The sequence below is a fragment of the Lactobacillus sp. UCMA15818 genome, assembly GCF_030400225.1.
In the GTDB taxonomy this organism is placed as follows: domain Bacteria; phylum Bacillota; class Bacilli; order Lactobacillales; family Lactobacillaceae; genus Liquorilactobacillus.
In genome coordinates, this window is record NZ_VJYB01000001.1 from 346,028 (window position 1) to 403,698 (window position 57,671).

53 protein-coding genes (1 of these 53 cut by a window edge) are annotated in these 57,671 nt (G+C 36.1%); 7 read left to right on the forward strand and 46 right to left on the reverse strand.

The features are described from left to right. Positions 1–42: 42 nt before the first annotated feature. Entirely contained in the window at positions 43–345 is a 303-nt protein-coding gene (locus FFX44_RS12625) for a helix-turn-helix domain-containing protein (RefSeq protein ID WP_354669245.1), read from the reverse strand. Between the two features lie 234 nt (positions 346–579). On the opposite strand from FFX44_RS12625, the gene recU reads away from it, so the two are divergent. Continuing rightward, the gene (recU, locus tag FFX44_RS01705) at positions 580–1,197 is read left to right on the forward strand and encodes a Holliday junction resolvase RecU (protein ID WP_289977271.1); all 618 of its coding nucleotides are present in this window, start codon (positions 580–582) and stop codon (positions 1,195–1,197) included. Positions 1,198–1,208: 11 nt separating this feature from the next. After that, positions 1,209–3,482 carry a PBP1A family penicillin-binding protein gene (locus FFX44_RS01710; RefSeq protein ID WP_289977273.1) on the forward strand — a complete coding sequence of 758 codons (2,274 nt, stop codon included), beginning with the start codon at positions 1,209–1,211 and terminating at the stop codon, positions 3,480–3,482. A 391-nt stretch (positions 3,483–3,873) separates the two neighbouring features. Here FFX44_RS01710 and FFX44_RS01715 read toward each other — a convergent pair whose 3' ends face one another. From FFX44_RS01715 to rpsO, 14 genes are all read right to left on the reverse strand, one after another. Beyond that, positions 3,874–4,557, reverse strand: a complete 684-nt coding sequence (locus FFX44_RS01715; RefSeq protein WP_289977275.1) for a type II CAAX endopeptidase family protein — start codon at positions 4,555–4,557, stop codon at positions 3,874–3,876. Between the two features lie 17 nt (positions 4,558–4,574). After that, complete coding sequence (locus FFX44_RS01720) at positions 4,575–5,489, reverse strand: DNA/RNA non-specific endonuclease (protein ID WP_289977277.1); 915 nt, start codon at positions 5,487–5,489, stop codon at positions 4,575–4,577. A 289-nt stretch (positions 5,490–5,778) separates the two neighbouring features. Further along, positions 5,779–6,450, reverse strand: coding sequence for a class A sortase (locus FFX44_RS01725; RefSeq protein WP_289977279.1), 672 nt, complete (start codon positions 6,448–6,450; stop codon positions 5,779–5,781). 209 nt (positions 6,451–6,659) lie between these two features. Then, positions 6,660–8,210: a HAMP domain-containing histidine kinase gene (locus FFX44_RS01730; protein WP_289977281.1), complete on the reverse strand. Its 1,551-nt coding sequence runs from the start codon at positions 8,208–8,210 to the stop codon at positions 6,660–6,662. Beyond that, on the reverse strand, positions 8,207–8,893 hold the full coding sequence (locus tag FFX44_RS01735) for a response regulator transcription factor (protein WP_289977282.1): 687 nt from the start codon (positions 8,891–8,893) through the stop codon (positions 8,207–8,209). The genes FFX44_RS01730 and FFX44_RS01735 overlap by 4 nt, the downstream gene beginning before the upstream one ends. 195 nt (positions 8,894–9,088) lie before the next feature. Continuing rightward, positions 9,089–10,510: an NADP-dependent phosphogluconate dehydrogenase gene (gene gndA, locus FFX44_RS01740; protein WP_289977284.1), complete on the reverse strand. Its 1,422-nt coding sequence runs from the start codon at positions 10,508–10,510 to the stop codon at positions 9,089–9,091. Between the two features lie 274 nt (positions 10,511–10,784). After that, on the reverse strand, positions 10,785–12,032 hold the full coding sequence (clpX, locus tag FFX44_RS01745; protein WP_289977285.1) for an ATP-dependent Clp protease ATP-binding subunit ClpX: 1,248 nt from the start codon (positions 12,030–12,032) through the stop codon (positions 10,785–10,787). 370 nt (positions 12,033–12,402) lie between these two features. After that, positions 12,403–13,713: a trigger factor gene (gene tig, locus FFX44_RS01750; RefSeq protein ID WP_289977287.1), complete on the reverse strand. Its 1,311-nt coding sequence runs from the start codon at positions 13,711–13,713 to the stop codon at positions 12,403–12,405. A 183-nt stretch (positions 13,714–13,896) separates the two neighbouring features. Further along, positions 13,897–15,084 carry an elongation factor Tu gene (gene tuf / locus FFX44_RS01755; protein ID WP_289977289.1) on the reverse strand — a complete coding sequence of 396 codons (1,188 nt, stop codon included), beginning with the start codon at positions 15,082–15,084 and terminating at the stop codon, positions 13,897–13,899. 210 nt (positions 15,085–15,294) lie between these two features. Beyond that, on the reverse strand, positions 15,295–16,185 hold the full coding sequence (locus FFX44_RS01760; RefSeq protein ID WP_289977290.1) for a hypothetical protein: 891 nt from the start codon (positions 16,183–16,185) through the stop codon (positions 15,295–15,297). A gap of 315 nt (positions 16,186–16,500) precedes the next feature. Then, positions 16,501–18,189: a ribonuclease J gene (locus FFX44_RS01765; protein ID WP_289977291.1), complete on the reverse strand. Its 1,689-nt coding sequence runs from the start codon at positions 18,187–18,189 to the stop codon at positions 16,501–16,503. Between the two features lie 15 nt (positions 18,190–18,204). Beyond that, complete coding sequence (gene dapA / locus FFX44_RS01770) at positions 18,205–19,077, reverse strand: 4-hydroxy-tetrahydrodipicolinate synthase (protein WP_289977292.1); 873 nt, start codon at positions 19,075–19,077, stop codon at positions 18,205–18,207. Positions 19,078–19,092: 15 nt separating this feature from the next. Beyond that, positions 19,093–20,142: an aspartate-semialdehyde dehydrogenase gene (locus FFX44_RS01775; protein WP_289977294.1), complete on the reverse strand. Its 1,050-nt coding sequence runs from the start codon at positions 20,140–20,142 to the stop codon at positions 19,093–19,095. 199 nt (positions 20,143–20,341) lie between these two features. Then, positions 20,342–20,611, reverse strand: coding sequence for a 30S ribosomal protein S15 (gene rpsO / locus FFX44_RS01780; protein WP_289977296.1), 270 nt, complete (start codon positions 20,609–20,611; stop codon positions 20,342–20,344). 277 nt (positions 20,612–20,888) lie between these two features. On the opposite strand from rpsO, the gene rpsT reads away from it, so the two are divergent. Beyond that, a complete protein-coding gene (gene rpsT, locus FFX44_RS01785) occupies positions 20,889–21,143 on the forward strand; it encodes a 30S ribosomal protein S20 (protein ID WP_289977297.1) in 255 nt (84 codons plus the stop codon). A gap of 37 nt (positions 21,144–21,180) precedes the next feature. Here the strand turns inward: rpsT and holA are convergent, their stop codons facing one another. The 16 genes from holA to FFX44_RS01865 all read right to left on the reverse strand — a co-directional run bounded on the left by holA (position 21,181) and on the right by FFX44_RS01865 (position 38,354). Next, entirely contained in the window at positions 21,181–22,206 is a 1,026-nt protein-coding gene (gene holA / locus FFX44_RS01790) for a DNA polymerase III subunit delta (protein ID WP_289977299.1), read from the reverse strand. Then, positions 22,203–24,347, reverse strand: a complete 2,145-nt coding sequence (locus tag FFX44_RS01795) for a DNA internalization-related competence protein ComEC/Rec2 (protein WP_289977301.1) — start codon at positions 24,345–24,347, stop codon at positions 22,203–22,205. The genes holA and FFX44_RS01795 overlap by 4 nt, the downstream gene beginning before the upstream one ends. Before the next feature lie 122 nt (positions 24,348–24,469). After that, positions 24,470–24,967: a ComE operon protein 2 gene (locus FFX44_RS01800; protein WP_289977302.1), complete on the reverse strand. Its 498-nt coding sequence runs from the start codon at positions 24,965–24,967 to the stop codon at positions 24,470–24,472. A 70-nt stretch (positions 24,968–25,037) separates the two neighbouring features. After that, positions 25,038–25,736: a ComEA family DNA-binding protein gene (locus FFX44_RS01805; protein WP_289977303.1), complete on the reverse strand. Its 699-nt coding sequence runs from the start codon at positions 25,734–25,736 to the stop codon at positions 25,038–25,040. A 228-nt stretch (positions 25,737–25,964) separates the two neighbouring features. Next, positions 25,965–26,333 (reverse strand): DUF1304 domain-containing protein, encoded by a 369-nt coding sequence (locus tag FFX44_RS01810; protein WP_289977304.1) that lies wholly within the window; start codon positions 26,331–26,333, stop codon positions 25,965–25,967. Positions 26,334–26,352: 19 nt separating this feature from the next. Next, positions 26,353–27,390, reverse strand: a complete 1,038-nt coding sequence (locus tag FFX44_RS01815; protein WP_289977305.1) for a SepM family pheromone-processing serine protease — start codon at positions 27,388–27,390, stop codon at positions 26,353–26,355. Next, positions 27,387–27,863: a pantetheine-phosphate adenylyltransferase gene (gene coaD, locus FFX44_RS01820; protein ID WP_289977306.1), complete on the reverse strand. Its 477-nt coding sequence runs from the start codon at positions 27,861–27,863 to the stop codon at positions 27,387–27,389. The genes FFX44_RS01815 and coaD overlap by 4 nt, the downstream gene beginning before the upstream one ends. A gap of 2 nt (positions 27,864–27,865) precedes the next feature. Then, entirely contained in the window at positions 27,866–28,423 is a 558-nt protein-coding gene (gene rsmD / locus FFX44_RS01825; protein WP_289977307.1) for a 16S rRNA (guanine(966)-N(2))-methyltransferase RsmD, read from the reverse strand. A 4-nt stretch (positions 28,424–28,427) separates the two neighbouring features. Beyond that, positions 28,428–28,730 carry a YlbG family protein gene (locus FFX44_RS01830; protein WP_289977308.1) on the reverse strand — a complete coding sequence of 101 codons (303 nt, stop codon included), beginning with the start codon at positions 28,728–28,730 and terminating at the stop codon, positions 28,428–28,430. Further along, positions 28,730–29,875 (reverse strand): CAP-associated domain-containing protein, encoded by a 1,146-nt coding sequence (locus tag FFX44_RS01835; protein ID WP_289977309.1) that lies wholly within the window; start codon positions 29,873–29,875, stop codon positions 28,730–28,732. The genes FFX44_RS01830 and FFX44_RS01835 overlap by 1 nt, the downstream gene beginning before the upstream one ends. A gap of 3 nt (positions 29,876–29,878) precedes the next feature. Continuing rightward, a complete protein-coding gene (locus tag FFX44_RS01840) occupies positions 29,879–33,307 on the reverse strand; it encodes a pyruvate carboxylase (protein ID WP_289977310.1) in 3,429 nt (1,142 codons plus the stop codon). 63 nt (positions 33,308–33,370) lie between these two features. Next, complete coding sequence (locus FFX44_RS01845) at positions 33,371–34,546, reverse strand: FtsW/RodA/SpoVE family cell cycle protein (protein WP_289977312.1); 1,176 nt, start codon at positions 34,544–34,546, stop codon at positions 33,371–33,373. 12 nt (positions 34,547–34,558) lie between these two features. Continuing rightward, entirely contained in the window at positions 34,559–34,834 is a 276-nt protein-coding gene (locus tag FFX44_RS01850; protein ID WP_289977315.1) for a DUF1507 family protein, read from the reverse strand. Between the two features lie 442 nt (positions 34,835–35,276). After that, positions 35,277–37,124: a translational GTPase TypA gene (gene typA / locus FFX44_RS01855; protein ID WP_289977316.1), complete on the reverse strand. Its 1,848-nt coding sequence runs from the start codon at positions 37,122–37,124 to the stop codon at positions 35,277–35,279. A gap of 145 nt (positions 37,125–37,269) precedes the next feature. Then, entirely contained in the window at positions 37,270–38,049 is a 780-nt protein-coding gene (locus FFX44_RS01860; protein WP_289977319.1) for an inositol monophosphatase family protein, read from the reverse strand. A gap of 11 nt (positions 38,050–38,060) precedes the next feature. After that, positions 38,061–38,354: a UPF0223 family protein gene (locus FFX44_RS01865; protein WP_289977320.1), complete on the reverse strand. Its 294-nt coding sequence runs from the start codon at positions 38,352–38,354 to the stop codon at positions 38,061–38,063. 155 nt (positions 38,355–38,509) lie between these two features. Between FFX44_RS01865 and def the strand changes: the two genes are divergently transcribed. Next, on the forward strand, positions 38,510–39,064 hold the full coding sequence (def, locus tag FFX44_RS01870) for a peptide deformylase (RefSeq protein ID WP_289977322.1): 555 nt from the start codon (positions 38,510–38,512) through the stop codon (positions 39,062–39,064). Positions 39,065–39,195: 131 nt separating this feature from the next. Here the strand turns inward: def and FFX44_RS01875 are convergent, their stop codons facing one another. Beyond that, positions 39,196–39,654 carry a hypothetical protein gene (locus tag FFX44_RS01875; RefSeq protein WP_289977323.1) on the reverse strand — a complete coding sequence of 153 codons (459 nt, stop codon included), beginning with the start codon at positions 39,652–39,654 and terminating at the stop codon, positions 39,196–39,198. Positions 39,655–39,905: 251 nt separating this feature from the next. On the opposite strand from FFX44_RS01875, the gene FFX44_RS01880 reads away from it, so the two are divergent. From FFX44_RS01880 to FFX44_RS01890, 3 genes are all read left to right on the forward strand, one after another. Then, on the forward strand, positions 39,906–40,133 hold the full coding sequence (locus FFX44_RS01880; RefSeq protein WP_289977324.1) for a DNA-directed RNA polymerase subunit epsilon: 228 nt from the start codon (positions 39,906–39,908) through the stop codon (positions 40,131–40,133). Next, complete coding sequence (locus FFX44_RS01885; protein ID WP_289977325.1) at positions 40,120–41,796, forward strand: ribonuclease J; 1,677 nt, start codon at positions 40,120–40,122, stop codon at positions 41,794–41,796. The genes FFX44_RS01880 and FFX44_RS01885 overlap by 14 nt, the downstream gene beginning before the upstream one ends. 256 nt (positions 41,797–42,052) lie before the next feature. Then, positions 42,053–43,015 carry a transcriptional regulator gene (locus FFX44_RS01890; RefSeq protein ID WP_289977327.1) on the forward strand — a complete coding sequence of 321 codons (963 nt, stop codon included), beginning with the start codon at positions 42,053–42,055 and terminating at the stop codon, positions 43,013–43,015. Positions 43,016–43,142: 127 nt separating this feature from the next. Here FFX44_RS01890 and FFX44_RS01895 read toward each other — a convergent pair whose 3' ends face one another. The 14 genes from FFX44_RS01895 to FFX44_RS01960 form a co-directional block, all read right to left on the reverse strand. Then, positions 43,143–45,557 (reverse strand): ATP-dependent RecD-like DNA helicase, encoded by a 2,415-nt coding sequence (locus FFX44_RS01895; protein ID WP_289977330.1) that lies wholly within the window; start codon positions 45,555–45,557, stop codon positions 43,143–43,145. 18 nt (positions 45,558–45,575) lie between these two features. After that, on the reverse strand, positions 45,576–46,241 hold the full coding sequence (locus FFX44_RS01900; protein ID WP_289977331.1) for a tetratricopeptide repeat protein: 666 nt from the start codon (positions 46,239–46,241) through the stop codon (positions 45,576–45,578). A gap of 189 nt (positions 46,242–46,430) precedes the next feature. Beyond that, positions 46,431–47,084: a histidine phosphatase family protein gene (locus FFX44_RS01905; RefSeq protein ID WP_289977332.1), complete on the reverse strand. Its 654-nt coding sequence runs from the start codon at positions 47,082–47,084 to the stop codon at positions 46,431–46,433. Between the two features lie 318 nt (positions 47,085–47,402). Continuing rightward, positions 47,403–48,530, reverse strand: a complete 1,128-nt coding sequence (gene mnmA, locus FFX44_RS01910) for a tRNA 2-thiouridine(34) synthase MnmA (protein WP_289977336.1) — start codon at positions 48,528–48,530, stop codon at positions 47,403–47,405. 113 nt (positions 48,531–48,643) lie between these two features. Beyond that, entirely contained in the window at positions 48,644–48,985 is a 342-nt protein-coding gene (locus FFX44_RS01915; protein ID WP_289977338.1) for a DUF1831 domain-containing protein, read from the reverse strand. Next, positions 48,985–50,142: a cysteine desulfurase family protein gene (locus FFX44_RS01920; RefSeq protein WP_289977339.1), complete on the reverse strand. Its 1,158-nt coding sequence runs from the start codon at positions 50,140–50,142 to the stop codon at positions 48,985–48,987. The genes FFX44_RS01915 and FFX44_RS01920 overlap by 1 nt, the downstream gene beginning before the upstream one ends. Positions 50,143–50,153: 11 nt before the next feature. Next, on the reverse strand, positions 50,154–50,840 hold the full coding sequence (locus tag FFX44_RS01925; protein WP_289977342.1) for a 5'-methylthioadenosine/adenosylhomocysteine nucleosidase: 687 nt from the start codon (positions 50,838–50,840) through the stop codon (positions 50,154–50,156). A gap of 23 nt (positions 50,841–50,863) precedes the next feature. Beyond that, positions 50,864–51,124 carry a hypothetical protein gene (locus FFX44_RS01930; protein WP_289977343.1) on the reverse strand — a complete coding sequence of 87 codons (261 nt, stop codon included), beginning with the start codon at positions 51,122–51,124 and terminating at the stop codon, positions 50,864–50,866. A gap of 1 nt (position 51,125) precedes the next feature. After that, positions 51,126–51,677 carry an NUDIX hydrolase gene (locus FFX44_RS01935; protein WP_289977344.1) on the reverse strand — a complete coding sequence of 184 codons (552 nt, stop codon included), beginning with the start codon at positions 51,675–51,677 and terminating at the stop codon, positions 51,126–51,128. Position 51,678: 1 nt separating this feature from the next. After that, positions 51,679–52,656: a diaminopimelate epimerase gene (gene dapF / locus FFX44_RS01940; RefSeq protein WP_289977345.1), complete on the reverse strand. Its 978-nt coding sequence runs from the start codon at positions 52,654–52,656 to the stop codon at positions 51,679–51,681. Between the two features lie 260 nt (positions 52,657–52,916). Then, positions 52,917–55,715: an isoleucine--tRNA ligase gene (gene ileS / locus FFX44_RS01945; RefSeq protein WP_289977347.1), complete on the reverse strand. Its 2,799-nt coding sequence runs from the start codon at positions 55,713–55,715 to the stop codon at positions 52,917–52,919. Between the two features lie 265 nt (positions 55,716–55,980). Then, the gene (locus FFX44_RS01950) at positions 55,981–56,691 is read right to left on the reverse strand and encodes a DivIVA domain-containing protein (protein WP_289977349.1); all 711 of its coding nucleotides are present in this window, start codon (positions 56,689–56,691) and stop codon (positions 55,981–55,983) included. A 24-nt stretch (positions 56,692–56,715) separates the two neighbouring features. Beyond that, complete coding sequence (locus tag FFX44_RS01955; protein WP_289977350.1) at positions 56,716–57,501, reverse strand: YlmH/Sll1252 family protein; 786 nt, start codon at positions 57,499–57,501, stop codon at positions 56,716–56,718. A gap of 9 nt (positions 57,502–57,510) precedes the next feature. Further along, on the reverse strand, positions 57,511–57,671 hold the 3' portion of the coding sequence (locus FFX44_RS01960; RefSeq protein WP_289977351.1) for a YggT family protein. The gene runs 118 nt beyond the window's last position; only the last 161 of its 279 coding nucleotides appear in the window; the start codon falls outside the window, past its right edge; the stop codon is at positions 57,511–57,513.

The following is a 57,671-nucleotide window of genomic DNA, read 5'->3' on the forward strand; positions in this document are numbered from 1 at the left end:
AAAACTTTGCTTTGGAAACTTTCGCGACTTAAATTTAGGATATCAATTTAGGATATCCCCAAGTTTTTTAAAAAATCTTTGGAAAGCTACAGCTAGTGTTTCACAAATGTCTTGTAGTGAGGTACTCTCAGCTTGTTTTAACCATGAATATTCCGTTTTTAATTGTTTTACTAAGAAGTTCATTGCAAAACCATTTAAGAACTTAGAATCTTTATTGTTTTTATAGTACTTACTTTGCATCTCCAACATCTGATTCCAAACAAATCTAGTCGCTCCAAAGTTCTCAAATATTTGTTTTTGTTGTTCTAAATTAGGATATATCCGTAGTTTAAGCCCTTGATAAATTCAGGTTCCTCTCTTTTGATGTCAAGCTTTTCTCTAAAATTTCAGCATATGGAGAAACAATTAACAGAATACAATTCTGGTCGGTCAAAGCCTTAACTCATCTTACGCTTAAAAGCATAAGTTTTCTTAGTTACCGACCCTATAAATAGCAAATATCATCTAATCTGAAGTAATGCTTTTTTGCCAACTGTTTACGTTGTTGGTATAATAGGTCGAATGGGAGCGTGAGGCGACATGGTTCTTAGATATCCAAACGGCAAAACATATCAACCGAGGGTAATAAAAGAAATACACAATAATAAGAATTCAAATATTATATTTGGCAACCGCGGAATGTCGTTGGAAGAAGAGCTTAACCAAAGTAACCAGTACTATTTGCAACAGGGGATTGCTGTAATCCACAAAAAGCCAATACCTATTCAAATTGTCCAGGTTGACTATCCGCAAAGAAGTGCTGCTGTGATCAAGGAAGCTTATTTCAAGCAAGCATCTACTACTGACTATAATGGCGTATATCGTGGCTATTATCTTGATTTTGAAGCAAAAGAAACACATAACAGAGTATCCTTTCCGCTCAGCAATTTTCACGAGCATCAAATCGCTCATATGAAGGCTTGTGTTACCCAAAAAGGGATTTGCTTTACTATTATTAAATTCACCACAACCCAGGAAATTTTTTTACTGCCTGCTTCGATTCTCTTTAATTACTGGGATAATCAAGCAAAGGGTCGTAAGTCGATTCCCAAGAAAATCATTGTTAAGGATGGATTTCAAATTAAGTATCATGTAACACCGCTTATTCCATACCTAAAAAGTATAGATAAGATTATTGAAAATCTATGTAATGCATAAAGGAGTACATCATGAGTAGCAATCAGGATCCTAATAATTCAAGAGTAATGCGAAGAAAACGGCAAATTATAAAGAAAAAGAAACCTGTTGGCAAGTTCAAAAAATTCTTTAAAAGATTTCTATTGACAATGCTAGTGCTTGCCGAAGTGACTATTGCAATTGGTGCCACAATATTCTTTATGTACGCAAAGAATGCACCATCTCTGAGCGAGTCTCAACTTACAAGTGCAGGTTCAACTACCATCTATGATGCTGATGGTAAGATCATAACTCGCATAGGAACACAGAACCGAATCTATGTTAATAGTAATAAAATACCGCAAACTTTAAAAGATGCTGTTGTCTCAATTGAAGATCGACGCTTTTATAAACACCATGGAATCGATCCACTACGTATAGCTGGCGCAGCTCTTTCCAATCTATCAGCATCTTCTGGTTTGCAAGGAGGAAGTACGTTAGATCAGCAGCTCATCAAGCTAGCTTATTTTTCAACCAGTTCTACAGACCAGACTTTCAAGCGAAAAGCCCAAGAAGCTTGGTTAGCTCTCAAGTTAGACAACACTTATAGCAAGCAACAAATCTTGACCTTTTATATCAACAAGGTTTACATGGGAAATGGTGTCAAAGGAATGCAGACTGCTGCAAAGTATTACTTTAACAAATCTTTGGACCAGCTAGATTTAGCTCAAACTGCCCTAATTGCTGGTATTCCAAATGCACCAACAGATTACAATCCATATTCCAATCAAGCATTGGCGAAAAAACGTCGTGATGAAGTTCTCAGTGCAATGCTAGCAAATAAAAAGATTACTGCCGCACAAGCCAAGCAGGCTAAAAGTGAGAGTATTACTCAGGGACTTGTACAAACACATAAAAGCACAACAAGTAGCACAACGGAAAAGGCAAAAGTTTCTGACGCTTACCTCAAACAGGTAATTCAAGAAGCTGAATCCAAGGGATACAACCCATACAAGGGTAACTTAAAGATTTACACAAACTTAGATATGGATGCACAGAAATACTTATATAATCTTGCGAATACAAGTGATCAGATCACATATCCAGACAATAATCTGCAAGTTGCTTCAACCGTAGTGAATCCTAATAATGGTAAGATTGTCGCAATGATTGGTGGCCGGAAAAGCAATAATGTAACATACGGTTTAAATCGTGCCGTCCAAACAGATCGAACAAATGGATCAACTGCAAAACCTCTGATGGATTATGGACCTGCCATTGAGTATTTGAGTTGGGCAACCTACCATGAATTACAAGATACAGAATATGTTTATCCTGGCACAAGTATCAATCTTTACGATTTTGATGACGAGTACCAAGGAGCCATAACAATGAGAAGCGCGTTAACACAGTCGCGGAACATTCCTGCTATCCGTTCTTTACAGGCGGTCGGAATTACCAAAGCGCAAAACTTCATTAGTAAGCTCGGCTTCAACTATAAGAAGACTCTTGAATTCCAAAATGGGATCGGTTTGGCTTCTTCAACACTACAAAATGCAGCCGCGTACGCTGCATTTGCAAATGGAGGAACATACTACAAGCCACGCTACATTAATAAAATTTCTTCTTCAGATGGTAGTTCTAAGAATTACTCAAGTTCGGGAAAACAAGTCATGCAATCATCAACTGCTTACATGATTACAGACATGCTTAAAGATGTTATTACTAGTTCCAAGGGTACTGGGCGTTATGCCAACATCAGCGGTTTATATCAGGCTGGTAAAACTGGGACAAACTCGTATCCGTCAGATGTTTCTTCTAAATTTCCTAGTTCAGCAGACATGGATTCATGGTTCAATGGTTATACAAAAAATTATTCAATCTCTGTCTGGGTTGGCTATGATCATCAGTACGAGACTGGTAATTATTTGACCCAGTCGTCTGCGAGAATTGCTTCTTACTTCTATAAATACGCAATGACTTATCTTGCGCAAGGAAAACCGAATAAAAATTGGAAGAAGCCAAGCAATGTATACACAAAAACAGTTAACGGTGTGCGTGAGCTTTATCTAGCCGGTTCAACAGACACTGTATCGTCCGATATTGAGAGCTCTAGTATTGCAAGTAGCGTATTCAGCAGTGTAGATTCATCTAGTTCAACGTCCAGTTCTATAGAAAGTTCTTCTAGTTCGATATCTAGTTCTAGTACAAGTTCTTCTTCAAGTGATTCCGTTTCTTCTACTAGCGCGTCTTCTGAGAATAATTCGACATCCGATTCTACAGAAAGCTCTTCTAGTTCAGCTAATTCAGCTACTCCTAGTAACTGATACTCTACACAAAAAGCGGTAAGCTATTTAACTGCCACAGTCTCCCCATTGTTTTCAGATGAAATATCCTAATTTCTCTGATAATCAAGGGGAGCTTTTTTGATACTCAAATTTGACTTGCTGGCTATTGCGTAAATTATTCATAAAAATCTTTGCTCACAGTATTTCATTAGCAAAAAGAAGACTCGAAATTATTATCATGACCTCAACTTTGTAATAGCTACTTTGGAATCAACCAGAGAATTTTGACTTATGAAACATGTTTATACGTAATAAATAGAAGAACTGGATCAAAATTTAACTTTTGATCCAGCTCCAAGGTTATCTTAAATTATTTCTAACTTGCTTACTTTTTATTTATCAACTTTACAGAAAACTCTTGCTCTGCTTTTTACCAGATCACCAGTAATATTGGGATAAGTGCTATCAAGTTATTAGTCGCATGGATTGCTATATTCAACTTAATATTGTCATATTTCACGTAGATTACTCCTAAAATTATTCCCATTGTAACATACATGAGCGCACTGAGAATTGTATCGCTTGCATGTAATAATCCAAATAAAATCCCACTTATCAAGATTGCCAACCAATTAAAATTGAAAAATTTTAATTTAATGGTATTAATTAACAGTGCCCTGAAGAACAATTCTTCACAGATTGGTGCAAAGATTACTACCATCAATATCATTGTTAATTTGACTGAATTTTGTTGAAAAAATAATTTTGTAATTGCCGTATTATTGACAGTTTGATTCTCACCATTAATCAAGAAGTTTAATATCCCTAAAATGTACTCGCTAAACAATAATATACTAAGCCCCGCTAAATACTTCCTAACAAAAGCACCAGATTGCCGCTTGGAGATTGGTGCCCCTGTAATTTTCTTCAATAATTTCCAAATTAACCAGATAGCCAAGATATATAAAATTACTGTCAACAAAAAGCTCAGGTATTGAATCAATTCATTCTTAACTTTTAGCTGAAGAATTAGTCCAAATTGAGGTACTATGCATAACCCAAAACCAATTAACAGAATTATGAGATATCCCGCTTTTTGTATACTTTTTTTCATCATATCCTTCTCCCATATTATTGAATCGTCGCTTCGCCCGTTGCATAATTAATCCTTATCCCACTTTGCACATTGGGTATAAATACATTAAATTCAATTGTTCCATCCGTTGATTTTGCTTCAATATGCGCACCAGAAGGTACAATATTTTCTCCACTATATATATCTGTAACACGATAACGAATCTTCTTATTTTGATCTAGTCCTTTTCTAACAATCGTTTCGTAATAGTTTTGACCAGTAGAGTAATCTGCGGCGGCCTCGTTTGCCCACGCAGTCTGTGTAGCGATATTGCGTTGATTTGACTCAGAGGCGTCAAAGCTAGTAATTCCGCCTATTAGAGCATACCCTAACAAATGTCCACGATCATAAGCATGTTTATATGTACCTTGTAAATTCAAGAGCTGTTTAAAACCAGCTGGTTTCCAAGAAGTCGCACCCTCATTTGTTGTATCCCGATTATGATATTGACGTGTTGTCTTATTCAGCCACGCGTCACCAACTGTTGGTCTCCCCAAACCGTCAACAGTATTTGTTGCATACGGTGCACTGTTAATATTAGTTTTCAGTGTCGTTTGATTGTTATTAATGATAAAAGCACCTGCATTATTCCAAACTATACTGCTTCCTAATTCATTTCTTACGTCTTGCAACAATACTGATTCTGCAAGTACTTGACTAGGAACTGAATTATTATTTGTTGAACTCGAATAATATGAAGAATTAGCTGTTGAACTACTACTTGACTCATTCGTATTTGTACTACTTGAATACTTTCTAGAAGTAAAACTCGTTGTTAGACTCTCTGCACTCTCATGATGTTCATGATTATTATTATCTTGAGCTGCATACCCGATTAGTAATGCAATCACAACTGTTAAAATACTTACTAGAGAAACTGGTGTACGCTTTGTTTTTCTTCTTCTACTCACTATCTTTATCCCCAACTCATTAGCTATTAGGCTATGCTATTATTAAAAAGTACTGACCTGTAATGACTTACATCGGCACTAAAGTACCGAATAAATAAATCTAGCCCAAATTAAAAAAATAAGAGGAATGCGACAAAAAATTGTCCTACGATATCCCCTTTTACTGATTATCCATAATTATATTTTAAAAATAAGTTTCTGCCCATCTAGATTACTTATCTGATTCCAAAATCATTAAAATGCGCAACAATTCAGTCAATCTTATTGGAAACCAATTAATCCACACTACCTATTCAAAAACCTTCACATTATTCTTTGTTACATTCTCAACTTTTTGTAAGTTGCCCTGTAATAAAATTCTAAGTGGTGTATGCGCAACACCCTTAATTGGATCACAAGTAATCAACGTTATCATCTGCTTGCCTACCACATCATCTATTACCTGAACCTGATACTTGCTAATCGTTTTGCGTACGCTAATTTTGTATACATAAACTTTTTTGCCATTCGTCAAATAGACCTTATTCCCCACCTTCGCCTTAGCTAAAGGAGAAAATAAAATGTTGGGATTATTCATATGATGACCCGCAAGCGCATAATTGCCAGTACCCATTTTTTGGTCCGCTTTCATTGTTCCAGCTCCACGTAATAAATTATTATTACTAATTCCGTAAAATATGGGCAGTTTTAAATTAACAGCCGGAACAGCAATTTTCCCTATCATTCCAGTATTCGTTGATATAAGACTAGCTTTTACAATGCGTGAAGCACTAGCTGATTTGACCTTGTTAAAATCAAAGGAACCTTTCTTCTCGTGTTTCTGACTAACACTATGTTTCAAGTCAGTTGTCGTCATCTTATTTACTAATAAATCAGAAATTTGCTGATTAAAAACTAAAGCTAATCCAACCACTAATAGCAAAAACTCAATAAACCACATCATCTTTTTTTTCATTTTCATAATCCCAACCTGTTAAGTTCTCTAACATCTAAAATATATCATATTACTTCATTCAATACATTCTTAATGCATCTAATCCTAAAACGCTACCTTGGAAAATCATTAAGCAGGTTTTTTACAAAAAAATTATCAGTCATAAATTTCAAAAAAACACTATAACAGTAATATTTTCAAGAGAAATACTGATTTATGAATTAAAAATAAATTGATTATTTCTCAATACTATCATTTTTTTTACCAGAATCTTCTTCTTTGACAATTGGTAGCGATATTCTAAAAACCGAGCCTCTTTCAATTACACTCTCAACCGTGATTTGACCATGATATCCTTCAATTAACCTTTGAGCTATTGAGAGGCCTAGCCCATTCCCGCCTTTTCCACGGCTACGAGCCTTATCAACACGATAAAAACGATCAAAAACTTTCTCCATATTTTCCTTAGAAATACCCTCCCCAAAATCTTGAATAGCAATTTTCACATATCTTTGATCTCGTGATACTGAAAGATGTACTTCTTTGCGTTTCTTAGAATACTTTACTGCATTGTCCATTAAAATAATCAATACTTGTTCCAAATGGTTACGATATATTTTGACTGGTGTTCTACTCTTTAAATCATCGTCCAGCAAAAAAACAAAATCAGGCTTAATCATCTTAAAATTATTATAAACTTGCGAAACAATTTCACGAACATCCGCAACTTCTTTACCATATTGAATTTCAACTTGTTCTGCCCGCGACAAATCAAGCATCTCTTGAACTAGGCTTTTCATTCGATTGATTTCTTGGAGCGAAGCCGAAATCGATTCAGCTAAAACTGCTGGATCATCTTTTCCCCAACGATTCAATAATTCCATATGGCCTTGAACAATTGCAACGGGTGTCCTCAATTCATGAGAAACATCTTCAACAAACTGCTGTTGCTGCTCAATATATCTTTGCATTCGATCAAGCATATCGTTAAAAAGCTGACTTAAATCAGATAATTCGTCATTTCGTTTAATTGCTTCAATTGGGACTCTGATATCTGCAATTGGATCATCTTCATCTTCTTGATTAATCTTATCAATTGTATCGTTTATCAAATCAATCGGTCGTAATAGCCAAGCGGATAGAGCATATTCGAGCATTGCACTTGCTATAGCAGCTGTGATCCCAAAGATAAAGAATACAAGTCCTAGCTTTTCCCGTGCCTTATCATAATCCGTCAGACGATTAGTCACTTGGATATAACCAATTACTTTTTGTGTACTCTTTGCAACCACAGGTTTACGAATTATAAGAACATTAACACCCTTTATCTTTTGAACTTTAGTAATATTAATACTATTACTAATATCAAATTCAACTGGTAAAGATCTTGATGCAAAGACCTTTTCCCCATTCAGATTATAAATCCCGACACCAATATTTTTACGCGATAATGTAACAAATACAGAATCTGAATATAAACTTGCTGGTCGATTTTTTTCCTGTTTCACTGTAGAAATATTTGAACCCAACTCACGCTTAGCACTGCTATTTGTTAGCTCATTCTCTAAAGATGATAGTCGACTTTGTGCCACAGCTACAGCGTCACTCGCATACTGTCTTTCTTGCTGAAGCATTAAATTAGAAAAGCTCTGGAACAATAAGATTGCAAAAATCGCAAAAATAAGCAATACACCAACACTGGTGCCAATTGCCCATTTTAATTTAATTGAGAACCCCTTTTTTTCTTTTTTTCTGGTTCTAAATAAATTTTTTTTCTTTTTTTTCACGAACGCATCACGTACCCTGTGCCTCGAACAGTTTGAATATAGCTTTCTTCATCTGGCCGATCAATCTTATTACGCAGATAACGGATATAAACATCAACCACGTTTGTTTCAATTTGTGACTCGTATCCCCAAACCTTTTTCAACAAGACATCTCGGGCAAGAACAACATTAATGTTCTCCATTAGCGCCAAAAGCAACTCGTACTCTCTCTTAGTAAGTTCAATAATCTCATCACCACGACGGACTATTCGATTCTCCTTTTCAACTGTTAAGTCACGATATGTTACTTTAGTTTGCTTGGAAGCATTTTGTTCACTTTCAATGTCAATTCTGCGGAGCAAAGCGCGCAAACGTGCCAATAGCTCTTCAATCGCAAATGGCTTAACAATATAATCATCCGCCCCATGATCAAGCCCCGAAACTCTATCAATCACAGAGTCTCTAGCCGTCATCATAATGATTGGTGTATTTTTTGTCTGTCTAATACGACGGCAAACCTCAAGACCATTTAATTCTGGCAACATTAAATCAAGTAAAATTGCATCCCAATCACTCTCTAGTGCAGCATCCAACCCAGTCCGTCCGTTATAGTGGACCTCTGTCTCGTAGCCTTCATGTTGTAATTCAAGTTCTACAAACCTAGCAAGGTTTTTTTCATCTTCGATAATTAATATTCGATTCATATTTCACTCTCCTAGAAAATTAAATAACAATATTATAATTTTTCATCTAACGTTAATCTAACACAAAAGCAACAATTCCGCACTTTTTTGTCAACATTATTTTAAATAACGCACAAAAAATCGATAGATTTATTTAGAAATCTATCGTTTTTTGACTTTGACTGCATTACCCAATCCTATTATCTGTTACACAGCTTATTCTTCATGATACCATTCATAATGGAACATACCTTCTTTATCGGTTCTTTCATAAGTATGTGCCCCAAAATAGTCACGTTGTGCTTGCACGATATTAGCTGGTAAACTAGCCGATCTGTACTGGTCAAAGTAAGTGATTGCTGCGGTAAAGGCAGGAACAGCAACACCAGCTTGAATTGCCAATGCTACAACGTCACGAACTGCTGCTTGATACTTATCAGTAATTTCCTTAAAATAAGGATCCAGCATTAAGTTGTTTAACTTGTCATTTGTTTTAAACGCATCTGTAATTTTTTGTAAGAATTGAGCACGAATAATACATCCTTCTCGCCAAATCATCGCTAGCTCGCCATATTTAAGTTCCCAATCATAATGTTCTGAGGCAACTCGCATCTGTTCAAAGCCTTGCGCATAACTCATAATTTTACTAAAATATAAAGCCTCTCTGATTTTTTCAATCAGCGTCTTCTTATCAAGCTTCGCTGAATCAAAATCAGGTCCTTGCAAAACACTGCTAGCCGCAACGCGTTCGTCTTTTAAAGCAGAAATATAACGTGCATATACTGATTCAGTAATCAATGATTGTGGAACACCTAGTTCAAGTGCACTCTGTGAACTCCACTTACCCGTTCCTTTGTTACCAGCACGATCAAGAATAACGTCAACAATTGGTTTACCTGTTCCTAAATCGTCTTCGCGTGTCAAAATTTCTGCGGTAATAGACATTAGATAACTATCAAGCTCTCCATGGTTCCAATCATTAAAGATCTCGGCAATATCTTTGACCTCAAGACCGAGAACATTTCGCAATAGATTATAACTTTCTGAAATTAGCTCCATATCACCATATTCAATCCCATTGTGAACCATCTTCACATAATGGCCTGCCCCATTTGGACCGATATAGGTCACACATGGTGTTCCATCTTCAGCTTTAGCGGCAATTTTGTTTAGAATAGGTTCAACGAGCTTATATGCCTCTACTTGTCCACCAGGCATTAAAGAGGGGCCTTCAAGTGCACCCTTTTCGCCACCCGAGACACCCATACCAATAAAATTAATTCCAGATTCATCCAATACAGCATTTCTACGTATTGTATCTTCAAAGAAAGTATTTCCACCATCAATTAATACATCGCCTTGACTCAGATGTGGCAGAAGTTGTTTGATCAAACCATCTGTCGGTGCTCCTGCTTTAACCATCATAATAATTCGTCTAGGAGTCTCAAGTGATGCAACAAAGTCCTCAACGTTGTAACTAGGGACAAGCTTCAAAGTAGGGTGATCAGCAACAACTTTTTCCGTCTTTGACCCAGTTCTATTGTAAATTGCAACATTATAACCACGGCTTTCAATATTCAAAGCCAAGTTCTTTCCCATTACAGCCATTCCAACTACACCAATTTGTGGTTTATTCATTATTAAACCTCCTACAAGTAATATTCTCTTCTTATGTTACCAAAAATGACTTAAAAGATAAAGACGTTGTCACATTTTAAAACTATTAATACAAAAAAGAATGTATAATCCGGTTTAGTAACATTTAATTGCCAGCTTGAAAATATAAATATAAAGCGCACATGCTTTGAGTCATTTTGAGTTAGTTAAAAAAAGTTTTCCTTATGAATTTACCCAGAATTAATAAAGAGACCAGATCAAAATTCAACTTTTGTCCCAGTCTCTCCAATCAGTTTTATGAAGCTTGTTTGTCATCCAAAACAAGTTCTGGCAATTCTTTACCATCAACGCTTGCTTTATTAATTACTACTTGTGAAACATCAGTGCGACTTGGAATTTCAAACATTATATCTCTCATTGTATTCTCAACAATTGAACGTAACCCACGAGCTCCTGTATTACGCTCAATAGCTAAGCAGGATATTTCTTTAAGCGCATCCTTCTTGAACTTGAGTTTGACATTATCTAACTCCAGCAATCTGCTATATTGCTTAACTAATGCATTTTTCGGTTCCGTTAAAATTCTTACCAAATCTTCCTCTGTCAATTTCTCTAAAGCCGATAAGATTGGCAAGCGTCCAATAAACTCAGGGATCAATCCAAATTTCAACAAGTCTTCAGGAATAATTTGCTGCATTAGGCTTGTTTGATCATTATAGGCATTCTTTGAATCAACACCAAATCCAATCGTTTTATCACCTAAACGATTCTTCACCATTGTCTCAATGCCATCAAACGCACCACCAACGATAAATAATATATTCGTGGTATCAATCTGAATAAACTCTTGTTGCGGATGCTTACGTCCACCCTGAGGCGGAACATTAGCAATAGTTCCCTCAAGTATCTTGAGTAAAGCTTGCTGGACCCCTTCGCCTGAAACATCACGTGTTATTGATACATTCTCACTTTTTTTAGCAATTTTATCAATTTCGTCAATATAAATAATTCCACGTTCCGCACGTTCAACATCAAAATCAGCACTTTGAAGTAATTTTAGAAGAATATTCTCAACATCTTCTCCAACATATCCAGCTTCCGTTAAAGTCGTCGCATCTGCAATTGCAAACGGAACCTGTAATATTTTTGCTAAACTCTGTGCTAGAAAGGTCTTCCCTGATCCCGTTGGTCCTACTAAACAAATATTACTTTTTTGTAATTCTGTCTCGCTCTCCTCATCTTCAAGGGAAGCATTAACTCGCTTGTAATGGTTATAGACGGCAACTGCCAAAGTCTTCTTTGCTTGTTCCTGCCCGATAACATACTGATTCAAGACATCAACTATTTCACGTGGTTTAGGCACATCTGTGAGTTCTTCGGTTGCCTGATCTTTGAACTCTTCATCCATAATTTCTTTACATAAATCAATACATTCATTACAGATATAAACACCAGGTCCTGCAACAATCTTTTTTACCTGTTCCTGTGACTTACCACAAAAAGAACACATTACAGGCTCATTACTATCTGTATTTTCAAACATATTTAGCCCCCTAAAATTGCGACTTGCTTTTTTCTACAGGTCTCTAATCATTCAACAATTATATACGCACTGATAACTTTTGTCGACGACTTTATCTTTTCTAATTATTTTACACAAAAACGCTGTTGCCATCCATTCAACACAAGTGGAAGTTTGACATAAAAGCACCTTGCAAAACTTGGATAGGAAAGTCAAGTTTTGGAGGTGCTTTCTTACTAACATAGCATGTACTTTTACTATGAGTAATTCGAAGTTGGACAGAGAATTTTGACTTATGAACCATGTTTATTTGCAATAAATAGAGAGGGCTGAGTCAAAATTTAACTTTTGACCCAGCCTCCTCGCTAATCATATATAATTCGTAAGTGAATTACTTATTTTCTGTTTCTTTCTTTTCACGAGTTTGCTTAGCAGAATCAGTAATTTCTTCAACCACTTTGCGTACTGCAATATCATGTTTTAACAAATCATCCTTTAATGCTGAACGTACTGCAGTTTCTTCCATACCATACTGTTCTGCCAAACTCTTAATCTCTTTAGCAACTTCTTTATCACTAATATTGATATCTTCCTTGGCAACAATAGCTTCGAGTACTAAGTTAGTTTTTACACGTTTTTCAGAATCTTTTTCAAATTGTTTGTGCAAATCAGCTTCCGAAGTACCTGTAATTTGATAATACATTTCTGGTGTGATATTTTGTTGCTTCATACCTTCCATATACTGATCAATTTGGCGGTGAACATCTTCATCAATCATTTCTGCAGGAATATCACCAATCTTTGAATTCTTTACAGCGATATCAATAGCTTCACTCTGGATTAATGACTTTGCATCAGCAACTTTTTGTTCCTTCAATTCTTCTTTGATCTTAGCCTTTAATTCTTCCAAAGTATCAACTTCTTCGTCAACATCCTTAGCAAAATCATCGTCTAATTCAGGAAGCTGCTTAGCTTTGATTTCATGAATCTTAACATCAAAGACTGCTTCTTTACCCTGTAGATCTTCGGCTTGATAGTCTTCTGGGAATGTCACCGTGACAGTCACATCTTCACCTGACTTATGACCAACTAATTGCTCTTCAAACCCTGGAATAAATGAATTTGAACCTAGCTCAAGAGAATGGTTTTCTGCCTTACCACCATCAAAAGCTACTCCATCAACTTTACCTTCAAAATCTATAATGACAGTATCGCCTTTTTCAGCAGCTTCATCTTCTTTGAGTACAAGTTCAGCTTGTTGTTGACGCAACTCCTCTAACTTGGCTTCAATATCACCAACGAGCACACGTGTTGAATGTGATGTAACTTCAAGACCTTTATAGTCTCCTACTTCAACCTTAGGTTCTACCGAAACTACAGCAGTTAATACCCATGGCTGGCCCTTTTCCAAACTCTCAACATCAACATTTGGTTGACCAACTGGCTTGATTTTTATTTCATCAACCGCATTTGAATATGCATCTTGCAATAGGACATTCAGAGCATCTTGATAAAGTGCTTCTTCCCCATACATTCTGTTAAAAATTTGACGAGGAACTTTACCCTTCCGAAACCCTGGTACATTTAAATCCTTTTTAACACGATCGAAGGCTACATCTAAACCTTCTTTAATTTTATCTTGTGAAATTTCGAAAGTTAGTTTTCCTGTATTTTCACTTTGCTTTTCCCATTTTGCAGACATTATTTTCCCTCCGCACGAAAATTTTGTACAACTAATTTACTAATTGCATACTAAAACAGTGTACCTTAGTTACATCGAATTGTAAACAATTACACTAAAAAAAGCTTTACATAATATTTTGTTTTATTTTTAAATTATTTTTCTAAAAAAAAAACTCGGATTTTTCCGAGTTTTTCATAAAAATTAATCGTCAATCTCTGAAACAACACCAGCACCAACAGTACGGCCACCTTCACGAACTGTGAATTTAAGACCTTTTTCGATAGCAACTGGAGCAATCAATTCAACTGTAAATGTAACATTATCACCAGGCATAACCATCTCTACACCTTCTGGTAATTCAATAACACCTGTAACATCAGTTGTATGGAAGTAAAATTGAGGACGATAATTTGAGAAGAATGGAGTATGACGTCCGCCTTCTTCTTTACTCAAGATATAAACTTCACCCTTGAACTTTTTATGAGTCTTAATTGATCCAGGAGCAGCAAGAACTTGCCCACGTTCAACTTGCTCACGGTTAACACCACGAAGCAATGCACCAACATTGTCTCCGGCTTGGCCTTCATCAAGAGTTTTACGGAACATTTCAAGACCAGTAATTGTTGTCTTTAATGGTGCATCTCTCAATCCAACGATTTCAACTTCGTCACCAACTTTGACAACACCACGATCAATACGACCAGAAGCAACAGTACCACGACCTGTAATCGTGAATACATCTTCAACAGGCATCAAGAATGGCTTGTCTGTAGCACGAACTGGAGTTGGAATATATTCATCAACTATATCCATCAATTCTTCAATCTTAGCAACGGCATCTGCATCGCCTTCAAGTGCTTTAAGAGCTGAACCACGGACAACAGGAATATCATCACCAGGAAAATCATATTCGCTCAATAATTCGCGAACTTCCATCTCAACTAAGTCTAACAATTCTTCATCGTCAACCAAGTCACACTTGTTCAAGAAAACAACAAGATATTCAACACCAACCTGGCGTGCAAGCAAGATATGTTCACGTGTTTGTGGCATAGGACCATCTGTTGCAGCAACAACAAGGATAGCACCATCCATTTGAGCAGCACCAGTAATCATGTTCTTAACGTAATCAGCATGTCCTGGAGCATCAATATGAGCGTAATGACGCTTTTCTGTCTCGTATTCGATGTGAGCAGTATTGATTGTAATACCACGTTCACGCTCTTCTGGAGCTGCATCGATTGTTGCAAAATCCTGTTGTTCAGCCAAACCCTTGTCAGCCAAAACCTTTGAAATTGCAGCAGTTAAAGTTGTTTTCCCATGATCAACGTGTCCAATTGTACCGATGTTTACATGGGGTTTTGTTCTTTCGTAATGTTCTTTTGCCATTAATACGAACCTCCTGTAGTTTTGCAAGAAAAATCCGCAACAAATATTAGTTTGCTGATAATCCTTTAAGTTTTATTATACTACTTCCAAACAAAAATACCAACATTTTTAGTATCCTGCAAAGAAGAATTCTTAAGCTATTATATAGATACCCGTGTGATTTGTAAATAGCTATTCAAAAATAAGATTGTTTCATCTACATTTAATTTGTTAGCCACTCCATTCTACTAATAATTTTTCAAGCTTTCGTGCCAAGTTTTGATCTGCATCACTATAGTTCTGCATATTCTCTAGCATCAGCAATTCTTTTACTTTTCTGAAATTACCAATAAATTTTTCTTCAAATGGATATAATAAGCTCAATTTCAACTTAATTTCGTTCCATCTGAGCAAATCATTATTATCATTTTGCTCAGAAATTATTTGATATTTCAGAGCACTGAATAATTTTGTTTCCTCAAACACATGAAGCTCGCTAGGTTTAATTTGATATAATTTATCATCAACGAAGAGATATGGAGCTTCCCGGCTGTCCTCAACTTGTCTCAAATCATCCAGTATACTTATTTTGATAAACTGATGAACATTTTTATCACATAATATTTTGGGTGCTACCTCCCTAAAGTCAGCTAGAGGTAAACTGTAACTATCTTGTAATACTCTTCGCTGACGCATACGTGGGAATGACCCACAATAAAGCAAAGACTTTTTGAGCTCCAATGTCCTTTTCACATCAATTTTGCTTTCTTCATCTTTTATCAATTCAAAAAAATGTTTTTTTTCAGTAGTATTCATATATTTCCTAAAATGCGAGTACAATTTGTAAGTTCCAATGACATCTTCAGCCATCATTCCTGCTAAAATTAAAAGATCAAGTTTTTTATTATCAGACAAATATTCTGTCAAATATTCCTTACCCAGTCGCCTTGCTTCTTTAAAGTCGCCTTGTCCATAACATGCTTGAAATAAAAAAAAGTTTGTTCTAAAATTTTTTTTCTCCAAATAACACTCAGCCAATAGTTTCTGAGCTTTTTTATAATTTTTATTCTCTAAGAATTCCACTCCCTTAGAGAAAACTCTTTGATATTCTTTATCATTCATATTAATTACCTCCTAAAACAAGGAAGGATACAAAAAGTTTCACTCACCGATGATTTTTTTAAATAAACGAGAGTGTGCCATAATTCGGGAAATTTGAGTACCAACTAGAAATTATGAACATAGTAAGAATTTTGACTTATGAAATACGTTTATTCATAATAATATAGAGAAGCTAGACCAAAATTTAACTTTTGACCCAGCCCCAAATTTCATTGATTCTGGATAAAGATATTCCATGAAAGACAGAACAAATAAAAAAGGCTGACCCAAACTTGTATTCTGGCACAGCCTTCTCCTATTTTCTTGCTACAACATCTATTTCTTTTTCGAAAAATGTCTGTGCTGATTGATTTCCATGATTACCGGTAAAATCACAGGATGTCGCTTTGTATGTTCATACAAGAAACGATTAAGCTGATCACGAACATCTTGTTTTAAATGGCCCCAATCAAATTCCTTGTTATCCAAATTCTTTTGCACAACCTCGGTAACAATACTAGCACTCTCCAAAATTAAATCACGACTTGTTTTAACATAAACAAATCCTCGTGATGTAATCTGTGGACTATCAACGATCTTTTTCTTTTTTCTATCAATTGTCACCACAGCAACAAAGACCCCATCTTCCGAGAGAATCTTGCGATCACGTAAAACGATATTTCCTATGTCACCAACACCGCTACCGTCAATCAAAGTGTCACCAACCTCAACTGAACTAGCTAGTAACAACTTGTCATGATCATATTCAATAACATCACCCTTAGATGTAATGAAAATCTCGTCTTTTGAAATACCAATTTCTTGCGCACACCTACTGTTGGCAGCTAATAAACGATACTCGCCTTGTACAGGAATAACATATTTTGGCTTAAGCAGATTCATCATCAATTGCAAATCATTGCGACTTGCATGACCAGATGAATTTAATTCGTCTGAAATGGCTTTAACATCTGCTCCCGCCCGATAAATCATATCTCTAGTTTTAGCAACTGCAGTCTCCATGGCATGTGAAGGTGTCGTTGTTATGAAAACCAAATCTCCTTCTTTCAGTGAAACATTTTTATGCTTCCCTAAAGCCATTTTTTGTAATGATTTTAACGGTTCACCAGAACGACCAGTTTCAAGAATTACCAGATTTTCATCTGGAATTTTCCCAATATCAGCCAGTGGTACCAATAATTCATCATTTGGAAGATGTAATTTTTCCAACCTCAAAGCAGTATTGATTATCTCTTCTGCATCGTGCCCAGTCAAAATAATTTTACGATTATTCTGTGCAGCTGCATCAAAAACCTGTTGTACTCGCATTATGTTTGAAGCAACACAAGCAACTACAATTCTGCCTTTACGGTACTCAAAATTTTCACTAATAAATTCAAAAATTTCATACTCTGCAACTGGTGCTTTGGGATTTTCGGCATTTGCAGAATCACTTAACAATGCCAAGACACCATTTTTGCCAATATCAGCAAGCCTTCCAAAATCCGTACGATAACCATTCGTTGCGGTTTGATCAAACTTAAAGTCACCAGTGTATACGATACTCCCCTTTGCTGTTTTTACAACTATCCCACAAGATTCTGGTATAGAATGTGTGGTCTTAAAAAAGGAGACCGTTGCATTCTCAAAATCAATTTCAGTCTGATCATTAACAATATGAAAATCATCAAACTTCCTTGTTTTTTCCTCATCATGTACCGTAATTTTTGCCAACTCAATCGTTAATTCAGTTCCAAAAACAGGTACATCAAACTCACTCAAGAAATATGGTAAAGCTCCAATCGCATCGGCATGTCCATGTGTCAAAAAAACACCAACGATTTTACTTGCATTTGCTCGCAAAAAACTAAAATCAGGAATAACAGTATCAATTCCCAACAACCCGTTCTCAGGATACTTCAATCCACAATCCAAAATAAATATCTCATCACCCACTTCAACAGCGTACATATTTTTCGCATTTTCACGTACACCACCAAGTGGAATGATTTTTATATCACTCATGCTTTCACCTCTCTTTTAAATATTTAATATTTTTATTAACTGCTTAAGCCGCTCTTCAGGTAATTCTAAAATTGGAAGTCTGCAACCACCTACATTGAGACCCTTATAATTGAGAATTGCCTTCACAGGGCTTGGTGATGGTGCACTAAAAACAGCTGCCATTTTAGGAGTTAATGCGCGCATTATCGCACCGGCTTCCTTATACTTTCCTTGTTCTACTAGTGCATACATTTCTTCAATCTCGCTACCGTAAATATGAGCAGCAACAGAAATAACACCATTAGCACCAACAGTCTTAGCTACCAATGCATCCGCATCCTCACCCGTATATGTCAAAAAGTCATCAGGTGTTTCTGCCACAATTCGACTCAAATTAACACTTCCAGTACAATCCTTAATCCCAATAATATTTTTAACTTTTGCTAAGGTCGCAATTGTTTCTACTTTCATAGTAACACCTGTTCTACCAGGAATATTGTAGATGATTATTGGTAACAGGCTTGCGTTAGCAATCACTGTAAAATGAGCAATCATCCCTCTTTGATCAGGCTTGTTATAGTAAGGAACCACTACCAATGCTGCATCAACACCATTAATTTTAGCAACTTCATTTGTAAACTCTATTGTCTGCGCAGTATTGTTGGACCCCGTGCCGGCAATTACAGGAACTCTCCCATCAACAAACTCTACCGTTTTCTTGATCAATTCAATTTTTTCAGACTTGGTCAATGTAGGCGCTTCGCCAGTTGTCCCTGAAACAAGAACTCCCTTTGTCCCTGAACTCAACAAATGATTAATCAGCTTCTCAAGTCGTTCGTAACTTACCTGCCCATCCTCATCAAAAGGTGTGACCATTGCTGTTATAATTTCAGCATTATCAAATTTCATTATTTCAACCCCTACTTAGTCTGGAACGCGCATCAAATCAAGTGCATGAAGCCGCTCTGCTATTTGTACAGAATTCCATGCAGCTCCCTTTAATAAGTTATCAGAAACACAGTATAAATGGAAAGAATTGGCTTGTTCCTTGTCAGCCCTGATTCTTCCAACAAATGTATCCTTTTTGCCCTCAGCATTAACAGCTTGCGGATAAATCTGATTTTGGGGATCATCTTCAAGGACAACCCCTGGTGCAATCTTTAAAATAGATTGCAATTTTGCCACGTCAGCCCCGCCTTTTTCTAGTTCGAACCACACTGATTCTGAATGGGCAACGGCAACTGGAACACGCACACAAGTTGCGGTTACTTGCAAGTTTTGATCTGACATAATCTTCTTTGTCTCATGAATCATCTTCCATTCTTCATGAGAATAACCGTCATCTTCAAAAACATCAATCTGTGCAAGTGGATTGAAAGCAATTTGATAATGTTTCTTGGCACCTGACACTGGCAATATCTGTGGTTCATATTCTTCACCGTTAAGAATTGCTTGTGTTTCATCATGTAGCTCTTGAATTGCACGATTACCAGCTCCAGAAACAGCTTGTAGAGTCGTAACAATCACTTTCTTGAGCCCGTAAACTTTCCGCAATGGTTCCAAAGCCACAACCATCTGAATTGTGGAACAATTAGGATTTGCAATTATTCCCTTGTGCCCATAAAGGGCTTTTTCATTAACTTCTGGTACAACCAATGGCACTCCGTCTTCCATCCGAAAGGCGCTCGTATTATCAACAACAACTGCTCCGCGTTTTACCGCTTCAGGTGCAAATTTTTTCGACACTCCACCACCTGCAGAAAAAAGAGCTAAGTTTATATTATTAAAAGAATCGGGAACAAGTTCTTCAACAACTACATCCTCATCCTTAAATTTTAAGACTTTTCCTGCTGACCGTTTTGAAGCCAAATATTTAACACTAGCAATTGGTAACTTTGATTCTTCCAGCATTTGAATCATTCGAGTGCCTACAGCACCTGTTGCACCCACAACAGCAACATTATATCCGTCCATACGAAAAACCTTCTTTTTTTCTTATTGAAACACAATTATAACATATTTAACGTAAAAATTGCGTTTTTAAAGAACATACTTGTATTTTATTTTTCATCATTTTATCATTTAATTGCTATTTACCGTTAATAGTTTTGTCTTTTTTATATAAAAAAAACCGGGTCAAAATTTAACTTTTGACCCAGCCTCAATTCATGAATTAACGACGCAAGCCTAAGCTCTTGATTAATTCACGGTAACGTTGAACATCATTTGCACGTAAGTATGCTAACAAGTTACGACGATGACCGATTTTCTTCATCAATCCACGCTGTGATGCATAATCTTTTTTATGTGAACGAATATGATCATTAAGTTCGTTGATATCAAATGTTAAAACGGCAATTTGAACTTCAGCAGAACCTGTGTCGCCTTCGTGACGAGCATATTTTTGCATAATCTCTGTTTTCTTTTCTTTTGAGACTGCCATGTTGTTTCCCACCTTCCATAATTTAAGATACCACTATCCCGGAATAACGTTGGTGAGCATCGCTACTCTGAGTCTAGGGTCTGTGCTAAGCACTAATAAACAGTATACACATTTCAAAAATTAATTTCAACTATAAAATCTATCGAATGAGTCAAGGAAATTTGCTTGACACTTTTTCACTTTTTTATTGCATTGTGAACAAAGCTCTTGTATAATAGCCTATGTTGAATATTTTATGATACCGGTATGGAATCATGTTAATGTGGAGGTGAAATTTTTGCCAATTATCAAATCAGCTATTAAGCGTGTAGTTACTAATGAAAAAGCTGGCGCTCGTAATTCTTCTCAATTGAGCTCAATGCGTACTGCTGTTAAAAAGTTCGAAAGTGCTAAGACAGCAGGTTCTGAAAATGTAGAAGATTTATATAAGGCAGCTGTTAAAGCTGTTGACCAAGCTAAATCAAAAGGTTTAATTAAAGCAAATAAGGCTGCACGTGACAAGTCTCGTCTTACAGCTCGTTTAGCAAAATAATAAAAAAGCGCTCTTCGAAATGAAGAAGCGTTTTTTTTTACCTTTTTTTTGAAAAATATCCCAGCATAAACAACTGAAATAATTGACCCGCATTCTTTTGTGATGACTTCATCTGTTCTTCTAATTTTACTAATCCTGAATATTTTTCACTTAATGTTTTTCTTGAATATTTTCTGCTATTTTGTAAGGCCAGCTTAACTCTGTACGGATGTACTTTCAACGCACTTGCAATATTTCCTTGTGCATACCCATGTTGTTGCAGTATTTGAACTTGTAAGAGTAATCTGACCTGACTAATCAAAATTGCATTAATTTTTAGTGGTTCCTCATGCTGTTCAATTAAATCATCATACATCTCAATTGCAACTGCAATTTTATCACTTAACACTAACTCACCCAAATCAAATATATTTTGTTCTAGCGTTTGAGCAACCATTCTATCTACCATTTCTTCACTGATAACTTTTGTTTGATTAGCCAATAAAAAAAGTTTAGAAAGTTCATTCGTAATTAATGATAATTTCCCCTCAGTTCTTATTTTCAATAAATCATAAGCTTTTGCTTCAATTGTATATCCATTCTTACTAAGGAGATTTTTAACTTCTCGCGCGGTATCTTTTTCAGAAGAATATCCACTCTCAAGCAAAGTTGCATTCTTTAATAACTGTTTTGTTATTTTCTTGCGTTCATCGAGTTTTTCATAAGGTGCAACAAAAAGCATTATTGTTCGCGGTTCAGGATTTTTAATATAATTTGATAATTCGTCTACGTTCTGATCTAACTTTGTTTTTTTACCCTCGGCAGTTAAAAAAATTGGGCGCTTAATAATTATTAGTTTCCTTTCTCCAAAAAAAGGAGCTGAAAGTGCATCACTTAATGCATCTGTGAGTAAATTAACCTCCATATCATATTGTCCAATATTCATCGCTCTTTCTTCTTCAGGAATACATTCGATAAATGCTCTAACAACTTTTTCTTGAACATACGCCTCTTTCCCAAGAACTACATAGATATTGTCAAAAAAATCCCCTGCTATCTTTGTAAGCAGTTCACTAATCTTCATCTCATTTCACCATTTTCCTTTAAAAAAGTTTTAATTATTGTTTCATTATTTTTCGTGGGGATCACCTGAATCATACCAGCATTTGCGGTATTAACATATGGTACTTTAAACTCATCCAAAGTCGCTAAAGTTTCTATATTAGGATGCCCATATCGATTATTACGGCCCGCAGAAATTACTGCAAATTTTGGCTTTAATTTATTCACATATTCCTTTGCAGTAGACGTCTTACTACCATGATGGCCTATTTTTAGTATATCAGCTTGTAGTGTTTTGAAAAGATTGATTACTTCTTTTTCACCATCTTGATCTAAGTCCCCACTTATAATAAATGATGTCTTTTTTAAATTAAAACTCACAGCTATTGAATCTTCATTCTTTCCTTCACCTCTAATAAAAGGATGCAGAATTTTAAAAATACCAATCCGATCAGCTTTCACAATCGAAATTGGATATACTCTATTCATGTCAATTGTAGAGTCTGCCAAACGAGTTTGGAAGGAAGTTAACGAGTCCATCCCATCAGGCACAAACAACCGATTAATCTTTATTTTCTGAGTGAGTGATGGAAAATTTCCTACATGGTCAGTATCTTGGTGTGTCAAAAAGAGATTATCAATTTTGCTGATGCCCTTACTGAGTAAATAATTTGCGATAATTGTTTCACCCATCGTTTTAGATGTCCGCTTCTTCCATTCTTCATTGTTGTTGAATGTAACTTTGCCACCCGTATCTACTAAAGTGATGCTCTTATTAAAGCGTTCCCTAATTAAAGTACTATCACCCTGACCAATATCGAAATAAACTACCTGATCTTGTAATGGAAATCTGATTATTACAGCACAAAAAACAAATGAAATACTCAGATAAACCAATATTTTCCGCGAGTTTTCTCTCCGTTCTGAGAGTAGCAACAAAACAAGCCAGAGTACTACAAAAAATAATGGTGGTTTTCCATAATCCCAAGTAAGCGGCCAAGAACTTAAAGAAAATAATATTTTTGTAAAAACCATAAGAACTTGATTACACAGAGTTCCAAGTACGGGAGCTATGGCACCAATAACAACTGCTGGCATCACTATCCATTCAAAGAAAGGAACCATTCCAACTGATAAAAATGTAGTTAACCAATTCCATTCATAAGTGTTCCATAACACGATTGGAATACTATATGCCGTTAATTTTAATCCTAAATGAATCGGATTAACTTTTCGATTAACAATTAAAATAAAGGTTAATAAATAACTCAACTGGGCTCCCATTGAGAAAATAATCAACGGGCACCAATACAAGTTAATTATTAAAACAAACGATTCAACGGCAATCCCTGAAACTGTTTTTTTGAAAAAAATCTGGATGAATAATATTAGCCAACTCATCATTACTGCGCGTAATAAACTCGCAGAAAGACCACCAAGAATAGCATATAGTGGTAATACCATCAACAAAAACCAGGAACAAAACTCATCCGTTATATATAATTTAGCAAAAAGCCACCTGAGTATTGCTATAATATAAAAAACATGCATTCCTGACAGGCTAAAAAGATACAATAACCCTAACTTATTGATAATTTCAATTGGATTACTAAAATCAGAATCATAATACCCAAGTAACAGTAATTGGCTGTACCCAGCAAGTGGTTGAGCTATTTGTCCCAGGTAATCCAGTAGATACTTGCGAAAGTCACGAATATGGGCTAAAACTGTAGGTTCCCAAATAAATTTAGCCTGATTTTTTTCCAATTCATTAAGTTCTGCTATCTTTACTATATTCACTATATTTTTTGTCTTTAAGAATTCTTGATAGTTAAACTGATTTTCATTTGTTGGACTGTCAGGTTGCTTAACTGTTCCTGAAAATAAAAAAACGTTTGTCTTGTTGTAATCGAGAAACAGCTTTTTTTCATCCTCTGTCTTGAAGATATAAAAAGACTGAACTTTTTGTTTTCCTTCAATCCAAAAAGCTGAAAACTTAAGCAAATCACCATCAATCTGTAAATCATCAGGATAAACAACTAGATGCTGTCTCGTTATTTCTGTTTCATTAATTATTGAACGTGCAGTCATTTCCTTTTGCCACATAAAAAACACAACTAATGTAGCTACCACAAAAACAAGCCATGCCGTAAAAATTGGCATACTTCTGAGAGCAATCATCCTAATCAAAATTAAGATTAAAATTATTAAGGCAACCCAATTATAGGAAAACTTAAAAAAACAAAGTACCACTGCAGTTATTGCAAAAAGAAATAAATTATTTTTTATGAATCAATTTCCTTTATATTTTCAAACAGAGAATCTGTTGCTACTTTTTGCAAATATGCCGCATCAAGTTTAACTTGCTCAACCTCAACATTTTTTAATTTCATCAACTTCAAAGCATATTCATCATTATGATAATTTCTTAGAAAATATATCTTTTTTATTCCAGATTGCAAAAGCATTTTTGTGCACTGCAAACAAGGAAAATCTGTGACGTAGACTTCTGCTCCCTCTGTTGCAACACCAAACTTAGCACACTGCAATACTGCATTCATCTCTGCATGAATCGTTCGAACACAATGCCCATCAACTAAATAACATCCATGGTCAATACAATGCTCGTCGCCAGAAACTGAACCATTGTAGCCACCAGCAATGACTCGTTTATCACGTACTAATATCGCTCCAACTGAAAGTCTTTCACAAGTACTACGTAAAGATAATAAGACTGCTTGCATCATAAAATATTGATTCCAGGGAATCCTCTTATTCTTCATACTCTCACCTTTCAATAATTTATTTAATATAATAATATATCAGAACTTATTATTCGGCAATACTGTTATATTATGGCGATACATCGAGATACATCTGGAATTTTTCAAATGTCTTATCTCCCACGCCTGAGATATCCTTTAATTCATCAAGTTGATTAATTTTTCCATGTTCTGTTCTATAAGCAAGAATCTGTTCTGCTTTTTTATCTCCTATTCCTGGGATCGTCTCCAATTCTTCCTTTGTAACCTGATTAATATCATATTTTCTTGTTCCTGACTCATTAGTGGACTGAGCAGTACTTGTTACCTTTGTATCAGCCGTGATTGCTCCACTACTTTGTACAGTAGTTGTTAGTGAATTAGAAAACTCACCTTCAAAAGGGATATAGACAACAATTTGATCTTGCAAAATCAGTGCTAGATTCACTTGATTTTTATCTGCATTTTCAAGCATTCCGCCAGCCTTTTTAACAATCTCGTTCACACGTGCGCCATTTTTCAAAACATAAACGTCTGGGTATCTGACTGCACCTTTAATATCCACAGAAATCGCTGCTGTATTCTTCGAATTTTCCTTATCAGTAACATTTGATGCGGATGTCATCACCGCCTTACTGCTATTTGTTGAAAAGCTGAATGTTTCATTATTTTGTGATGAATCGTTTTTTAAAATGTATACAAGAAACACACTGCCTAATCCTAAAAAAACGAAAATTACTATAATACATAATTTCTTATTCTCTATCCATAATTCATAAAGTCTATCCACAAGTCCTCCCCCCATGTTATTAAGTACGCTAGAAAATTATTCTTGACAAAAATATAATGAAAAAGCACCCCATAATAATCAGATTTTGGGGGTCTACCCCTAAAGTAGGGGCACACCTCATTTTGTCTAACTATTATGAGGCACTTCATAACAAGTCTCATATCCGGTCCTTCTATTAACTAATATATATGCTTACTCCACAAATCAAACCCTCAAAAAAGCTCTATCCTAGGTAAATAATAATGCCAAGAGTGCCAAAATTGCTGGTAAACCTTGCGATAAAATAATTTTTGGATTTGCTGTCAATGCGCCATATATCGCTGCAACAACAACAAAGCCAATAAAAAGCAATAATCCAGAAAAAACTGCATTACTTGGAAAAACAAATAATACTAAGAAGATTCCTACACCAATGAACCCATTATATAAACCTTGATTAGCCATGGAAATTTTTGCCTCTTTTTGACTTAAATATTCTGGTGACAAACCGAATGCATTTTGTGCCATCTTACTTTGGACTGCAAACATCTCTAGTAGCATTATAAAAAACGCTTCGATAGCTACGAGAATAACTAAAATATAACTTAAGGTGCTCAAAAAAAGTCCTCCTTTTGCATTATTTGTTTTCCTTCAAATAGGAAATTGCATCCGTGATAACCCTAACAGGAACGACCTTGATTTTTAAATTGAACTTCTTAACAGCTTTTTTGGCTTCCTGATAATTTGATATAGCCTGTGGATCAGCTTTTTTTTCAATTGCAGAAACTGGATTATTCGGTGCAAAAAATATTTTAGCACCTGCTCGATCAGCCGCAACGACTTTCTTATCAATTCCTCCGATATCTCCCACCTCACCATTACTTGAAATCGTACCTGTTCCAGCAATATTGCGCCCTAATTTCAGGTTGGTTCTAGATAACTGCGAATACATCTGAAGCGCTAGCATTAACCCTGCAGACGGACCACCTATTCCTTCCATATCAGTTTTTATTTTTGTGGCACTAATTATCCTTGTTCTTTCAGCAAGCGAAATTCCAATCCCACTTCTATTTGTTCCAGCTAATTTAACAGTCTGTCCTGTTGCCTTTTTTTGTTTCCCATTTCTTAGATAGGTAATCTCAATTGGCGCTCCTTTTTTTTGTGAACGCACATAATTCATAAAACTGGTAGTATTTTCAAAGTGCTTATTGTTTACAGCAGTAATTGTATCGCCAACTTCGAGTTTATTCTTAAAAGTTGAATTTTTCAGAATAGACATTACATATATTCCCAAATACTCTTGCCGATATGCTTTATGTGTCAAATGCAAAGAAACTGCTTTGGCTTGGTTTACAGCGTCACTCATGTAATATGACTGAATTCTATCAAATTCAGAATCAGTTTCATTTCCAGATATTTCATCCTCTGGAATACGTGAAGTATACTTATCCAAGTAACTAGTCAAATAAAGTAGCGGTGTTGCTCGCCCCAAACTAACATATGTTAGCATTAGTTCACCTTTTGTTTTATCTTTTTTTCCACTGACTTTAACATAATCAGCAACATTAACAGCTTTTCCAATTGTCTCTAAATAAAATGGCAAAGGTAAGAAACAGATAAGTGCTAAAACAATAACCCCTAATGCTGCTAGGATATAAATCTTCATTTTCTTCATATCAGTTTATCCTTCAACGCCTCTTCAACATTCACTGGAACTAATCCCGCCAAGTCACCATCAAATTTTGCAACCTCTTTAATCAAGCTGGAAGAAATATGTTCGTATTCTTTATTGGTAGGTAAAAAAAGCGTTTCTAAATCTGGATTTAATTTCTTATTAATCGCGGCAATATCCGTCTCATACAAAAAGTCACGTCCGCTCCTGAGGCCCCTTAAAATTACTTGCGCTTGTAAATCCTTAGCAGCTTGAACAGTTAATACATTCTCACGGGCCGCAACAGTAACATTTTCAATATTTTGAATCTCATTTTTAATCAGCGCTACTCTTTCTATACTCGAAAAAAGTCCAGATTTACTAGTATTGGTCATCACAAGTACCACAATTTCATCGAATATCAAAGAAGCTCTCTTTATTAAATCAAGATGCCCACATGTAATCGGATCGAAGCTTCCTGGAAATATTGCCTTCATAACTATTCACCCCTGTATCGATAAACTACAACTTCTGTAATTCCATAATCAGCACGTCTAGTTAACTCCAAATTTAAAATATTATCTGGTAACTGTGCAACTTGGTCAGTCTCGCAAATCACGACTGCATCTTCATTAAGTAACTGCAAATCAATAATTTTAGTTAACAACGATAAGATTTTTTGCTGTTTATACGGTGGATCTAAAAAAAGATAGTCCACAGTAATTTTATCTGCATGCAACTTGGCAAGTATTCTCTCTGCATCATTCTTGAATACCGTAAACTTCGCTGGTTCTTTAGTAACTTCAATATTTTCATTAATTGTCTTAATCGCCTGATACTGCCGATCTACCAAGTATGCATGCTCAAGTCCCCTTGATACAGCTTCGATGCTCAAGCCCCCACTTCCTGCGAACAAATCGAGCCCTACTCCACCGCTGAAGTAGGGTCCAATTATATTGAACATTGATTCCTTAATTTTATCGGTTGTTGGCCTTGTTTTCATGCCTGGTACTGCCTTTAATCTTCTACCGCCATAATTACCAGCTATAATTCTCATAATCTCACTCTTTATTATTCTTGTATTTTTCACGGTCTTCATCTGTCAGCCGATACATCTTCCCAACAGTGTCCGTAAAACTTATTTCAACATCTGGCAAGGGTGAAACCATTACCTTTTTCACATAGCGCATTCCTGAAAGCTTTTCAATAGTTTCTGAAACTTTAATCCTATCTGTATACAAAATTACATATTTCATTTTCCTTGAAACATAGTGAATTGTTCCAAATCTACGTAATTGTCTACTATTTTTCAAGTGATACAAGTAGACAATTACTCCTTGACGTTCATTTAATTCTAAACTCATTAGTTCCCACCTTTGTTAATGATTATTACAAGTAAGCCTTGGTCATAGGCAATACCAATTTTTTTAGTTTTCGAAGCAATCAAACTATCCCAGACATTTTGTTGCAATTTTGTCTTTTCAAAAAAAGTCGTTGCATTGTAGAACGGAAAAATGACGTACATTTCAAAGTTCTTAGTATTTAAATCAACATCTTGATATAGTTTTTTCGAAAAGCTACCTTGACTTAAACTCAAGAAACGATTTTGACCAACATCACCACTTGTAATATCTTCTAATAAATTGGCATGGCTTGCTCTAAGATAACGTTTCGGATTTTTTTCCAATACACTAATTATCCTCTGTGCACTCTGCGTCAACGGGTCACCCACTGGTAGAGTTGTATTCGCGAGTATTCGCCTTTTAGTATTGATCACCTGCATTAAATCATAAGGAACCATAATATCCAACTGGTTCCAATTAGTTTCCCCTTGGTATTGTGAAGGAATCGGCGTTCGAGAAATAATTTGATAGATATTTTTCTTCAAAAGCATCCCTGTGTCTAAAAATTCCAAAGCTATTACTCTTTTAGAATTAGGCTGTAAGTACGGAATCACATAGCTTCCGTTTGTAAAGCCAATAAGTGGGTGATTATTCAAATCATTTTCCGATAATTCAAACTGAAAGTTTTCTTCACGATATGAAACCTCAAAGTTTGCATATAACGTCGACAATCTCAGAAGCTGCTTGAATGACATCCCTACCCTTAGTTTTGAATTGTTACTTACCAAATTTCCTACTACAACTATTGAACAAATCTTCTGTGTATACTGATCAATTCCAACTTTTAAATAATTAGACGAATCAAGATTATAGAGCAACCATTTTACATTTATTGCGCTATTCATAGTCGCCTCTGGCCGTCCAAATTTTTCTTCAAATTGATTACTTTCCATACCAATATAACTTGCAAATCCTTGTGTTTTAATACGCATGATTTGAGGTGTAGTTAACCGTGCATTTGCTTTTTGAATTCTTTCGGTACTGCGCTGTTGTTTATTCTTAGTGCTTTGATCGCTATAAATAGCGCTACAATACATAACAAGCAGAGAAAGAAACAATACTAGTATGAAATTTCTAATTGTTCTCAAAACTAATTTTATTCTCATCTTTTAGCTTTTTGTAGGTTCTATTTCAATTAATAAATCCTGCGTCTCTAGAATGTCTCCCGCTTTCACATAAATATGCGTTATCTTTCCATCTGTGGGTGCCTTAATTGTTGTCTCCATCTTCATCGCTTCAGTTACAATCAAAGGGATACCCTTTTTTACAACCTGTCCCTTTGAAACCAGTACACTCAAGACAGAACCACTAAGAGTTGCTCCAATATGCTTCGGATTTGTTGGCTCAGCCTTTAGTATTTTTTTGACTTTTCCCTTCTTACTCTTATCTTGAACTACAATTTGTTGATCCTGACCATTTACCACAAAGTATAGAATTCGCTTACCATCTTCATCTGCTTCACCAATTGAAGCCAACTTAACAATCAAAGTCTGCCCTTTGCCACGTTCAATATGAACAGTTTCTTCTATCCGCATTCCCTGATAAAACGTTGTCGTATCAAGTGGAGATAAGTCTCCAAAATTCGCTACCGTCTGTGCATAATCAACAAATACATCCGGATATAGCAAATAACTCAATAATTCCTCTTCAGTAGGTAGATGCTTTAACTTGGTTCTTAACTCAGTGTTTTTTTGCGCAAAGTCAATTGGCTTAGCCAAGCTACCCGGACGAACTGTGATTGGTTCACGATCCTTCAAAACAACTTTTTGTAAGTCTTTTGGAAAACCACCAACCGGCTGTCCTAAATCACCCGCAAAGAAATTAACAACAGATTCTGGAAAATCTAAAGTTTCCCCCCGTTCAAAAATGTTTTTTGCATCTAATTTATTTTTAATCATAAAAATTGCAAAATCTCCAACTACTTTTGAACTTGGTGTTACCTTTACAATATCCCCCAACAACTCATTAACTTCTTTATAGGTTTTCTTGACTTCCTCAAAATCTCTAATTCCCAAGGCCTTGGCCTGTTGCTGCAAATTTGAATATTGACCACCTGGCATCTCCGTTTCATAGATGTCCGTCTGTGGTGCTGTAATTCCATTCATGAAATCCTGATAAAAAGGCTTAACACCTAACCAATAACGATTAATTTTTTCAACATTTTCAATATTCACATCAGGCTGTCTTTTATCTCCTGACATTGCGTAGTACAAACTACTCATGCTTGGTTGACTAGTTGTTCCTGATAGTGCACTTGCAGCAACGTCCACAATATCAACACCAGCTCGTGCAGCTTGTAGATAAGTTGCGATCCCATTTCCAGTTGTATCATGCGTATGCAAGTGGATTGGAACATCCAAATCTGCTTTTAAAGTTGAAATCAATTCATATGCAGCTTGTGGCTTGAGTAATCCAGCCATATCTTTAATACCAATTATTTGCGAACCAGCCGATACTAAATCCTTTGCTAATGTCCGATAATACTGTAAATCATACTTGTGCTCAGCAGGATTTAACACATCACCTGTATAACACATTGTTCCTTCTGCTATTTTACCAGTATCACGCACAAATTGGATACTCTTCTCCATTTGTGTCACCCAATTTAGACTATCAAAAATGCGGAAGACATCGACCCCATCTGCCGCGCTCTTTTTAATAAAGCGCTGTAATACATTGTCTGGATAATTCTTGTACCCCACAGCATTAGAACCTCTAAATAGCATTTGCAATAAAGTATGCGGCATGGCCTTACGAATCTTCTTTAGTCTTTCCCATGGGTCTTCATCCAAGAAACGATAGGCAACATCAAAGGTCGCTCCTCCCCAAACTTCGGCAGAAAATACATTAGACAGTGCATTATCAAATGCCTCGGCAACTGGCAGCATATCTTTTGTACGCATTCTAGTCGCAAAAAGGCTTTGATGTGCATCACGCATCGAAGTATCCGTCAACAATAATTTTTCTTGTCGCGTTACCCAACTCATCGCTTCAACTGCGCCCTTACTATCCAACATACTTTTTGCATTTTCGTATTCAGTAGGAACAGTGAAATCATTCATAAGACGGATTTTAGGAACAAAAATTTTCTCATGTCTTTCTGCACCTGGGAAGCCATTAACGGTAATACTACCGATATATTTTAGTAACTGATTTGGTGTGTTTTTAGGGTGGTTCAAGTGGAACAATTCCGGAGTTGAATCAATAAATGTTGTATGAGCCTTTCCAGAAATAAAATCTGGGTGATTAATCACATTGTGCATGAAGGGAATATTCGTTTTGATACCTCTGATTCTAAATTCATCAAGTACACGGTCCATTTTCAAAACTGCGCCACTAAAAGTCCTCGCTTGAACACAGGCTTTAACCAACAGTGAGTCAAAGTAAGGGCTGATTACGGCACCTGCATAAGCATTTCCACCATCTAAACGGACTCCAAAGCCACCCGGTGAACGGTAAGTTTCAATCTTACCTGTATCAGGCATAAAATTATTCTCAGGATCCTCAGTTGTGATTCGACACTGAATAGCATGCCCATGAAAATTCAATTTATCCTGTCTTGGAATCTCCAAGTCAGCAAACAAATCTGCTCCTGCAGCAATTAAGATTTGTGACTGAACAATATCAATACCAGTTATCATCTCAGTAATTGTATGTTCTACTTGAACACGCGGGTTAACCTCGATAAAATAAAAATCTGTGTTGGTAACCAAAAATTCAACAGTTCCTGCATTTTGATAATTTACACTTTTCATTAAAGAAACAGCAGCTGTACAAATTTCTAGCCTGCGCTCGTTACTTAATGAACTTGGGGCTACCTCAATAACTTTCTGATGTCTTCTCTGAACTGAACAATCCCGCTCAAATAAATGAACAACATTACCATGCTGATCAGCCAAGACTTGAACTTCAATATGTTTAGGATTCTTTAAATATTTTTCAATATACAATTCTTCGTCACCGAAGGATTGTTTAGCCTCACTCTGTGCTCTGTTAAAACTTTCTTTGATTTCTGATTCATCATTTATAACTCTCATTCCTCGGCCGCCGCCACCTAAGGCTGCCTTAACCATAATAGGATAACCATGCTGCTTAGTGAACTCTTGGACTTCTTCTAAACTATAAACAGGTCCATCACTTCCAGGAATTGTCTGTAATCCGGCATCATGGGCAGCTTTTTTAGCTGCCACCTTGTCTCCAAAAATCGCTAGCTGCTCTTTAGTTGGACCAATAAAAATAATTCCCGCTGCCTCACATTTTTGTGCAAAAGTTTCATTTTCAGACAAAAAACCATATCCAGGATGAATTGCATCTGCACCAGTTTCTTTTGCAACTCTAATAATATCATCCATATCAAGATACGCTTCAATCGGTTTTTTACCCTCTCCAATCTGATAAGCTTCGTCTGCCTTAAATCGATGAACAGAAAATTCATCTTCCTTGGCATATACGGCAACAGTTTTTACCTTAAGTTCCTGGCATGCACGAATTATCCGAATTGCGATTTCGCCACGGTTTGCAATTAATATTTTTTTCATTAGAATCCCACTTTCTTGAATTGAATAATGAATCTCTAAAATCACAAAAGCGCTATTAATAAATCAAATCTTTCCCTTTCGATTCCGCTTTTGGTTAATCGAAATATTTATTACTATTCCTAATGCAAGAGATAAAACAATCATACTTGAACCACCATAAGATACAAATGGGAATGTAACACCTGTAATTGGCAGCAATCCATTAACTGCGCCGACATTGAATAGAGTTTCGATTCCCATAAAAGTTCCAATTCCATAACAAATCATTGTTTCGTATGGCCTACTTGCTCTAATTCCAATTAAAAAAATTCGCAAAACAATCCAAGTAATTAGCAGCAGTACAACCATAACACCAACTGCCCCAAGCTCCTCACTAATAATTGCTATGATAAAATCTGTATACGGCTCAGGTAAATATCCTCTTTTTTGCACACTATTACCAAGCCCAACACCGAACAAACCACCATTACTTATCGCATAGTAAGAATTAATCAATTGCTGCCCGCTTGTTGATGAAACATTAAAGGGATTATAGAATGCTGTTAGTCTAGCATACATATACTCAATCTTTGTTCCTTTGAGGGGCGCGGGATCCCAAAAACGCAAGAGTTGAACTACTATAATTATTGAACCCAATATTCCAGACAAGCATAGTAGCGACTTACGATAATCTTTTCCACTCGCATAGTACATTACCAAAGTAATGAATGCATTGATTGAAAAACCTCCTAAATCTGGTTCGATTAAAACAAGAATCAACAGTATTGACACTAATATAACTGGTTTCCAATTAGGCTTACTAATCAATGTACCCATTGAGTTTGAGTGTTCACGGTTAAAAGTAATTTGTGCCATAAAAAGAACGAGGTACAGTTTGCAAAGCTCAGCCGGCTGAAAACTAAATAATTTCAAATTGATCCAACCGTTAGCTCCATTGACTGCAGTAGTAAAAAACTTAGCATACAACAATAGTACTACCATTACAAAAAAACCAATTATTATAAAGTTGCGGTGAGCCAATTTGATGGTCGGAATCATTATTGAAAAAAAGACACAGCCTAATCCTATCACAACATAAAGCAACTGCTTCATTAGGTACGTATTAGTTGCCGCCCCCGCATATGAGAGGTTTATTGAACTGGCAGAATACACCATAACTGCACCAATACAACATAAAATTATGTAAGGTACAAATAAATAAAAATCGAAATACCTCATCTTATCTCTAAATTTTTTCATGGCAATCAGAACCTATTCATCCTCTCCCACTGAAATATAAATGCTTGAAAGCAGGTGTTCTAAGTCCTGAATCATTTGCTGAGCCTCATTCATGGTTATCAGGCCACAACGCTCGGCCAAGTGCACTTCTTTTGAAAAACCAAAAAGCTGTGTATCTGCAACTTCTTCAAAAGCGGGGCACTGAGACAAACATAATAAGTTCCGCTGTTTATCTAATAACACCCGAATTTTCTCAGAATCAGCTTGCAGAATTTCCAACATTTCTTGTCTTGATACAAACTCCTGCACTGTTACTGCCCCCTTTCTAAATATACGGTAATTATAGCATACTAGTTTTTTTCTTGAAATATACCATCGTGGACTTAAGTGCCAATTATAATGTCTGTCCTTGTAGTTTATTATGTAACCAAAATTCGTATTTTTCAATTGATTTATATCGAAAAAGCAATTATTTTCTCCAGTTTACGAACTCTATTATTTTTTTGGAGCTATTTATAAAATAAAAAGAAACTTTTTTTAATTCTTGCAGTCATTAATAACCAGAGATATTAAATTTTTGCCTAACAAAAAGTTCTAATATTAACTGATTTTCACCAATTAATACCAGAACTAATCTTAGATTGTTTATTTATTACGAACAAATGTGTTTCATAAATCAAAATTTTCCGTCTAATTTAGCGTTAGTACTCAAATTTTCCCGACTTATGTTACACTTACATCTCTTTTTTAATTAGTCTTTACGCGTAGCAATCTTCTTTTGTTTTGCAACTTTTTCACGGCTATTCGTCTCAAGAATTCTCTTACGTAAACGAATGCTTTCCGGTGTAATCTCCAACAATTCATCTTCGTTCAAGAATTCAAGTGATTCTTCTAGAGTAAAGTGTGTTGGTTTCTTAATCGAAGCAGTCTGATCCTTATTAGAGGAACGAACATTAGTCATGTTCTTACCCTTCGTAACATTAACAGAAATATCGCGCTCACGTGAACTTGCACCAACAATCATGCCTTCATAGATTTCAGTTCCTGGATCAACAAAAATCGTTCCACGATCCTCAACTCCCATAACAGCATAAGTTGTAACTTTCCCACGATTAATCGACACCAAAGCTCCATTACGACGACCAGGTTCCCAGTTACGAATAACAGGCTTGTACTCTGAGAAAGTATGATTAAAAATACCATAACCACGTGTCATTGAAAGAAATTGTGAGTCATATCCAATCAATCCACGAGTAGGTGCTGAGAACGTCAATCGAGTTTGACCGTTGGCATTTGTTTCCATATTGGACATTTCACCCTTACGTTGTGCTAACGAATCAATAACTGCTCCTGAATATTCATCTGGTGTATCAATAATAACATTTTCGTATGGTTCACATGTTTGACCATCAAAGTCGCGATAAATAACTTGTGGACGTGAAACAGCAAGTTCAAATCCTTCACGGCGCAATGTTTCAATTAAAATTGAAAGATGAAGTTCCCCACGACCCGAAACGACCCAAGCATCCGGTGAATCAGTGTCTTCAACACGTAAGGAAACATCTGTATGCAATTGCATCTTAAGACGATCTTCCAACTTACGAGCAGTAACAAATTTTCCTTCATTACCAACAAATGGAGAATCGTTAGTCCTGAATGTCATCTGCAAAGTAGGTGGATCAATCCGCAAAACAGGTAACGCTTCAGGCGTGTCTACTGGACATACTGTTTCACCAACGAAAATATCTTCCATCCCGGAAATTGCAATTAAATCTCCTGCTTGAGCATCTTCAATTTCCAAGCGTTTTAATCCAAAGAAACCGAAAAGCTTGGTAACACGGAAGTTCTTCTTTGAACCATCAAGCTTCAAAACAGTAACCTGATCACCAACTTTAATTTTTCCACGGAATACACGACCAATTCCGATACGACCAACAAATTCATTATAATCAAGCATTGAAACCTGGAATTGTAATGGTTCGTCAGAGTTGTCAACTGGTGCTGGAATTGTTTCAATAATCGAATTGAAAATCGGATCCATAGTATGTTCTTGTGTTGCTATATCAGAATCCAACGAAGATGTTCCATTAACTGCGGAAGCGTAAATAACTGGGAATTCCAATTGATCTTCCTCAGCACCCAATTCAATAAACAAGTCTAAGACTTCATCAACGACCTCTTCAGGGCGAGCACCAGGACGGTCAATCTTGTTGATAACAACAATTGGCGTTAAATGTTGTTCTAATGCCTTTTTCAAAACAAATCGTGTCTGAGGCATTGTCCCTTCAAATGCATCAACAATTAACAATACACCATCAACCATTTTCATAATACGTTCAACTTCGCCACCAAAATCGGCATGTCCTGGTGTATCTAAAATGTTAATTTGTTTGCCTTTAAACTTAACGGCAGTGTTCTTAGAAAGGATTGTGATTCCACGTTCCTTCTCAATTGCATTTGAATCAAGAGCACGATCATCGATCTCAGTATGTTCATCTAAAGTATCCGATTGCTTCAATAACTCATTAACCAAAGTTGTTTTGCCATGATCAACATGGGCAATAATAGCAACGTTACGGATATCATCACGTGTTTTCAAATTTTTTTCTTCCCTTCAAATTTATATCTCTACTTTACTAAATCTCTACTCTCATTTTTAAACTAAAATCAAATGAAAATATTTAAAGTTCTTTTTCATTGTTTAGCATAAAAAAACTGTGACCTCAGTCACAGCTCACGACCAGCTAACTTTTTTTAATAAGTTTCGCTATGTCCTTTTGAGCATTCTTTGTAGCTACGAGTACATCACTAGATATTAGCATATTCACGGGTGTCCCGTCAATCATTTTCACACTTAATCCAAGAGTCTCTGCTAAAATTTTACCTGCCGCGAAATCCCACGGCCTCAGATAAGACACATAACCCGCACATTTCCCTTCAATTACATGAATGATTTGAATTCCTGCACTTCCATATATCCGTGTTCCGCTACTTGCTAGAGCAACTGCTTGTAAATTGAAAAAGTTATGAATAAGATATGGCGCTCCAATTCCAATTAATCCATCCTTTAAAAAAACATTATCGGGTGCTCTCATTTTGTTATTATTACAGAATACACCAATATCAGGTCCCCCCCAATACAGTTTATCCTCTATAACATCATAAATATACCCTCTAAGTCCTTTGCCGTTCTCATAAACAGCTATCATACTGACAAAATGACTGTGTTGTTTTACAAAGTTCATCGTGCCATCAATCGGATCTACAAACCAAGTCAAACCATCCATATTCAAATCAGCTTGAGTGAAAGATTCTTCACCGATAATATTAGCTTCGGGAGATAACAAGTGAATATTCTTGCTATAAAATTTTTCAACTTCCTTATCTACATTTGTAACTAAGTCATTTCTTCCACTCTTAGTCCACACATCTAAATCTTCATCAAAGGCTGCGAGTATTTTGGCACGAGCCTCATGCATCCAACCCTTAACTGCTATATCCAGATATTCGAGTTCTTTCCCCACATTAATGCCTCCTACCTCGCAGTAACACCAAGATGTACAAATTGTTTATTACTGCTTTGGACAAATTTAGCAGCTTGATAAATACTCATCCCAGTTCTATCAAAGAATTCACGATCAATTTTTTTCTGATTCATCTTCATAGGAACTGCCTTTTGATACGCATGATACTTTTTTAAAAAAACTTCGCGCTCAATCTTAGCAGTGTACAATTGTTCAACTGCTTGATAAAAATCAGTCACTGCGATAATTTCATTTGTACTCCACTCAGATAGCAAAGGGTAATCAAAATTATTTGGTATTTGCATAGTAATTGTATCCTTCCGTTAAGTTACTTTCTTTCTACATTATACACATACATTAGCCTAAAAATATATATTCACAACTTTTAGCAAAAGTATTTCATAATTAGTTCCAAATAAGTTATAATAAATAGTGATTAGAAAAAACGGAGGCTTTTATTTTGATAACCATGGAAAATATTATTCGTGAAGGTAATCCAACATTGCGTGCTCGTGCAAAAACAGTTACTTTCCCTATGAGTGCAGAAAAAAAAGAACTTGCAGGAAAAATGATGGAGTTTCTTGAAAATAGTCAAGATCCTGAGATTGCTGAAAAATACAAGTTACGTGCCGGCGTTGGTCTGGCTGCTCCTCAAGTGGATGTCTCACTTCGGATGACAGCAGTCCTTGTTCCTGATGAAAATGACGCTCCATTATTCAAACACATATTAGTCAATCCAACTATTTTGAGCGAGTCAGTAAGAATGGCTGCACTTTCAGAAGGAGAGGGATGTCTTTCGGTTGATCGAGAGGTTCCAGGGTATGTTCCAAGACACGACCGGATCACACTGCGCTGGTACGATTTGGATGGAAATAAACATATTGAAAAATTACGCGATTATGTTGCAATCGTGTGTCAACACGAAATTGACCATCTTAATGGGGTACTTTTTTATGATCACATCAATAAAGATCATCCGTTTGAAACAGACTCTTCAACCATCTTAATTGGTTAAACAAAATCATTCTGTGATCTATCGTAAATATAATAATTTATTGAAAAACCACCCTAAATGAAATGCCTTTCCCTGTTTATGTTAATATGGGAAATACAAAATTATTTTAGGATGGTTTTTATAGTTGTTCTTTAGTCTACTCTGTGAATATCACGTAAATAATTAACTGTCTTTTCATTTACAGCATAGGTAATATCAACTCGCAAAAGATTACTTTCCTGCCATAAATCAGAGACAACAAAAACTGGAAAATTATCATATCTACTCAACTTATTTTGTTTTGCATATTCTTGCATGTACACCGAAAGTTCTTCTCGAAATTCATCATCAATTATCCTGTGATTAACATCAACTTCATATTCATAAGCCATCACTCCGCTACCCCAAACATCTGAAAGTCTAGAAGTACTAATTTCTAATTTAATTTCATTTTTTCTGAGGCCAAGCCGCTTAAGACTTGCTGCAAAAGCACTATCGGTTATGTCTTTATTTGCCTGTTGCAATTTAGCATACTTATTTTTTCTAACATTCCGAATAATTAATAAGACGCTAAATAAAATAACAAGGCCTACTAATATCCAAGTTGTCATGTGTAACAATTGTTTCACCCCGACTTTCGCAATAATTATAACACGGGCATTCAAAATATTATTATTAACTAGCTATTAATTTCAAAAGTTAAAGTTTACTTTATATACTTATAGATGAGTCTATGCTAGAATAGATACAATTATTGTGTACACAATCCATGTTCGGAATTACAATTAGAAGTTTTACCCTACTGTGTCTTGCTAAAGGCAGGAACAGCAGAATTTAATATATTTTAAGGAGTTACTATTTTATGATTTACAAAGTATTTTATCAACCAACCACAAAAATCAATCCACGTCGTGAAAATACTCAATCGCTTTACATTGAAGCTGTTTCCGAAGTTAGTGCTAGAAGTACAGTTGAAGAACAGACAGACTATAATATTGAATATCTAGAAGAGTTGAGCCCCAAAGCTCTCGAATATGAACAACAAGATTCTGATTTTAAAATAACGGAGTTTGATAATGAAAAAGCTTAGTGTCAAAAACAACGAGACTGCGGTCTTTGCTGTTGGTGGCTTAGGGGAAATTGGAAAGAATACTTATGGTGTTCAATTCCAAGATGAGATTATTGTTGTCGATGCTGGGATAAAGTTCCCAGAAGATGAGCTATTAGGTATTGATTATGTTATACCTGATTACCAATATCTTGTTGCCAATCAGCAAAAGATTAAGGCTCTTGTTATCACGCATGGTCACGAAGACCATATCGGTGGGATCCCTTATTTGCTAAAACAAATTAACGTACCTATTTACGCTGGGCCGTTAGCACTTGCTCTCATCAAAGGAAAACTCGAAGAACATGGATTGTTGAGAACTACCGAGTTACATGAAATTGATGAAGACACAGTGCTAAAGTTCCGCAAGACAAGTGTTTCATTTTTCAGAACGACTCACTCTATCCCAGACACATTAGGTGTAGCTGTAAAGACTCCTAGTGGGACCGTGGTTGTTACCGGTGATTATAAATTTGATTTGACACCTGTAACAAATCAGCCACCTAATTTGCAGCGAATGGCAAAATTAGGCAGTGATGGGGTTTTATGTTTACTATCCGATAGTACAAATGCAGAAATTCCTAATTTTACAAAATCCGAACGTTGGGTTGGCAAGTCAATTAGGCATATTTTTGAAAAAGTCGAGGGACGAATTATTTTTGCAACCTTCGCCTCTAATATTTCACGTGTCCAACAGGCTGCTGAAGCCGCAGTTGCCAAGGGGCGTAAAATTGCTGTTTTTGGAAGAAGTATGGAAGCTGCAATTGTTAACGGACGAGAATTGGGATATCTTGATATTCCCGATGATGCCTTGGTTGATTCCCGTGAAATCAATAGCTTACCTGCGAATAAAGTCATGATTCTCTGCACTGGCTCTCAGGGAGAACCAATGGCTGCATTGAGTCGAATCGCTAATGGAACACACAGACAAGTTGCGATTCAACCTGGAGATACTGTAATTTTTTCAAGCTCGCCTATTCCTGGAAATACATTAAGCGTTAATCATGTTATCAATGAATTGGAAGAAGCTGGAGCCGAAGTTATTCATGGTAAGGTAAATAATATTCATGCTTCAGGGCACGGTGGACAAGAAGAACAAAAGCTGATGTTACGATTAATGAAACCAAAATACTTTGTTCCTGTTCATGGTGAATATCGAATGTTGAAAATTCATACAGGACTCGCAGAAAAATGTGATGTCCCGCTTGACCACTCTTTCATTATGGAAAATGGTGACGTTTTAGCACTTACAAAAGATTCTGCACGAATGGCTGGTCACTTCAATGCAAGCGATGTTTATGTTGATGGTTCAGGTGTTGGTGATATTGGTAATGTTGTATTGCGTGATCGCAAAGTTCTTTCCGAGGAAGGATTAGTGATTGTTGTTGCGACTATTGACCTTTCAAAGAAAGAAATCTTGGCTGGACCTGATTTATTATCTCGCGGATTCATCTATATGCGTGAATCTGGTGAGTTAATAGAACGTGGACGAAAACGTCTCTTTAATGTTATCCGCAAAAACCTTGGTAAACCAAATTTGAGCGAATCTATGTTAAAAGACGCGATTATTGATGACTTAAGAGGATTTTTATTTGAACAAACCGAGCGCTATCCAATGATTATACCAATGCTTGTAATTGTTTAGTTGCTATTCTTATATCAACTACGGGGCTGGATCAAAATTTAACTTTTGACCAGCCCTTTTACTGGTTCCATAGAATATACTTCACAGATCAGACTTTCCTTTATTAACCATGAACATTTTGCTATTTGCTGAATATTGCACCTGCTTTAACAATCCAGAACTTTATTATTTTTATAAAAAATAGTAAAAACTGCACAGAACGTTCTACAAGCAGTTATAATGTTGAGGGTAAACAAAACTAGGAGGGAGGATTACTTTGAAAACCTTTTTTTTCTTCGTTGACAATCACTTTCCAGAAAGTGATTCCAACAGTGTTTGGGGCACCTTGGAAGGCGAATTACAAAAACGTACAATCAAGTATAAAACTGAATTGATTAGTGACGGTCAGCAGATTGAGTATGTTTTGAAAAAGAATCTGAATAATACTGACTTAGAGTCCAAAAATAATCTTGTTGTAGTCACAGTTGGAAGTTCAACTTTTTTTCTAGATGTCCTTACAAAATTACGCAACGCTAGTACACAGCAAATTCCAATAGCGTTTATTTTGATTAATGAAAAAACTAATTTTGCGACCAAAATAGGAGTTTCATCCAATCCTGTGGTTGCTCTAAGACAAATTTTGAACTCTGTTCATCCAATTTCTTATAATCTAGGATTAGTTGAAAATGCGCTAGGCACAGGTAAACAAATTTTTACTGATGAACTTATTGTTGGCTTTAGCGCTTATGTAACTGACCTTATTAAAAACTCAAAATTCTACAATCTGCTTGTCAAATATCATTTGTCACTTATTGCTGAGTTTTGCGCAATAACAGATGCATTCATCAATCAAGAATCTTTCTCTGTCACTACTAGACTTTCACAAAAATACAATTTCTTTAAAAATTCTTTTTCAATTCGTATCAAAAACCAACCCTTCTTAGATAACGAAAATTCCAAAGAGACCAATAACCTTCAGCTCACAATTATTACCAGTCTGAATCCACTTTCTTACTGGCTTATTCTTCTTGCTAGAAAATTTAATTTTTCTTCAAAAATACCATTTATTCATACTTTTGAACAAAAACAAATTCATCTAGTAATAAATTCACTTGAATTTAGCCAGATTGATAATAGACAACTTATTAACAAATTTTATGATGCATATCTCAAATCATTCTCCTATCCTTTTTGGTTTGATGTTGACAGTATTTCCATTTCTGAAAAGGATAATTCCTAAATAAAAGTCTTCCGAGTATCCAAAAATAAAGGGGCAAGATTGAAAGCTAACTTTTGATCTTGCTCCTCTATTTATTTCGGATAACCATGTGTCTTAAGTCAAAATTCTCCGTCTAACTTCGAATTACTCAAAAAGATGCCGGTGTAATTTCATTCATTCCAATCATTGGGTCAATCTTCCCACTATTTATTAAATCCGTTGTGAGAATCGGGTCAGCTCTATAATCCTCTTTCTTTTCTGAAATACTATTTATTTTTTCAGTATCAGCAGCTGGTGGATTAAAAACGGCTGCTAGACGCTGCACAAGTGTTGTTGCTCGATTAACTGCGACTTGCTTGACACTATTCATATATGCAGCAGGTTCACCTAGCAAAATTAAGAAGTCCCTTGCACGTGTAACTGCAGTATACAAAAGATTACGATTGAGCATTCTGGTATATTGCTGTACCATCGGTAGAATTACCATTTTAAATTCACTGCCTTGTGCCTTATGAATTGATATACAGTAAGCTAACCGAATTTTTATCCAATCTTTGCGTTTAAATTCGACTTCATTATCGTCAAAATCAATTATCAAAGACTCTTGGTGATCCTTACTTTCCTTACTAGTAACAATTCCTACGATTTCACCAAGATCACCATTAAAGATATTATTTTCAGGTGAATTCACAAGATGCAAAACCTTATCACCAATTCTAAAATACTGTTTGTTAATCTCAACTTGCTTCTTTCCCTTAAGATGTGGATTCAAGATTTCTTGCAACATCTCATTTAATTTATCAATTCCAGCGGGCCCACGATACATTGGCGCGAGTACTTGAAAATCACGTATTTTGAATCCTCTTGATCTAGCCTTTTCCACCACTTGTCGAACAACATTTTCAATCTGATAAGAATTACATTCAATAAATGAACGGTCGCTCTTTCCTTGTTTTATGTCAGCAGGTAAGGTTCCATTCTTAATGGCATGTGCCAAAGTAATAACAGATGACTCGTTTTCTTGTCGATAGATTGCTTTCAATTCAATCTTAGGTAAATCAGGGCTTGTTAGCAAATCAGCAAAAACTTGTCCAGGTCCAACCGAGGGTAGCTGATCTTTATCACCAACAAAAATTACTTGCATATTTTTAGGAATAGCATCCATTAAGATATCAAATAAAGCAGTATCCACCATCGACATTTCATCAACAATCAATAAGCTTCCTTCCAATTGATTATGTTCACTATCATTTTCATCACCGCTGCCTAACCCCAACAAGCGATGAATTGTACTAGCAGGTAGCCCTGTTGTCTCATTCATTCTCTTAGATGCTCTTCCAGTCGGTGCCGCCAAGAGAATTGGAAATTGTTCGTTTTTGTATTCATTAATGTCCAAGGAAATATCTTTCAATGCGGCATAAATCGCCACGATACCATTAATGATAGTTGTCTTTCCAGTACCTGGTCCACCTGTCAGTAGGTAAACCTTAGATTGAAGTGCTTCTTTGATGGCGTTAACTTGATCAATCCCATACTCTATTCCAAGTTGTTCTTCAACTTTTGCTAGTAACTGTTTGAACTCACCATCAAAATTACTGCCAATTTTAATTTTTGTTTCCTTAATTTCTTTAATACGTTCAGCAATTCTCCATTCAGACTCGTAATACTTTCTTAAATAGATTCTGTTTTCTTCCCCGACTACTACACCATCATTTGCTAATTCCAAAAGCTGATCTGCAAGTAACTCTGGGGGAAGCTCGACTCTGCGGCTATTGCTTAACAAAATCATTGTTTCATTAAGTAGCTGCTTTGCATTTGTGTATGTATTACCCTTTTCTTGACAAATATCATATATTCCTTGAAGAAGTCCTGCTTTAATTCTTTGTGGAGTATCTGCTGCCAAACCCATTTTTTCAGCAATTTGATCAGCTCGTTTGAATCCGATTCCTGGAATTTCCCGTGCTAATCGATACGGGTCCTCATGAATAACTTCAACCGTTTTTTCGCGGTAACGGTTATAAATTGACGATGCCATCTGACTTCCAAAACCAAAACCATTGAGTTCAATGATGATTTGCTGGGTACCATTATTAGTCTTTAAATTCTCAATTAGCGTTTCTTGCTGTTTTTTACTGAGGCCTAGCTTTTTTACCTTCTGTTCATCAGCAATAATCTGTGCAATTGCATCTAATCCCAAGGTTTCAACAATTCTTGTAGCTGATTTCTCACCAATTCCGTTAAAGGTTTCACTTGACAGATATGTGATTAAGCCCGATCTGCTAGAAGGCATTTCATTTTGATAATTGAAAACTTGAAATTGTTGTCCGTATCGTGGATGAGTTACTAATTTACCTACAAAACGATATTCAACTCCCTCATTAATATCGGCAAAGTTGCCGGTTGCGACAATCTGATTTTCATTCCAATTGAAATTAGTCTGCACAATCTTAACTTGTATTACTTTGAAAAAAGTTTCTGGACTCTCAAAGAAAATGGCATTCACACTGCCAACAATATACTTCTCAGTCTCACCATTTGTGTCTAGCAAATCCACTTCACTCACCTTACCGTTTCTCCTTTCCTATTTTTTGTGTTTTGCAATTATCGTTTTTTGAATATCTATTATCTGTCCTCTCATTTTGCTAAAAGTTTCATGATCCAATTTTTGCGCTACCTTAAAATAATTAGCCGCTTGTTCTTCTCCCTCAAGAACTAGTGTAATTATTCCTCTCTGAAAGTTTGCTTCAAAATTATGTGGCTCCTTTGCCAAAATCAAATCAAAATATTTTCTTGCATTTTTAAAATCACCCAAAGCCAAAAAAATATTAGCAATTAATTGTTTGGCTCCCATATCTTTGCTTCTATCGTCCTCATTTATCGTGAGAGCAAATGCTAACGATTTCTTATAGTTACCTAAAGCGTATTCACATTGTGCAGTCATTAGGATTGCTTCACCCTTAAGTTCTTGTCCTTTAATCTTACTAAAATAATTAATTGCTTTTTGGAAGTAATTTGCACTATAAAGAACATTACCTAAGCCATAATTTAACAAATCTAGCTCAGTTTTACCACTAAATAATCCCAATGCTTTCAATAATAATTGCTCTGCCTGCTCATAATCTTTGAATTCTGTTAATAATACACCTAACTTATAATAGGCTTTAGCATCATCTGGATTCTTATCAATCTTCTCAATTGCTCGTTGCACTAACTTTTGTGCCCTGACATTTAGCTGCTCTCTATTCATAAATCCACTTCCTCGTAATATATGGGGCTGGGTCAAAAGTTAAATTTTGATTCAGTTCCTCTATTTATTCCGTATAAACGTGTTTCATAAGTCAAAACTCTCCGTCTAACTTCGAATTACTCATAGCAAAGCATTCGCTATGTTCGTAATTTCGAGTTACCCAACTTATGTCACACTTCCTTCCTCGCACTACACTGTATCACTTTGATCAAGCTTCTTATTCAAATAATCTGTTTTGTTCCATTCTAGACAGTCAAAATTCACTTCATCACTTGTTTCTAGTATTGTTGTACTTGTATTAGATAATCCACCCGCTTTTCGCAGATTTTCAAGCGAATAGCCTAACAAATGTCTAATTTCTGCACATAGCGCAGCACCATGACTGACAATAATCACATTTCCATTTGGATATTTTTCACAGATTTCTTTGATAATTGGTGTCATTCTTGCAAATAATTCTTGAAAACCTTCACCAGAAATTTCTTTTGCATGATATAAATCTGGATGATTTCGAAAAGCATCTAGTTCCTTGGGGAATTTTTTAGCAACATCCGTAAACAGCATGCCTTCCATTTCTCCAAGATTAAATTCACTTAATCGTGTGTCTTCTTCCACCATTATTTTCTGTGGTAAAGCCGCCGCTAATTCGGATGCCGTTACAAATGCCCGCTTAATTGGACTACAATATATTTTTTCAAATTGTTTATTTTTGAGATACTTTGCTAACATTTTTATTTCAGTATGGCTTTCTGGTAGTAGCTCCGAGTCGCCCTTTGCCCCTTGGTACCTACCTTCTAGGTTCCAAATAGTTTTTCCATGCCTGATAAAAAATAATTTAGTCATGCTCAACCTCCTTTGATGTCACATTCAATTATGCCATTCTTTTGTGTTATTATCATTATTTTTTCAATACTTTGTTTCAATTAACTACGAAAAAAGTCAGTATAAAGCCGCTAAAATTTGAAGACTGCTAATTATAAACAGCTTGTGTGTATTAAGACAGCGAATTTCGACTGATACACATATTTATCTGGAATCAATAATGGGGCCAAATCAAAAGTTAACTTTTGATCCAGCCCCCGTTATAAAACTATTATTTCATTTTTCAGAGAATCGATTGCCATTTAGCATATTTTCAGCTTACCAATTTTATACGCAAACTTAGACATACTGTAAAACTTTTTCCTTTTGGTATGCGCAATCAATTGTTGCACTCCCGAGACACTCTGCACCATCGTAGAATACGACTTCCTGACCTGGTGTAATCGCACGGACAGGTTCATCAAATTCAACTCGAACTTTTGTATAATCTTCATTTAGGAAAACTGTTACCCCTGTGTCTTTTTGCCGATACCTAAACTTAGCAGTACAATGAAATTCCAAGCCACGCTCCTCGATTGGAGCTATAAAACTGATCTTACTACCGTCAAGACTATCAGCATAGAGATGCTCGTTGTGATAGCCTTGACCAACATACAACGTATTAGTAGATAAATCTTTGCCCACTACAAACCAAGGGTCATTGCTCTGACCATCGCCACCAATTCCTAAACCTTTTCGCTGACCAATTGTATAGTTCATTAACCCGTAATGTTCCCCTTTTATCTCGCCAGCAAATGTTTTCATTTTTCCTGATTTTGCGGGTAAGAATTCGTTTAAGAACTTACTAAAATTACGTTCTCCAATAAAACATACACCTGTTGAATCTTTTTTCTTTGCCGTAGCAAGACCAGCTTCTTCAGCAATTCTTCTAACTTCAGGTTTTTCTAGATTGCCAATTGGAAACATAGCCTTATCCAACTGCTCTTGTGAAAGTTGACTTAAGAAATATGTTTGATCCTTATTTGCATCTGCTCCACGCAACAAATGAACATGCCCTTCCGTATCGCGTCTAACTTGAGCATAATGTCCCATTGCAATATAATCTGCATCAAGTTTCATTGCATAATCTAAAAATGCTTTGAACTTAACTTCCTTGTTACACATTACATCTGGATTAGGTGTCCTCCCATTTTGATATTCATCTAAGAAATATTTGAACACACCATCCCAATATTCTTTTTCAAAGTTCACAGAATAATAAGGAACACCAATCTTATTTGCAACTTTTGCAACATCTTCGTAATCCTCCGTTGCCGTACAAACTCCACTGTCGTTCGTATCATCCCAGTTCTTCATGAAGACGCCGACTACATCATATCCTTGCTTTTTTAATAAATAAGCAACAACTGAAGAGTCAACTCCACCACTCATGCCCACAACGACACGAATTTGGCTGTTATCCTTCATAATATTCTCACCATCATTTCAATATAGATTCTGAATCTCTACGAGTTGAAGGTCGTATTATTTCAGTAAACCTAATTATATCTAGTTCATTAACTTTTGACAAGTCAACCTAATTATTTTTCGATTAAGACAGCACGCTCTTTTAGATTATCAATTACAAAATTAAGTTGTTCTATATGCTTTTCAACATCTGATCCCTTAGAAATATTAATTTCTTTCAGCCCATTTGCACTGGTTACACCTATTTTGAAAGTCTGCAAATCACTACTAATCGTAACTTTTAATTTTATGCTTGCATTATATGGAGATGTTGGATCAAGCGGGCGTTCAAGTATGAATTTTCCCCCTTTACTTTCTAAAAAACCTACATCCCGCAAGGTATATTTCTTAATTTCTGTGCTTAATGCAAATACGCGATTATCACCCAGAATTTTAGCTTCTTTAGTATATGCCATCAACTGTTCCCCCTACTCTTTTTGATAATTTTAGTTAATTGTGCAATTAAGTAATCAATATCCTCCACTGTATTCTCCACTCCAAAACTAAATCTTAGAGATTCTTCGATTCGTGGGCTGTTTGCACCATACATTGCCGTTAAAACATGCGATGGTTCAACACTGCCAGCTGTACAAGCTGATCCTGCAGAAGCTGAAATACCATTTAGATCCAAATTGGTTAGTAATGCATCCCTTTTACATCCCTTAAACCATATATTAATTACATGCTGTAAATTATTTTTTATAATCTCGCCATTAACTTCAAATTCAATTCCAGCCATTTGCAATCCCTTGACTATTTGCTGCTTGAATTCATAATACTTCTTTTGCCGTATTTTTTTTTCGTCTACATTGACTAATTCAACAGCCTTGGCAAAACCAGCAATTGCTGGAATATTCTCGGTACCCGCACGTCTTTTTAATTCCTGATCGCCACCTTTCAACAATGAAGGAATCTTAACTTTTTCAGAACGATAGAGAAATCCTAAAAATTTTGGCCCGTTAAGTTTATGTGCTGAAGTTGACAACAAATCAATCTTATCTGCTTGAACATCGAGATCAATCAATCCATACGCTTGAACTGCATCTGTATGAAACCATGCAGTAGTCTGCTCAACTAATTCTCCAATTTCATGGATTGGCATACGACTACCAACTTCATTATTTCCAGTCATAACTGATACTAAAATCGTATCTGGTCTAAGCGCATTCTTTAAATCCGTCAGCCTGATCAGCCCACGCTGGTCGACTGGCAAGTAAGTAACTTCGAACCCAAGTGACTCAAGGTATTTCATTGATTTTAAAACTGCTTCATGTTCAATCGCTGTTGTGACCAGGTGCTTTCCTTCAGATTGTCTAGCCAAAGCTGTCTCGATAATTGCAGTATTGTCACTCTCAGTACCGCCACTTGTAAAAACAATTTCATCATCTTTTTTCGCATTAATCGACCGAGCAATCAGGTGTCTACTATCATCCAAAATGGCCCGTGCTTGCCTTCCATGAAAATGAGTACTTGAAGCATTCCCAAAGACATTACTCATGGTTTCAGTCATTGTTTTGATAACTGGTGCAACCATTGGCGTTGTAGCTGCATTATCTAAATAAATATGTCTCACTCTTATCGCTCCTATTTTACTAAAACATTTAGAATCATTTGCGCAGATTTCTTACCAGCCTCAATGATAAATTCGTCAAATGAAGTTTCTGCTTCTTCATTGCCTGTATCCGACATTGCACGAACAATTGCGAAAGGAACTTTAAATTGAGCTGCAACTTGAGCAACTGCTGCGCCTTCCATCTCACAACATAAAACATCAGGATAAATATCCTTAATTGCTTTTATTTTGTCAGAAGATGCAACGAACTGATCACCGGTTACAATCAGCCCCATTTCAACATGCTGTCGATTTTGTTCAGCTGCTTCCTTCAATGTTTCAACGAGGTGTGAATCAGCTTCAAATTTTTGTGGCTGTTGTGGTAACTGACCTGGAAGATAACCAAATACAGTAGCATCAACATCATGATATGCCGCAGCCGTAGATAAAACAACATCGCCAACATGCAATCCTTGCCCGATTCCTCCTGCCGAACCAGAGTTTATAATGACCTCTGCTTTGAATTGTGCAATTAACAAGCCCGTAGTCATTCCAGCTTGAACCTTGCCAATTCCAGATTGAACAAGAACGACTTCGTTTTCATTAATTGTTCCTTCAAAAAAAGTAATTCCGGCTATCTCAGTTCGTTTTGCTGCTTTTAGTTCTAATTTCAGCGCCTTTATTTCTTCATCCATTGCACATAAAATTCCGTATCTCATTTTCAACTACCCTTCCTCACATTTTAAAAGTTTACAAATACCATAAAACAGTAAACGCAAATAATTGCCATAAATAAACCAGCAATTACCCAATTTAATTTTCTAGCCAATTTTCTTTTTTTCTCATCGTTAATTTCATTTTTTTCATCCTGTCTCTGCTGTGAGCGACTTACAGTTTCTTCAGGTATTTCTTGTGCATTTTCTTTCTTCCTTGTTGTTTCTTGTATATCAAGAGATTGTGAATGACGCCCAACTTTGCCGAAAATCTTATCTTTTAATCCCAAATTAACTTCTCCTTAATTCAAGCAACTCCCACTTCCAGACAGCCATAATTGTCTTGCTATCACAAATTAAACCCGCATTAATCTTTTCTTTTGCTTCCGCTAGCGTCAATTCTACAGTATTCAGGAATTCATCTGCATCTTGTGGTAATTTTTTAGACACGGGCTGTAAGTCGTGAGCAAAATACATTAACATTCTTTCATCTGCAAAGCCTGGTGATGTATAAAAATCCGCAAGTAACTCCAAACTCTCAGATTGCAATCTGACTTCTTCATTAAGTTCACGAATCGCTGTCTTTTTAGGATCCGTTTCATTTGCCTCTATCTTACCTGCAGGAATTTCCAAAGTAACACGCTGCATAGGTTCACGCCATTGCTCAACAAATATCATTTTATTTTCTGCGGTTAGACAAATGATAGCTACGGCTCCATGATGTCGCACGATTTCTCTTCTAGCTTGTTCGCCGTTTGGCAACTTAACTTCTTCCTCTTCAACCCGGATAACTTTCCCTCGATATACCTCTTTAGAACTAATTACCTCTTCTTCGTATTTCATATTATAAACTCCCTACAAAATCTTCATATGCTGTTTGCTCAGTTGTTGCTGACCACTTAACAGCAGTAAAATCACCTCTGAGTGCTTGTTCTTGTGATAATTCAACTTCCGCAACAAATGTTGCATTCCCAATTAAAGACATCCAGTATGAACCATCTTCTCTTTGATGAACCTTTGTATTGACCATTCCGCCTGGATTATGCACCGTTATTAAATCTTCCAAGCTTGTGTGTGCTGGATAAAGCAATGAATATATCAATGACGAGGCTGACATTGCAGTCCCGCAAGCATTTGTGAAACCCACGCCTCTTTCAAATGTTCTGACAAAAATATTATTATCTGCAAATACTTCGACAAAGCTAACATTAACACCATCAGGGAAGACAGGATTCTTGCCATTGTTCAAATAAGCTGCAATTCTTTCTAATTCAGGTCCCAGCAATTCTTCATGATTGACAAAAGTAATTAGATGCGGATTAGGTACGGCTACCGCTGAAAATTTCAAAGTTTTAGATAACTCTGGAACTATTTCATTAAATAATCTTTCTTTACCAACAATATGCATTTTTAAATCACTAGCAGCAAAACTGACTGGTGATATTTCTGCATCAAATGCAGTCACATTTGGTGCAAAGTCCTTTGCTTTTTTTACTTCAAGATCTGCATACATTGTCTCAATCTTAAAATCGGTTAAATTATTTTGTTCACTCAAATATCGTGCAACTGTCCGAATTCCATTTCCACACATACTTGCTTCACTGCCATCAGCGTTAATAACCCTCATTTTACCAACTACAGAATTATCATGTCCACTCGTCACATATAGTATTCCATCGGACCCACCATGCAACCCTGTCTTACGATCACATATCTGTCTAGACAGCCCTCTTAATTCTTCCTCAGATAATTTCTTATCTACCTGTTTTTCATCCAAAATAAAAAAATCATTTCCTGAACCGTGAACTTTAATCATCTTCATCAGAATGACCTCCTACTGATTTAACAATATCTTACAACTATAATAGCAGAAATTAACCACTTTAGTCTTCTATCCCGTAATTATTCAACTATTATTTATTTTTTTCAAAAATTTACTTTCTTATAATCAAGCAGTACTCAAAAAACCAGGTCAAAATTATTTTTTTGCCTGGTCTTTTCATAGGTTGCAGATAAATATTCTAGAAATCAAATTTCGACAAACTTATTTCAACCTCTTACTTATTAACAACAAATTACTGCCTATTCCTCTAATCCAGCAGATACTGCATCTGGAAAGTCAGCTTTAACAATTGCTGCGCAACTTGCACAAAGTGTCGGAAAATCATTATCAGATCCAACATCTTCTTTAATCATTCGACAGCGTGGACAAACCTCGCCCTTAGCATGGCCAACAACAATCGATAATTCAGCAGTGTATTTTTCCGCTTCCGCTGGTGCATCATCCAATGACTTAACCTCTAACGCAGAAACAATCAAAGCTTGACGAACATTGATCTGAAGCTTCTTAAACAATTGTATAACATCCTCTGAAGCATAGAGTACCACTTGCGCTTCAAATGACTTACCAATTAATTTCTCATTACGAGCCTTTTCCAATGCTTTAAATACTTCTGAACGAATATCCATGAATTCAGCAAAATTCTTACTTGTTTCAAGCTCATTATTATAATGATTTACTGCGGGCATTTCAGACAACTGTGCAAATTCCTCTGGTTCCTTCAAGTATCCCCAGATTTCTTCAGTTGTATGAGGTAAGACTGGTGTTAACAGCTTTGTCAAACGAACAGCAACATCATATAAAGCGGTTTGCATTGAACGTCTTTTATGACTATCTTCACCTTCGATATAAACGATGTCCTTGGCGATATCCAAGTAAAATGCTGAAAGATCAACAGTTACAAAGTTAATCAGCTTCTTGTAAATATCCATAAAGTTATAAGTCGCATAAGCATCCAAAACATCTTTAGAAAATTTGTTAATTCTGATTTCCATATATTGATCAAGTGCTTCCATATCGTCAAAGGCAACTGTATCTTTTGCTGGTTCAAAATCAGTCGTATTAGCAAGTAAGAAACGAACTGTATTTCTAATTTTACGATATGATTCAGAAATTTGTTTAAAACTATCCATTGAAACACGTACGTCAGCAGAAGTGTCCACACTTAAAACCCACAAGCGAATAATTTCGGCACCCATTTGTTTGATTACCTTTTCAGGAACAATCGTATTACCAAGAGACTTACTCATTTTACGTCCCTCACCATCAAGTGTAAACCCTTGGGAAAGGACTTGCTTGTATGGTGCCTTACCTGATACTGCAACACTTGTAATCAGGCTAGAATTAAACCAACCACGGTATTGATCAGAGCCTTCAAGATACATATCGCTTGGATATTTCAAGTTTTCACGAGCGGCCAAAACACCCTGATGTGAAGAACCTGAGTCAAACCAAACATCCATAATATCTGTTTCCTTAGTAAATGTACCATTTGGTGAATGTTCACTAGTAAAACCTTCAGGTAGTAATTCTTTTGCTTCTTTCTGGAACCAAATATTTGAACCGTTCTTTTCAAACAAATCAGCAACATGCTCAACCGTTTCCCTAGTGATGATTGCCTCACCATCCTCACCATAGAAGATGGGAAGTGGAACACCCCATACACGTTGCCTTGAAATTACCCAATCTCCACGATCACGAATCATGTTATACAACCGCTTTTGTCCCCAACTAGGAAAGAATTTTACGTCATCAATTGCAGCAAGAATTTCAGAACGAATCTTGTCAACTGATGCGAACCATTGTGGTGTAGCTCTGAAGATTATTGGTTTCTTAGTACGCCAATCAAATGGATAGCTATGTTCAAGCGGCATATATTTGAGGAGAAGATTATCAGCTTTTAACTTATCTAATGAAATTTGATTGGCATCTTCATAAAAGACACCTTCAAAATCGCTACCAGCCTCGGCTGTTAAGTAGCCCTTATCATCAACTGGGACAAAGATGTCAAGACCATATTGCTTTCCAACATTAAAGTCATCTTCACCAAATCCAGGAGCAGTATGAACAAGTCCAGTACCTGAATCCAATGTCACAAAATCACCAATCATTGTAACTAATTTACGTTCTGGATAAAAAGGATGCTCTGTCAACACATACTCTAATTCTGATCCTTTGACGGTCTTCAGTGTGTCAAATTTTTCCCATCCAAAGCGTTCTGCATTAACTTCAACAAGCTCCGTAGCTATCACAAATTTACGCTTATCACCTGCTGGTTGCACAACTGAATAATCAAAGTCTTTATCCACAGTGATACCTTCAGACCCAGGGATTGTCCAAGGAGTCGTCGTCCAGACAACCATATATGTATCGTCATCTAAGACTCCTTTGCCATCAATAACATGTTCACCATAAAAAGCAGATGGGGATGTCACATCATGGTATTCAACCTCTGCTTCAGCTAAAGCAGATTCTGATGACCATGACCAAAATACAGGCTTCTTGCCTTTATAAATCAATCCACGTTCTGCCATCTTACCAAAAACACGAATTTCTTGTGCTTCAAAGGTCGGATCAAGCGTAACATAAGGTTTTTCCCATTCACCAGCAACTCCCAGACGTTTGAAATCTTTGCGTTGCTTATCTACTTGTTCAAGTGCATACTTCTGACATTCTTCACGAAATTCAGCAACAGACATTGCCTTACGATTCACACCAGCCTTTTTTAACTGTTGTTCAATTGGAAGGCCATGAGTATCCCAACCTGGAACATATGGAGCTCTAAATCCCATCATAGATTTGGAACGCACAATAAAGTCTTTTGAGATTTTATTCATTGCGTGTCCCATATGAATATTCCCATTTGCATATGGAGGACCATCATGTAACACAAAAGTTGGTTTACCCTCGTTTAATTTTTGTCTCTTCTCATAGACCTTATTTTCTTCCCAAAAATTTTGGCGTTCAAGTTCACGAACTGGCAAGTTGCCTCGCATTGGGAACTTAGTTTTACCTAAATTCAATGTTTCTTTAACTCTCATTATTATCTCTCCTTGTCAAATATTTTAAACAAAAAAAGACCTCATCCCAAGGGACGAAAATCTTTCGCGGTACCACCCAATTTAAAAAAATACAAATGTATTTCTCTCTCAAACAGCTAATTAACGATTGCCAACCGGATAAACTTACTACAAAGTTCAGTCTACCACTAAAAAGATGATAAACATCGAAGAATTGAATGTCAAACTTTCACCATACATTGACTCGCTATTTCAGGAACCTCGATGTTCGTATTCTTTCCATTATTTAAGATTTTTCAGAAGATGATTCCTCATTAAAGTGCTGTCCTTCATCATCTTCTGGGAAAATGACCACTGCCTTCTTCTCACTAGTTACATCGTCGGCCTGCTCATCTTCAACCTCAATATTCGAGAATGATTGTACTTCTTTAGCAGCAGCTTTGTCAAGTTCAGAATCTCTTCTGATTGCTTCTTGAATTTCTTCATAGCTACTTGTGTCACCTTGACGTAAAATTTCATCCCATTCACTGCCCTTAACAACTTCAAGCTGTGATTCCATCATAACTTGTAACTTTTGTCTGAAAATTCGTGCCTGCTTCTTCAAATCATCTGTCTCAAATATTAATCTTTTAGCTTTCTGTGAAGCTTCTTCAACTATCTTTCGTGCCTTCTCATTCGCTTCGTCTACGATATCCTTAGACTGCTTTTGCGCTTCATGACTAATAATTTCTGCTTCGCGTTGAGAATTTGCCTTGACTTTATCAGCTGCTTCTTGTGCAACGATAATTGCTTGATTAAGTGAATCTTTTAAGTCGTTAAAATATTTCAACTTTTCTTCGTTTTGTTTTAAACCATCGGCTAATCGTTCACTTTCTTTGATATTCAGCTCATAGTCTTTGATAATTTGATCCAAAAAGTCATTTACTTCATCTTGATCGTAACCACGCAATTTAACACGAAACTCTTTGTTATGAATATCTAGTGGGGTCAAAGTCATATCCCCAACACCTCCATGTATGTATTATTTTTTTAGAACATCTGCTTCCACTCGGATTTTTCCTTTTTTTGATACTCCTTGAAGTGCATTTAATCTGAATCGCCCATAACTGCGTACAGAAACGATATCATGTTCTGCTACTTCAACATCAGGCTTTTCAGTATTCATCCAATTAAGAACCACCTTGCCTGAGTTCAACAAGTCCTTAACATGCTTTCTAGACAGATTATAAACCCCTGCAATTAAGATATCCAATCTTAACGAACTAACTGAGATTTGAATTTCTTGCCATTCGTCGATAGGTATTATTATCTCAGCTTTTGTTATTTCTTCAAGATGGACCCTCACCTTACCAATAGTTTCAACCTGAATCTTCAAAAAATTAACCATGCTAGCAGCGGTAACAAACTGCCATCGTTCACCATCAGTTACAATATCACCAATCAAATTACGTCTCAATCCAATATGAGTTAATGCACCTAAAATTTGGCTATGCTTAAGCGTTGCAAATTTTAGAGGATATTTTATCCAAATTAGTGCAAGTTCAAAATCAGTCTCATTTGGTTCATAGTATTCCGGATAAAAAAGGACTCTTCGTCGTTCAGCTCCTTGCAATAAGCCATCAGTCTTCATCTTTAAATCTGGTTCGGTATTTAAAAGCATTTGTGCAATATATACCTCACGTGGGTTCAAAAATTCGGTCAATATTGGTCGATACTCAGTCGCTGCTTGTGTCATCAAACTACTGAGTTCATCAATAATCGACGTTTCTTCACTTCTAAAATGTTGATATATCGTTTGCTTATCCATGCTGAGTAATCACACTAAAAGCATCAAAAAGCCAAAAATCGAACTATATACAAAATTAAAACCACTCTGAACAAAGCGCAGCGCGATCAAAGCAACGATTGGAGCAAAACTGATCCCACCAATTAAGGGGACAAATCTATCAAAAAATGAAAGGTAAGGTTCACATATTC

Excerpts from the sequence above, each read along its gene's own strand:
- recU (WP_289977271.1), top strand. The coding sequence starts at position 580 with ATGGTTCTTAGATATCCAAACGGCAAAACATATCAACCGAGGGTAATA.
- FFX44_RS01710 (WP_289977273.1), top strand. The coding sequence starts at position 1,209 with ATGAGTAGCAATCAGGATCCTAATAATTCAAGAGTAATGCGAAGAAAA.
- FFX44_RS01715 (WP_289977275.1), bottom strand. The coding sequence starts at position 4,557 with ATGAAAAAAAGTATACAAAAAGCGGGATATCTCATAATTCTGTTAATT.
- FFX44_RS01725 (WP_289977279.1), bottom strand. The coding sequence starts at position 6,450 with ATGAAAATGAAAAAAAAGATGATGTGGTTTATTGAGTTTTTGCTATTA.
- FFX44_RS01735 (WP_289977282.1), bottom strand. The coding sequence starts at position 8,893 with ATGAATCGAATATTAATTATCGAAGATGAAAAAAACCTTGCTAGGTTT.
- gndA (WP_289977284.1), bottom strand. The coding sequence starts at position 10,510 with ATGAATAAACCACAAATTGGTGTAGTTGGAATGGCTGTAATGGGAAAG.
- clpX (WP_289977285.1), bottom strand. The coding sequence starts at position 12,032 with ATGTTTGAAAATACAGATAGTAATGAGCCTGTAATGTGTTCTTTTTGT.
- tig (WP_289977287.1), bottom strand. The coding sequence starts at position 13,713 with ATGTCTGCAAAATGGGAAAAGCAAAGTGAAAATACAGGAAAACTAACT.
- tuf (WP_289977289.1), bottom strand. The coding sequence starts at position 15,084 with ATGGCAAAAGAACATTACGAAAGAACAAAACCCCATGTAAACATCGGT.
- FFX44_RS01760 (WP_289977290.1), bottom strand. The coding sequence starts at position 16,185 with ATGAATGATAAAGAATATCAAAGAGTTTTCTCTAAGGGAGTGGAATTC.
- FFX44_RS01765 (WP_289977291.1), bottom strand. The coding sequence starts at position 18,189 with ATGAGTGATATAAAAATCATTCCACTTGGTGGTGTACGTGAAAATGCG.
- dapA (WP_289977292.1), bottom strand. The coding sequence starts at position 19,077 with ATGAAATTTGATAATGCTGAAATTATAACAGCAATGGTCACACCTTTT.
- FFX44_RS01775 (WP_289977294.1), bottom strand. The coding sequence starts at position 20,142 with ATGGACGGATATAATGTTGCTGTTGTGGGTGCAACAGGTGCTGTAGGC.
- rpsO (WP_289977296.1), bottom strand. The coding sequence starts at position 20,611 with ATGGCAGTCTCAAAAGAAAAGAAAACAGAGATTATGCAAAAATATGCT.
- holA (WP_289977299.1), bottom strand. The coding sequence starts at position 22,206 with ATGAAGATTAGTGAACTGCTTACAAAGATAGCAGGGGATTTTTTTGAC.
- FFX44_RS01795 (WP_289977301.1), bottom strand. The coding sequence starts at position 24,347 with ATGCCAATTTTTACGGCATGGCTTGTTTTTGTGGTAGCTACATTAGTT.
- FFX44_RS01800 (WP_289977302.1), bottom strand. The coding sequence starts at position 24,967 with ATGAAGAATAAGAGGATTCCCTGGAATCAATATTTTATGATGCAAGCA.
- FFX44_RS01815 (WP_289977305.1), bottom strand. The coding sequence starts at position 27,390 with ATGAAGAAAATGAAGATTTATATCCTAGCAGCATTAGGGGTTATTGTT.
- coaD (WP_289977306.1), bottom strand. The coding sequence starts at position 27,863 with ATGAAGGCAATATTTCCAGGAAGCTTCGATCCGATTACATGTGGGCAT.
- rsmD (WP_289977307.1), bottom strand. The coding sequence starts at position 28,423 with ATGAGAATTATAGCTGGTAATTATGGCGGTAGAAGATTAAAGGCAGTA.
- FFX44_RS01830 (WP_289977308.1), bottom strand. The coding sequence starts at position 28,730 with ATGAGTTTAGAATTAAATGAACGTCAAGGAGTAATTGTCTACTTGTAT.
- FFX44_RS01835 (WP_289977309.1), bottom strand. The coding sequence starts at position 29,875 with ATGAGAATAAAATTAGTTTTGAGAACAATTAGAAATTTCATACTAGTA.
- FFX44_RS01840 (WP_289977310.1), bottom strand. The coding sequence starts at position 33,307 with ATGAAAAAAATATTAATTGCAAACCGTGGCGAAATCGCAATTCGGATA.
- FFX44_RS01845 (WP_289977312.1), bottom strand. The coding sequence starts at position 34,546 with ATGAAAAAATTTAGAGATAAGATGAGGTATTTCGATTTTTATTTATTT.
- FFX44_RS01865 (WP_289977320.1), bottom strand. The coding sequence starts at position 38,354 with ATGCAAATACCAAATAATTTTGATTACCCTTTGCTATCTGAGTGGAGT.
- FFX44_RS01875 (WP_289977323.1), bottom strand. The coding sequence starts at position 39,654 with ATGACAACTTGGATATTAGTAGGCCTTGTTATTTTATTTAGCGTCTTA.
- FFX44_RS01880 (WP_289977324.1), top strand. The coding sequence starts at position 39,906 with ATGATTTACAAAGTATTTTATCAACCAACCACAAAAATCAATCCACGT.
- FFX44_RS01885 (WP_289977325.1), top strand. The coding sequence starts at position 40,120 with ATGAAAAAGCTTAGTGTCAAAAACAACGAGACTGCGGTCTTTGCTGTT.
- FFX44_RS01900 (WP_289977331.1), bottom strand. The coding sequence starts at position 46,241 with ATGAATAGAGAGCAGCTAAATGTCAGGGCACAAAAGTTAGTGCAACGA.
- FFX44_RS01905 (WP_289977332.1), bottom strand. The coding sequence starts at position 47,084 with ATGACTAAATTATTTTTTATCAGGCATGGAAAAACTATTTGGAACCTA.
- mnmA (WP_289977336.1), bottom strand. The coding sequence starts at position 48,530 with ATGAAGGATAACAGCCAAATTCGTGTCGTTGTGGGCATGAGTGGTGGA.
- FFX44_RS01915 (WP_289977338.1), bottom strand. The coding sequence starts at position 48,985 with ATGGCATATACTAAAGAAGCTAAAATTCTGGGTGATAATCGCGTATTT.
- FFX44_RS01925 (WP_289977342.1), bottom strand. The coding sequence starts at position 50,840 with ATGAGATACGGAATTTTATGTGCAATGGATGAAGAAATAAAGGCGCTG.
- FFX44_RS01935 (WP_289977344.1), bottom strand. The coding sequence starts at position 51,677 with ATGAAATACGAAGAAGAGGTAATTAGTTCTAAAGAGGTATATCGAGGG.
- dapF (WP_289977345.1), bottom strand. The coding sequence starts at position 52,656 with ATGAAGATGATTAAAGTTCACGGTTCAGGAAATGATTTTTTTATTTTG.
- ileS (WP_289977347.1), bottom strand. The coding sequence starts at position 55,715 with ATGAGAGTTAAAGAAACATTGAATTTAGGTAAAACTAAGTTCCCAATG.
- FFX44_RS01950 (WP_289977349.1), bottom strand. The coding sequence starts at position 56,691 with ATGACTTTGACCCCACTAGATATTCATAACAAAGAGTTTCGTGTTAAA.
- FFX44_RS01955 (WP_289977350.1), bottom strand. The coding sequence starts at position 57,501 with ATGGATAAGCAAACGATATATCAACATTTTAGAAGTGAAGAAACGTCG.